The 57,671-nt window shown below is 30.1% G+C and carries 43 protein-coding genes and 11 pseudogenes; 26 read left to right on the forward strand and 28 right to left on the reverse strand.

The annotated features are described in order from the left end of the window. From dnaA to DK405_RS00050, 10 genes and pseudogenes are all read left to right on the forward strand, one after another. Nucleotides 1-1,410 (forward strand): chromosomal replication initiator protein DnaA, encoded by a 1,410-nt coding sequence (gene dnaA, locus DK405_RS00005; protein ID WP_045912167.1) that lies wholly within the window; start codon nucleotides 1-3, stop codon nucleotides 1,408-1,410. 18 nt (nucleotides 1,411-1,428) lie between these two features. Continuing rightward, nucleotides 1,429-2,727 carry a DNA polymerase III subunit beta gene (dnaN, locus tag DK405_RS00010; protein WP_045912168.1) on the forward strand — a complete coding sequence of 433 codons (1,299 nt, stop codon included), beginning with the start codon at nucleotides 1,429-1,431 and terminating at the stop codon, nucleotides 2,725-2,727. Nucleotides 2,728-2,976: 249 nt separating this feature from the next. Further along, nucleotides 2,977-3,657, forward strand: coding sequence for a VirB8 family type IV secretion system protein (locus DK405_RS00015; RefSeq protein WP_045912169.1), 681 nt, complete (start codon nucleotides 2,977-2,979; stop codon nucleotides 3,655-3,657). After that, nucleotides 3,644-4,078 (forward strand): TrbG/VirB9 family P-type conjugative transfer protein, encoded by a 435-nt coding sequence (locus tag DK405_RS00020; protein WP_045912184.1) that lies wholly within the window; start codon nucleotides 3,644-3,646, stop codon nucleotides 4,076-4,078. Before DK405_RS00015 ends, DK405_RS00020 begins: the two co-directional genes overlap by 14 nt. Further along, a complete protein-coding gene (locus DK405_RS00025; protein ID WP_045912170.1) occupies nucleotides 4,078-5,607 on the forward strand; it encodes a TraB/TrbI/VirB10 family type IV secretion system protein in 1,530 nt (509 codons plus the stop codon). Before DK405_RS00020 ends, DK405_RS00025 begins: the two co-directional genes overlap by 1 nt. After that, nucleotides 5,607-6,596 (forward strand): P-type DNA transfer ATPase VirB11, encoded by a 990-nt coding sequence (gene virB11, locus DK405_RS00030; RefSeq protein WP_045912171.1) that lies wholly within the window; start codon nucleotides 5,607-5,609, stop codon nucleotides 6,594-6,596. Before DK405_RS00025 ends, virB11 begins: the two co-directional genes overlap by 1 nt. Further along, a complete protein-coding gene (locus tag DK405_RS00035; protein WP_045912172.1) occupies nucleotides 6,596-8,368 on the forward strand; it encodes a type IV secretory system conjugative DNA transfer family protein in 1,773 nt (590 codons plus the stop codon). The genes virB11 and DK405_RS00035 overlap by 1 nt, the downstream gene beginning before the upstream one ends. Before the next feature lie 147 nt (nucleotides 8,369-8,515). Beyond that, nucleotides 8,516-8,827: pseudogene (locus DK405_RS00040) on the forward strand (transposase); the annotation flags it as partial. Nucleotides 8,828-9,344: 517 nt separating this feature from the next. Next, a complete protein-coding gene (locus DK405_RS00045) occupies nucleotides 9,345-11,144 on the forward strand; it encodes a hypothetical protein (RefSeq protein ID WP_045912174.1) in 1,800 nt (599 codons plus the stop codon). 563 nt (nucleotides 11,145-11,707) lie between these two features. Beyond that, nucleotides 11,708-13,204: a cryptochrome/photolyase family protein gene (locus DK405_RS00050; protein WP_231967900.1), complete on the forward strand. Its 1,497-nt coding sequence runs from the start codon at nucleotides 11,708-11,710 to the stop codon at nucleotides 13,202-13,204. A 20-nt stretch (nucleotides 13,205-13,224) separates the two neighbouring features. Here the strand turns inward: DK405_RS00050 and trxB are convergent, their stop codons facing one another. From trxB to DK405_RS00075, 5 genes are all read right to left on the reverse strand, one after another. Further along, the gene (gene trxB / locus DK405_RS00055) at nucleotides 13,225-14,181 is read right to left on the reverse strand and encodes a thioredoxin-disulfide reductase (RefSeq protein ID WP_410522047.1); all 957 of its coding nucleotides are present in this window, start codon (nucleotides 14,179-14,181) and stop codon (nucleotides 13,225-13,227) included. Between the two features lie 135 nt (nucleotides 14,182-14,316). Continuing rightward, entirely contained in the window at nucleotides 14,317-15,240 is a 924-nt protein-coding gene (locus DK405_RS00060) for an AEC family transporter (RefSeq protein ID WP_012462009.1), read from the reverse strand. A 176-nt stretch (nucleotides 15,241-15,416) separates the two neighbouring features. Beyond that, the gene (gene tolB, locus DK405_RS00065) at nucleotides 15,417-16,778 is read right to left on the reverse strand and encodes a Tol-Pal system beta propeller repeat protein TolB (protein ID WP_045912177.1); all 1,362 of its coding nucleotides are present in this window, start codon (nucleotides 16,776-16,778) and stop codon (nucleotides 15,417-15,419) included. 315 nt (nucleotides 16,779-17,093) lie between these two features. After that, nucleotides 17,094-18,521: a dihydrolipoyl dehydrogenase gene (gene lpdA, locus DK405_RS00070; RefSeq protein ID WP_045912178.1), complete on the reverse strand. Its 1,428-nt coding sequence runs from the start codon at nucleotides 18,519-18,521 to the stop codon at nucleotides 17,094-17,096. Between the two features lie 91 nt (nucleotides 18,522-18,612). Then, nucleotides 18,613-19,416, reverse strand: coding sequence for a methyltransferase domain-containing protein (locus DK405_RS00075; protein WP_045912179.1), 804 nt, complete (start codon nucleotides 19,414-19,416; stop codon nucleotides 18,613-18,615). A gap of 174 nt (nucleotides 19,417-19,590) precedes the next feature. Between DK405_RS00075 and tsa22 the strand changes: the two genes are divergently transcribed. Beyond that, complete coding sequence (gene tsa22, locus DK405_RS00080; RefSeq protein ID WP_045912180.1) at nucleotides 19,591-20,199, forward strand: major outer membrane protein TSA22; 609 nt, start codon at nucleotides 19,591-19,593, stop codon at nucleotides 20,197-20,199. 267 nt (nucleotides 20,200-20,466) lie between these two features. Here tsa22 and DK405_RS15280 read toward each other — a convergent pair whose 3' ends face one another. Continuing rightward, nucleotides 20,467-20,937 (reverse strand): hypothetical protein, encoded by a 471-nt coding sequence (locus DK405_RS15280; protein WP_280638061.1) that lies wholly within the window; start codon nucleotides 20,935-20,937, stop codon nucleotides 20,467-20,469. Nucleotides 20,938-21,015: 78 nt separating this feature from the next. After that, nucleotides 21,016-21,492, reverse strand: a complete 477-nt coding sequence (locus DK405_RS15285) for a MobA/MobL family protein (RefSeq protein ID WP_280638062.1) — start codon at nucleotides 21,490-21,492, stop codon at nucleotides 21,016-21,018. 680 nt (nucleotides 21,493-22,172) lie between these two features. On the opposite strand from DK405_RS15285, the gene DK405_RS00090 reads away from it, so the two are divergent. Next, the gene (locus DK405_RS00090; RefSeq protein ID WP_109510519.1) at nucleotides 22,173-22,823 is read left to right on the forward strand and encodes a reverse transcriptase N-terminal domain-containing protein; all 651 of its coding nucleotides are present in this window, start codon (nucleotides 22,173-22,175) and stop codon (nucleotides 22,821-22,823) included. A 238-nt stretch (nucleotides 22,824-23,061) separates the two neighbouring features. Here DK405_RS00090 and DK405_RS00100 read toward each other — a convergent pair whose 3' ends face one another. Beyond that, complete coding sequence (locus tag DK405_RS00100) at nucleotides 23,062-23,763, reverse strand: sensor histidine kinase (RefSeq protein ID WP_109510520.1); 702 nt, start codon at nucleotides 23,761-23,763, stop codon at nucleotides 23,062-23,064. A 64-nt stretch (nucleotides 23,764-23,827) separates the two neighbouring features. After that, entirely contained in the window at nucleotides 23,828-24,106 is a 279-nt protein-coding gene (locus DK405_RS00105) for a hypothetical protein (RefSeq protein ID WP_045915527.1), read from the reverse strand. 366 nt (nucleotides 24,107-24,472) lie between these two features. On the opposite strand from DK405_RS00105, the pseudogene DK405_RS00110 reads away from it, so the two are divergent. Then, a pseudogene (locus DK405_RS00110) lies at nucleotides 24,473-24,781 on the forward strand (DNA adenine methylase); the annotation flags it as partial. On the opposite strand, the gene DK405_RS12665 reads toward DK405_RS00110, so the two are convergent. Further along, nucleotides 24,774-24,944: a hypothetical protein gene (locus DK405_RS12665; RefSeq protein ID WP_162562989.1), complete on the reverse strand. Its 171-nt coding sequence runs from the start codon at nucleotides 24,942-24,944 to the stop codon at nucleotides 24,774-24,776. The pseudogene DK405_RS00110 and the gene DK405_RS12665 overlap by 8 nt on opposite strands. A gap of 12 nt (nucleotides 24,945-24,956) precedes the next feature. Here DK405_RS12665 and DK405_RS00115 point away from each other — a divergent pair. Next, nucleotides 24,957-25,435, forward strand: a pseudogene (locus DK405_RS00115) (transposase family protein); the annotation flags it as partial. Between the two features lie 84 nt (nucleotides 25,436-25,519). Continuing rightward, nucleotides 25,520-25,651: pseudogene (locus DK405_RS00120) on the forward strand (conjugal transfer protein TraD); the annotation flags it as partial. Between the two features lie 67 nt (nucleotides 25,652-25,718). Here the strand turns inward: DK405_RS00120 and DK405_RS00125 are convergent. From DK405_RS00125 to DK405_RS00135, 3 genes and pseudogenes are all read right to left on the reverse strand, one after another. After that, nucleotides 25,719-26,633: an Rpn family recombination-promoting nuclease/putative transposase gene (locus DK405_RS00125; RefSeq protein WP_064612783.1), complete on the reverse strand. Its 915-nt coding sequence runs from the start codon at nucleotides 26,631-26,633 to the stop codon at nucleotides 25,719-25,721. 121 nt (nucleotides 26,634-26,754) lie between these two features. Further along, a pseudogene (locus tag DK405_RS00130) lies at nucleotides 26,755-27,259 on the reverse strand (HD domain-containing protein). Nucleotides 27,260-27,495: 236 nt separating this feature from the next. Then, a pseudogene (locus DK405_RS00135) lies at nucleotides 27,496-27,822 on the reverse strand (DnaB-like helicase C-terminal domain-containing protein); the annotation flags it as partial. Between the two features lie 355 nt (nucleotides 27,823-28,177). Here DK405_RS00135 and DK405_RS00140 point away from each other — a divergent pair. The 4 genes from DK405_RS00140 to DK405_RS00155 all read left to right on the forward strand — a co-directional run bounded on the left by DK405_RS00140 (nucleotide 28,178) and on the right by DK405_RS00155 (nucleotide 32,616). Next, the gene (locus DK405_RS00140) at nucleotides 28,178-29,749 is read left to right on the forward strand and encodes a DnaA N-terminal domain-containing protein (RefSeq protein ID WP_064612781.1); all 1,572 of its coding nucleotides are present in this window, start codon (nucleotides 28,178-28,180) and stop codon (nucleotides 29,747-29,749) included. 8 nt (nucleotides 29,750-29,757) lie between these two features. Next, nucleotides 29,758-31,194, forward strand: a complete 1,437-nt coding sequence (locus DK405_RS00145; protein ID WP_064612780.1) for a replicative DNA helicase — start codon at nucleotides 29,758-29,760, stop codon at nucleotides 31,192-31,194. Between the two features lie 239 nt (nucleotides 31,195-31,433). After that, the gene (locus tag DK405_RS00150) at nucleotides 31,434-32,063 is read left to right on the forward strand and encodes an ankyrin repeat domain-containing protein (protein WP_109510521.1); all 630 of its coding nucleotides are present in this window, start codon (nucleotides 31,434-31,436) and stop codon (nucleotides 32,061-32,063) included. 46 nt (nucleotides 32,064-32,109) lie between these two features. After that, nucleotides 32,110-32,616: a hypothetical protein gene (locus tag DK405_RS00155; protein ID WP_064613174.1), complete on the forward strand. Its 507-nt coding sequence runs from the start codon at nucleotides 32,110-32,112 to the stop codon at nucleotides 32,614-32,616. 3 nt (nucleotides 32,617-32,619) lie between these two features. Here DK405_RS00155 and DK405_RS00160 read toward each other — a convergent pair. Next, nucleotides 32,620-32,913 (reverse strand): annotated as a pseudogene (locus tag DK405_RS00160) (DNA adenine methylase); the annotation flags it as partial. Nucleotides 32,914-32,942: 29 nt separating this feature from the next. On the opposite strand from DK405_RS00160, the pseudogene DK405_RS00165 reads away from it, so the two are divergent. Continuing rightward, nucleotides 32,943-33,038, forward strand: a pseudogene (locus DK405_RS00165) (IS5/IS1182 family transposase); the annotation flags it as partial. Here DK405_RS00165 and DK405_RS00170 read toward each other — a convergent pair. Beyond that, nucleotides 32,998-33,201 carry a hypothetical protein gene (locus DK405_RS00170; RefSeq protein WP_045914802.1) on the reverse strand — a complete coding sequence of 68 codons (204 nt, stop codon included), beginning with the start codon at nucleotides 33,199-33,201 and terminating at the stop codon, nucleotides 32,998-33,000. The pseudogene DK405_RS00165 and the gene DK405_RS00170 overlap by 41 nt on opposite strands. Before the next feature lie 363 nt (nucleotides 33,202-33,564). Between DK405_RS00170 and DK405_RS00175 the strand changes: the two genes are divergently transcribed. The 3 genes and pseudogenes from DK405_RS00175 (at nucleotide 33,565) to DK405_RS00185 (ending at nucleotide 37,466) form a co-directional block, all read left to right on the forward strand. Continuing rightward, complete coding sequence (locus DK405_RS00175; RefSeq protein WP_064613168.1) at nucleotides 33,565-34,440, forward strand: IS982 family transposase; 876 nt, start codon at nucleotides 33,565-33,567, stop codon at nucleotides 34,438-34,440. Between the two features lie 532 nt (nucleotides 34,441-34,972). Beyond that, nucleotides 34,973-35,764 (forward strand): hypothetical protein, encoded by a 792-nt coding sequence (locus DK405_RS00180; protein ID WP_231967515.1) that lies wholly within the window; start codon nucleotides 34,973-34,975, stop codon nucleotides 35,762-35,764. A gap of 827 nt (nucleotides 35,765-36,591) precedes the next feature. After that, nucleotides 36,592-37,466 (forward strand): annotated as a pseudogene (locus DK405_RS00185) (IS982 family transposase). 14 nt (nucleotides 37,467-37,480) lie between these two features. Here the strand turns inward: DK405_RS00185 and DK405_RS00190 are convergent. The 11 genes from DK405_RS00190 to DK405_RS00240 form a co-directional block, all read right to left on the reverse strand. Next, nucleotides 37,481-39,259: an ABC transporter ATP-binding protein gene (locus DK405_RS00190; RefSeq protein WP_045912727.1), complete on the reverse strand. Its 1,779-nt coding sequence runs from the start codon at nucleotides 39,257-39,259 to the stop codon at nucleotides 37,481-37,483. Nucleotides 39,260-39,308: 49 nt separating this feature from the next. Next, complete coding sequence (pyrH, locus tag DK405_RS00195) at nucleotides 39,309-40,037, reverse strand: UMP kinase (protein WP_231967516.1); 729 nt, start codon at nucleotides 40,035-40,037, stop codon at nucleotides 39,309-39,311. A 252-nt stretch (nucleotides 40,038-40,289) separates the two neighbouring features. Then, the gene (gene mraY, locus DK405_RS00200) at nucleotides 40,290-41,381 is read right to left on the reverse strand and encodes a phospho-N-acetylmuramoyl-pentapeptide-transferase (protein WP_045912729.1); all 1,092 of its coding nucleotides are present in this window, start codon (nucleotides 41,379-41,381) and stop codon (nucleotides 40,290-40,292) included. Next, the gene (locus DK405_RS00205; protein ID WP_045912730.1) at nucleotides 41,371-42,780 is read right to left on the reverse strand and encodes a UDP-N-acetylmuramoyl-tripeptide--D-alanyl-D-alanine ligase; all 1,410 of its coding nucleotides are present in this window, start codon (nucleotides 42,778-42,780) and stop codon (nucleotides 41,371-41,373) included. Before DK405_RS00205 ends, mraY begins: the two co-directional genes overlap by 11 nt. Next, nucleotides 42,777-44,246 (reverse strand): UDP-N-acetylmuramoyl-L-alanyl-D-glutamate--2,6-diaminopimelate ligase, encoded by a 1,470-nt coding sequence (locus DK405_RS00210; protein ID WP_045912731.1) that lies wholly within the window; start codon nucleotides 44,244-44,246, stop codon nucleotides 42,777-42,779. Before DK405_RS00210 ends, DK405_RS00205 begins: the two co-directional genes overlap by 4 nt. Next, the gene (locus DK405_RS00215; protein ID WP_064613166.1) at nucleotides 44,233-45,984 is read right to left on the reverse strand and encodes a peptidoglycan D,D-transpeptidase FtsI family protein; all 1,752 of its coding nucleotides are present in this window, start codon (nucleotides 45,982-45,984) and stop codon (nucleotides 44,233-44,235) included. The genes DK405_RS00210 and DK405_RS00215 overlap by 14 nt, the downstream gene beginning before the upstream one ends. 199 nt (nucleotides 45,985-46,183) lie before the next feature. Next, entirely contained in the window at nucleotides 46,184-46,492 is a 309-nt protein-coding gene (gene ftsL, locus DK405_RS00220) for a cell division protein FtsL (protein WP_052691721.1), read from the reverse strand. Continuing rightward, the gene (rsmH, locus tag DK405_RS00225) at nucleotides 46,485-47,423 is read right to left on the reverse strand and encodes a 16S rRNA (cytosine(1402)-N(4))-methyltransferase RsmH (protein ID WP_080946481.1); all 939 of its coding nucleotides are present in this window, start codon (nucleotides 47,421-47,423) and stop codon (nucleotides 46,485-46,487) included. Before rsmH ends, ftsL begins: the two co-directional genes overlap by 8 nt. Before the next feature lie 68 nt (nucleotides 47,424-47,491). Continuing rightward, nucleotides 47,492-48,625: a molecular chaperone DnaJ gene (gene dnaJ, locus DK405_RS00230; protein ID WP_045912799.1), complete on the reverse strand. Its 1,134-nt coding sequence runs from the start codon at nucleotides 48,623-48,625 to the stop codon at nucleotides 47,492-47,494. Nucleotides 48,626-48,710: 85 nt separating this feature from the next. After that, on the reverse strand, nucleotides 48,711-50,639 hold the full coding sequence (dnaK, locus tag DK405_RS00235; RefSeq protein ID WP_045912800.1) for a molecular chaperone DnaK: 1,929 nt from the start codon (nucleotides 50,637-50,639) through the stop codon (nucleotides 48,711-48,713). Between the two features lie 381 nt (nucleotides 50,640-51,020). Then, nucleotides 51,021-51,308, reverse strand: a complete 288-nt coding sequence (locus DK405_RS00240; protein WP_045912801.1) for a BolA family protein — start codon at nucleotides 51,306-51,308, stop codon at nucleotides 51,021-51,023. Nucleotides 51,309-51,515: 207 nt separating this feature from the next. Between DK405_RS00240 and DK405_RS00245 the strand changes: the two genes are divergently transcribed. Together DK405_RS00245 and DK405_RS13425 are read left to right on the forward strand one after the other, a co-directional pair. Beyond that, a complete protein-coding gene (locus DK405_RS00245) occupies nucleotides 51,516-52,313 on the forward strand; it encodes an enoyl-ACP reductase FabI (protein WP_045912802.1) in 798 nt (265 codons plus the stop codon). Between the two features lie 551 nt (nucleotides 52,314-52,864). Next, nucleotides 52,865-54,481 carry a hypothetical protein gene (locus DK405_RS13425; RefSeq protein ID WP_231967520.1) on the forward strand — a complete coding sequence of 539 codons (1,617 nt, stop codon included), beginning with the start codon at nucleotides 52,865-52,867 and terminating at the stop codon, nucleotides 54,479-54,481. Here the strand turns inward: DK405_RS13425 and DK405_RS00255 are convergent. After that, nucleotides 54,473-54,568, reverse strand: a pseudogene (locus DK405_RS00255) (IS5/IS1182 family transposase); the annotation flags it as partial. The gene DK405_RS13425 and the pseudogene DK405_RS00255 overlap by 9 nt on opposite strands. A gap of 392 nt (nucleotides 54,569-54,960) precedes the next feature. Between DK405_RS00255 and DK405_RS00260 the strand changes: the two are divergent. Continuing rightward, on the forward strand, nucleotides 54,961-55,830 hold the full coding sequence (locus DK405_RS00260) for an ankyrin repeat domain-containing protein (protein WP_045912956.1): 870 nt from the start codon (nucleotides 54,961-54,963) through the stop codon (nucleotides 55,828-55,830). A gap of 271 nt (nucleotides 55,831-56,101) precedes the next feature. Here the strand turns inward: DK405_RS00260 and DK405_RS15965 are convergent. After that, nucleotides 56,102-56,691 (reverse strand): annotated as a pseudogene (locus DK405_RS15965) (AAA family ATPase); the annotation flags it as partial. Nucleotides 56,692-57,671: the final 980 nt, after the last annotated feature.

Here is a 57,671-nt window from a genome sequence, read left to right on the forward strand (position 1 = left end):
ATGAATACACTTCTGCAACAGCAAAATACTACTAAAGATGGGTTATACTTTCATGAGTTATGGAGTAATGTCAAGAGAGATTTAAGGAGTCATTATGGTGAAGCTGTATTTAAAAGTTGGTTTAGTAAAATGAATATGGTTGATTTTACAGATAGTTATATAAAGCTGTCTGCTCCTACTAATTTTACGCGCGATTGGATAAAGGCTAACTATTTTGATTCTATTAGGCAGCTATTAGCATATTATGATAGTTCTATTACAAGAGTTGATATTGTTACTTCTGCTATTGACCATCAAAATTCTGATTTGGCATTTTCTACTCAACAAAATACAGATAATAATAATCAGCAATATAGTACTAAAAGCAGCAATAATGTTATTTTTTCCTCAACGCTAGATCCAAGATTTACTTTTGATAATTTTGTAGTTGGTAGGCCAAATGAGTTAGCATATGCAGCAGCAACTACAGTAGCTGAATCGCCAACTGCTGTTGCAAAATCTAATCCTCTTTTTTTATATGGCGGAGTTGGTCTTGGAAAAACACATCTAATGCATGCAATAGCATGGCATATTCAGAACAGTAGTTCTAAACGTAAAGTAATTTATATGTCAGCTGAAAAATTTATGTATCAGTTTGTTCAATCTTTAAGAAATAAAGATGTTATGTCATTTAAAGAACAATTCAGGTCAGTAGATGTGCTTATGATTGATGATATTCAATTTATTTGTGGTAAAGATAGTACTCAAGAGGAGTTTTTTCACACATTTAACGCACTAATCGATAATAAGCGACAAATGGTGATTTCATGTGATCGATCTCCATCTGACCTGGACAATATTGAAGAAAGAATTAAATCTAGATTAGGATGGGGATTAGTGGCAGACGTCCATAGTACAACTTATGAGCTAAGATTAGGCATACTGCAGTCCAAAGTGGAACAGCTGGCTACAGCAGTTCCGCTAAAAGTATTAGAGTTTTTAGCTGCTAAAATTACTTCAAATGTACGCGAACTAGAAGGAGCTTTAAACAAAGTGATAGCCCATTCCACTCTAGTTGGATATGAAATTACTATTGAAAATACTCAAGAAATTTTAAGAGATTTGCTACGATCTAACCAGAAAACAATTACCATTGATAGCATTCAAAAAAAAGTAGCTGAGCGTTATAATATTAAGATATCTGATATGTCATCTAGTAGAAGATCAAGATCAGTAACTAGGCCACGTCAGCTTGCAATGTATCTTGCAAAACGGCTGACATCTAAGAGTTTAGTAGATATTGGAAAAGCATTTGGCAAAAAAGATCATACCACAGTTATGCATGCTATTAAAACAGTAGAAGATCTAAGTAAACAGGAGCAAGAATTTGAAGATGAAGTACGTCTATTAATGAGAATACTGCAAAATTAATATGAGTAATGAATAATTATGAATACTAAGTATCCAAAGGTTGATCATAATGATCTGGTAATATCTGACTTTAACATCAAGCTTGATACCAAAAATTTTTCCCGTGCTCTCAATTTTTGCATGCCTATACTGGAAAAAAAAAATGTAGATCAAATTTTAAGTAATGTTAAGCTTACTCATATCAATGATACTGTAGAAAAACGTTTGGAAATAAGCGCTACTGATGGAGATATTTTTATTTATCAAAAGCTACCAATTAAAATTAGTAAAAATGATATTAGCATAACTCTTCCATTACAGGCATTAAATGAAATAGTGAAAAAAATTCCACATGATGAATTTACTATCTATTGTAACCAAGATAATAAAATTGTGCAAATTAAAGGAGGTGAATATCTTGAGTTTAATCTAGCAACATTGCCTATCAATCTTTTTCCAGTAATTGAAGAACTTACTGATGCAGATTTTATTATTCACGTCACTGCTATGCAGTTAGCGCAGATGATTGAATATACTAAATTTGCTATATCTACAGAAGAAACACGATATAATCTCAATGGTATTTATCTACATTCAAAAGACTATAAATCATTAATAGCAGTAGCGACTGACGGGCACAGGCTCGCAAGTGCTAAATGCACCATTGATACTTTTAAAACCAATATATCTAGTAGTGATGGCTTTGGTGTTATTTTGCCACGTAAAACTATAACAGAATTATATAAAATTTTTAAAGAACCATCAATAAATCAATATAACGTCATTATAAAAGTAAAAAGTAATAAAATACAATTCGATTGTCAAAATATTACTATTATTTCAAAATTAATAGATGGTAACTTTCCAGAATATGAGCTGTTTATTCCTGCTAATAACACAAAAAAAATAATTCTTAACTCTAATGATCTTTCTGAATCAATTGATAGAGTTTCTACTATCGCAGTTGAAAAATCTAAAATAGTTATTTTAGATTTAGATCATCATGCTATTACAATTAGGGCTCACGGTAATGCTCAATGCAAGGCTAAAGAGTTATTACTTCGACAACAGCAGAATAACAAGAATGATCAACATCAATCTTCTAAACAGGAAGTAGAAAAATATGAATATATAGGCGATGATCAACTTACAATAGCATTTAATGCAAAATACTTGCTTGATGTTTTAAGTGTATGTAATAATATTAAAATTCCTATTGAATTTAAAGACTCTATATCTCCAGCTTTGATTCAATTCGAAGAAAAAAATACTAGTGCAACTTTTATAATAATGCCAGTTAGTGTCCCTACTCAAGAGTTTGTTAGTGCTCCTACTTAAGAGTAAGATATTTATAATATAGTGTTTTTGCTATGCTATATATTTGCGTTGTTTATTTGTTGTTTATTTATGGTTTGTTTTTTAATAATGCTAATATTAGCATTAACTTGTTTTATGATTGCTATTACAATTCTGCTACATTTTTTATAGATAACAATTTATTAGTAATTAAAAAGTAATGTTACACTTAACATAATTATAAAAAAGCTTACTATAAAAATAAATAGTAATATACTTATTAATATTGAAATGTTTTTTTGGAAAAATAAAAAGAAAGTTGAGCAGCAACAGCAAAATAAGCCTGCTGTAAAAAGTTGGTTTAATGATCACTATGAGACTGTGCTAGTACAGCGTAACATTGCTGTATTGTTGTCATTTATATGTATAATATTAATTTTTATAGCAGTAGTTGCTGTGATGAAAATATCTTTAGCAAGAAATTTTGAACCATTTGTAATACAGATTGAAGAAAAAACTGGTGCAACTAGAGTTGTTAATCCAGTTGGAATTGAAGTATTAAATACTGAAAAAGCGTTAGCGCAATATTTTATTAAATTATATATTTCTGCTAGGGAAACATATAATCCAGTAGATTTTGAGATTAAAGCTAGACAAACTATTAAATTATTGTCTAATAACAATGTTTATTGGTCATATTTGAATTTTATTAATCGAAAGGAAAATGATCCAAGGTTAATATATGGGCAACGTGAAACTACAACATTAAAGGTTAGATCATGGTCAGAGTTGCCTGACAGAAGGTTTATTGTTCGAATTGCAATACATGAATCTATAAGCGGAAAGGTATTTAATAAGATTGTTGTAGTACAGTATCAATATGTTCCTATGGAACTTTCTCCTGAAGAATTTGATATTAATCCAGTAGGTTTTCAAATTATAGGATATAGAATAGATGATGATTATAGTTAGAATATTTCTTATTTTTTATTTGTTATTTTCCTCAGTAGTATATAGTAGTTATTTTGAGGAAGAATTTCCTACTACAGCTGATGATAGAATTAAAACTTACATATATAATCCTAGCGATGTTTATCTATTAGTATTGCATGCTGGATTTCAATCAAGTATTGAGTTTGCTAAAAATGAGGAGATTAGAAGTATTTTCTTTGGCGATAATTATGCTTGGGAAGTTACATATCCACTACCAAACAGAATATTTATTAAATCCCTTGAAAAGAATGTGCGAACCAATATGACTATTATCACAAATAAGAGAACATATGAGTTTGATATTGTATCTAAGGAGCTAGAAGTAGGGCGTGAACATGACTTAGTTTATTTAATTAGATTTTATTATCCACAAAAGAAAGCGTGCAATAAAGAAAAGTAATGCAAAATATTAATAACGATTCTAATCAAGATCCACAGGGCCAATATGATCATTCTGAGGATTCTAAAGTAGTTGGACCAGAAGTACATAATGAATTTTCAAAAGTTGCATCTAGTGCTAAAAGGAGTGTTTTATTAACGATAGTAATAGTAGTTATATCCATTGTAATACTATATTTCGTAATCTCTAGTATCTTTATTGACGAAAGTCCTAAAGAGGAAAGTATAGCTGTTCCAGTACCAGTTGATGTTATCAAGCCAAATATTGAATTATCAGGAGATATTGTTATACCAGAATTGCCTACGATACCTACTCTGATAACTCCAGAATTGCCAGAAATAAAAGTACCAAATCAAGCGAAATTAAATGACTTGAATAACGATAACTCTAGTAAAGATGAAGCAGTTCAGTCTAATAAACTGCCAACAGAACCGAAGTTAATTAAGCCACCAGTTTTACCATTAACAGAACAAGGTGAGTATAATAACGCTAAACAAGATGCTAAAATACCTTCATTAGACTTATCTGCTCAAACTAAAGATAGAGCTGCTCGTTTACAGGAAAAAAGAACATCTACTAATATTGTACTAATTAATAAATCTCCTCCTTCTCCAACAAGAGAAGAAATGGAGCAGATAAGAAATTTTACTGATGCAGGAGAACTAAGATATTTATTGGGAAGGGGGACAGTAATTGATGCGGTAATTATAAGTGCAGTAAACTCTGATTTTATTGGAGAGATAGTAGCTATGGTAAGTAAAGATGTTTACTCTCAAGAAGGAAAAACTGTCTTAATTCCAAGAGGCTCAAAAATTTTTGGTTATCCTAGTGTATTAGATAATGCCGCTTATGGCAGAATGATGATTACTTGGTCAGAAGTACAGATTGCAGGTAGTCAATATAAACTAAATTTATCTGCTCCAACTATTGATAGATTAGGCAAAATAGGAGTTACAGGAAAAGTTAATAATAAAAACTTAGCAAGAATTATGCATGCTGTTTTAGTATCAGCTGTTAATATAGGTGCAGCATTTACACTCGATAAAGTAGTAGCGTTACAGCAACAGATGGCTAATACAACTAGTGGCCTCACTGGTACGTTAATTAAAAATGCGATGAATATTAACAATGATTCTGTAAAGAGTGATAGTCAAAAGATAACAGAGATTTGCGGTATGAGTCGTAGTCTTATAACTGATAAATCATCATCTGTATATACTACTATCAATAAAAAATGCATGGAAATTGAGACATCAATAATAGCAAATGTAGACGATAAACAAAAGCTATCATCTTTAATAAACACAATTATTAATATCTCAAATTCTACTGCTGATAATAGCAATAGTAATACTCAAAAAGCAACTGATACTGCTTTAAACGATGTAGTTAATGCAATAAAAAAAATAATTCCAAGTCAAGAATTTAATAGAACTATTACTCTTAATCAAGGACAGAATATTAAAATATATGTTAACAAAGATTATTTGTTTCCAACAAAAGCAGTTAGTGGAGTAAGAGTACTCTGATGAAGAATAATATTGCACTTGAAACCTATTTAACTCCTTTTAAATTAATTTTTGATGAAGCAGGAGTAAATGAGGTGATGATTAACCGCCCTGGTGAGGTTTGGGTTGAAAAAAAGGGAAGCTATCGTCAAGAATTAATGAAAGATCTAGATTTTAGTCATTTAGCTGCTTTAGCTAGGTTAATAGCTCAGTCAACTGAACAAGTTATTTCTGAAGAAAAACCATTACTTTCAGCTACTCTACCTAATGGCTATAGAGTGCAGGTAGTTTTTCCACCAGCTTGCGAAGTTGGATCAATAGGTATAGCTATTAGAAAAGTATCTTCTTTAAATATGACTTTAGAAGATTATAATAAAACAGGAGCATTTGATTACACGGCGATTGATGAAGTAATTGATGAAAATGATAAAATACTTAGTGAATACCTTATTAATAAACAATTCAAAAATTTTTTGCAGCATGCAATAAAGTCCAAAAAAAATATTATTATTAGTGGTGGTACCTCTAGTGGTAAAACAACTTTTACTAATTCAGCTTTATTAGAAGTTCCGCATACAGAAAGACTAATTACTGTTGAAGATGCTAGAGAAATTAGCATACCTAATCATCCAAATCGCTTGCATTTATTAGCTTCAAAAGGAAATCAAGGACGAGCAAAGGTTAATACTCAAGATTTAATTGAAGCTTGTTTAAGGCTAAGGCCTGATAGAATAATAATTGGTGAGTTGCGAGGAGCAGAAGCATTTAGTTTTTTACGTGCTATTAATACAGGGCATCCAGGATCAATATCAACTTTACATGCAGATACTACTGCAATGGCTTTGGAGCAGTTAAAATTAATGGTAATGCAAGCTGGACTAGGAATGCCGCCAGATGAAATCAAAAACTATATTAATGCAGTAATTGATATAGTAGTGCAATTGAAGCGTGGTGATCGTGGAATTAGATATATTTCTGAAATATATTTTAAAAAAATGAGAAAAAAATAATGAATGAGAATGCATTTTTAACTAAGATTAGAAATCTAGTTATAAAGATAATGGTTCATTGTATTGGAGTAATATTAGTAGTTTTCATTATTAAATTTTTTATACTCTTATTTACTATTAAACATCAAAATTTAATAGATGTATTACTAACTTTTAATGTATCCATTGTATATCAATATCTAATCTGGATTATAAATTCTTGGACTTTAATTGATTTTAGTAGTTATGATTACTTAAAACTTAAATTAGTATTTTCCTTTATAGTTCCACCTGTTATAACTATAGTGTTATATATCAAAAATTTCGAGAAAATTAAGAGTTGGCAACCATATAAATTGAAAGAAAAAGTATACGGTGATGCACGTTGGGGAGATCAAGATGATATAAAAAGAGCTGGTCTTAGGTCAAAACATGGTACATTGTTAGGTGTAGATAAGGGAGGATACTATGTTGCAGATGGATTTCAACATGCTTTATTATTTGCTCCTACTGGTTCAGGTAAAGGGGTAGGTTTTGTAATTCCAAATTTATTGTTTTGGGAACATTCAGTAATAGTTCACGATATTAAGCTTGAAAATTATGAATTAACTAGTGGCTGGCGAGCTCAGCAAGGACAAAATGTTTATGTATGGGAGCCAGCTAATCCAGATGGTATTACTCATTGTTATAATCCAATAGATTGGGTTAGTAGTAAACCTGGTCAGATGGTTGATGATGTGCAGAAAATTGCTAACCTAATTATGCCAGAAAAAGACTTTTGGAATAATGAGGCTAGAAGTCTGTTTTTAGGAGTTGTATTATATTTAATTGCTGATAATACAAAAGCTAAAACATTTGGCGAAGTGGTTCGTACTATGCGCAGTAATGATGTAGTATATAATTTAGCGGTAGTATTGGATACTATGGGAGGAGTTATTCATCCAGTTGCTTATATGAATATTGCTGCTTTTCTTCAAAAAGCTGATAAAGAACGCTCTGGAGTAATATCAACTATGAATTCTGGTCTTGAATTATGGGCCAATCCATTGATCGATGCTGCAACTGCTTCATCAGATTTCAATATCTTAGAAATAAAAAGAAAAAAAACAACAATATACGTTGGCTTAACACCTGATAATATCAATAGATTGCAAAAATTAATGCAAGTATTTTATCAACAGTCTACTGAATTTTTAAGCAGAAAAATTCCTGATGTTAAGGAAGAACCTTATGGAGTAATGTTTCTATTGGATGAGTTTCCAACTTTAGGTAAAATGGAACAATTTAAAACTGGAATTGCTTATTTTCGAGGTTATAGAGTAAGGCTATTTTTGATTATTCAAGATACGCAGCAGTTAAAAGGAACATATGAAGAAGCAGGAATGAATTCATTTTTATCTAATTCTACTTATAGAATTACATTTGCTGCTAACAATTATGAGACTGCTAACTTAATATCGCAGTTATGCGGCAATAAAACAGTTAAACAAGCTTCGCATAGTCAACCTCGCTTTTTTGATCTTAATCCAGCTACTAGAACTATGAATATTTCTGAAGTACAAAGAGCATTATTATTACCACAAGAGGTTATTTTATTGCCACGCGATGAGCAAATTATTTTAATTGAATCGTTTCCACCAATACGGTCTAAAAAGGTTAAATATTATGAGGATAAGTTTTTTACTAGTAGATTACTACCCCCTTCATTTGTTCCAACTCAAACACCTTATGTTCCTCCAGATTATAATGCTACAGCTGATGATAGTAATAACGTAGACAATAATCAAAAATAAGTAAAGTAATAAGTTTATCTAAGAACTATTTTATTTACTATAGTCATTTACAATGAGGTTTTGAGCATAGAAAAAATTGCTCATATTTCTATATTAAAGTATGAGTTTATAATACTATACTTAATAACTTGAACATTGACCATTGTAACATTTTCAAAGATGGTGGATATTTTGAGGAAAGCTGATGGTCTTAAGAAATCAAAAAGTTGGCGTAAAAATAAGCTTAATTTGAAAGCTCTAATAGTGGTAGACAAGAAAACGCATCAAGTAATATGTACAGATTTTTCTAACGGTAAAAAACATGACTTTAGATTATTTAAGAAATCCAAAATTCTTATTCATCCTAAGGTTAAAGCGATTACTGATACAGGATATCAAGGTATACAAAAAATTCACAATAATTCTGAATTACCAAAGAAAAAAAGCAAGAAAAATACTTTAACTAAAAATGATAAGAAGTAAAATAATGATATTTAGAAAAAAAATTAGAAAACAGAATCTAAAAGCCATATCCAGATTTATCTGTTAGATAAGCTAGAAAAAAAGCAAGAAAATTCAAAGACACTAATGACGAAAAGAATATATCCAATGGAAGTAAGACGTCAACAATATAGCTAAGCTAATATAAAACAGTTATTTTATATTGAAAAAATGGTTTCAATATAAATCAAAAAGAATCAAATATCACTGTGCTTAGATATGCTATTCAAAAAGTATATAATATAACTGTTTTATACTAGTTTAGATATATTAGAAGAGTATTTACTGCTTTATTCTCCTGATTTAAATCCTATTACACTTGAAATTTTCTTTAAAATATATACTATTAGTTGAATTACTTGAATTGTGTGGTACGATAAGGCGCAAGTTATAATGATAGCTTATTCGAAGGTTTATATATTCTCTTTTTTTCAGTAACCATATTCAGAGAATTTAACTATATACGCAAAGATATATTAATTAATGAGGGCTTTAAATGCTTAAAGACAGAATTACAAAAAGTATATTAGCAACGAAGTTATTTAAAACATTAATAGCTTCTAATCAATCTAAATTTACAGAAGAAGATATTTTATTGTTAAGTAAAAATCTTATAAAAACCTTAAGCGACATTTCTGAAAAAAAAAGTGTAGCAAGTATAGAAGAATACCAAGAATGTCTTTCTGAGTTAGATGATCGAGACTTAAGCAAAGTATTGAAAGTATTACAGGATATTTTTGCAGGGGAGGAGCATAAAGAATTCAGAGAAATTATTGAGTTACCACTTTTAGATAGGCTAACTACACAATTTAAAATAGAACGTATACAAGAATTAAATAATCAACAAGCAAGAAATTTTAATAAAAACTTAAGCAATAACAATATTGAAGAGCTGCTGCGTGATAAAAACATTGCTAAACAAGGGGAATTTTCTCCTAAAGGTCCTAAACGAGCTGGGATTTCTGCAGGATATATTGCTACTGAAAAGTCTAGTGGCAATACTTTTCTTATAAAGCAGTTTTATAAAAGCAATACTAGTGCTAAAAAAAGCTCAACAAGTATTTTATGTTGTATAAAATCACAGACATCAGACCAATATCAAAGTGATATGATAGATGCTATGCAAGAATTACTAGCATCACATATGTATCAATTATTATTATATGATCGAGCTCCTAAAGAAGCGTTAACAATGCCAGATAAATCGAATTCAAATTTTCTTTATATACGATCTAAATTTCTTAAGAATGCAGTAACACTTTCTGAGTTTTCTGGCTTGAAAGGTGTTACTTGTGTTGATCCAAGAGCCAGCTGTCTAAAACAATTAGATGGATTTGAAAAAGTAATTGCTGCTTGCCATATGTTAGGAGATATGGATTATCATGCTGCTAATTTAATGGTACTTGATGGTAAAACTGTAGCTAAAGTAGATCATGGCAGATCACTTATGCAATATCATAAAGATTTTGCAAGTATGGTTAGCACAACATATAAAAGCTTTAAAAGAAAAAGTAAAAAGTATGATTTAGCAATTCAATCTGGTAACTTACGCTTTGATATTGATAAATATAATACTGCACTAAAAAAAATGATAGATCAATTAAATGAAGAGCAGATAGAGACTGTAATAGAGCAAAAAGCTGCTGAGCTAAGAAAGCTAGGATTTAATCCAAATGACTTAATTGTACAAGCGAGCTTTGGAAGTGGTATAGTTAATAGTGCTGTCATAAGTAACTACAAAGATCTTGAGGAATTTTATAAAGAAAATCTGAAAAAAAACCTTCAAAATATGAAAGAAATAGCTAAAGCAACAAATATAGTAGCTAAGTTTAGCAATGTATCTCAAGATTTTAAACAAGGACGATGGTTAAAAGCTTTTGCTACTTCTAAAGCACAAGATCCAGTATTATATGCACATAATACTAATATTGAAATTGATCAAAAAAGTGCCTTAAAATGGGCTATTGATAATAATTATGAGATTAAAGATTATGACAGTCATATATACTGTGATTGGCAACAAGAATGGCTAAAAAGTAATCATGATAAATTGCAAAAAATAAAACAGTGTGTTTTAGAGCAAGAAAAAAAAATAGCTGAATTTAATGCTGCAGATTTTATGATAGAAAGCGAAAATCATCAAAAAAGTTTAAGTAATAAAATTGATTTTTTATCAAGTAGTAAAGAAGTTTTACTAAAGTCTGAAGTAAGTCATAAGTTTGATATTAATCAAAAAAAAGAACCTGCAGTATTTAAGCTCAAACCTAAAACTTCACAAGGAAGGAGCATGGTTTGACTATATAGTCTAACTCATCAAATGTATCAATTTATAGATTATCTTGTTTATTACACTTCATGAAATGTAATAAACAGTTTAATATTTTTTCCTTCTATAAAAATCCCTAGTCCAATATAAGGAGATAGGTTAGAGTATATTTAGAATAGGGATTACAAGAATAGATTAACAGGAATATATGATAGACGTAATAGAAAAAAGAGAACTGTAAAAAAGATATGGAGAGGTGAAGATCTCAAGAAAAAATGAGAACTGAATATGATCCCATAGTAGAGCTTTTCTAGATAATATGTGATTTTTGCAAATATTTTAAAGAATTGATTAAAAATAAAATAACATAAACTATCAAATTATTCGAAACTATTTTCATGTTCTTCTTTCACCTAATTCAGTGAGTTTAACTATATCTATTATGCTAAATTTATATTAAAATAGATTAAATTATATTTGATATATTAAATCTTCATATATTTTGTTACTTACAATGGCTTTGTAAGCAGAGAGGTGGTAATAAGCAATAAGTAGTATAGTAATGCAATAATGCTATATCATTAAAAGGTGATATAGTATGGCTACGTCGTAACTTAAGGCTAGAAGATAATAAGCCTTTTGCAGAAGCATTAAAATCTTCAAAGAAAATCATACCTATTTTTATTTTTGATACTACTATTCTCCAAAATTTTTCTAACCCTTTAGATCGTCGACTATCTTTTTTAGCAAATGCTATTTACAACCTAAATAGCGAGTTACAAGAATTAGAAGGTAATCTGTTGGTATTATATGGTAATTCAGTGGAAATCATTCCTAAGCTTATAGAGAAATTGAATATTCAAACAATTTATGCTGATGAGGAGTATGATCCAGAGAATGTTATCCGTGATCAAAAAATAAGCAATCTTTTAGAGTTTAACGGAAAATCTAAATTGGAACTAGTTTGCGATCATTTATTGCTAAAGCCTGGTTCTATTGTAACACACAAAAAGCAGTATTATATGAGATATAATCCATATAATACTGCTTTTAAACAATATTTAAGGAAGAATTGTTCATGTATAGAAAGATCTAATTATAGATTAGATCATAGATTAGTATCATTGGAGAGCATAGATTTATCTAGTTTAAATTTAAAAATTATTAACCTTAACCATGGTGCAAGTGAAATATTAAATCAAATTGGTTATACTTACCAAAAAGATAACATTTGGCAGCCAATAAAGGCAAAAAATATCTTGAATAATTTTATTCAGAACAACATAACTAGTTATAGAACTAATAATACTAACCAAAACCTTTTATATCTTAACAGCAGTAGTACTATTTCACCTTATTTAAGATTTGGATTAGTCTCAATAAGGGAATGTTTTTCTAAGGCTATAGCAGCTGATAGCAAGGCTTTAATCACAGATGAAGCTATAGGTAAAACTGAGAAAGAAAAAGGCTGGATCGATGGATTAATTCACAGAGAATTCTATGCAAGTCTTCTTTTTAGATTTCCAAATACTGTAAGTGAAGAATTTCAAGACAAATACCGTAATAATATACCTTGGGAGAAGGATTTAGAAATTTATTGTAAATTTACTGAAGGCAAAACTGGTTATCCAATGATAGACGCATCAATTAAGCAATTATTAAGAGATGGTTGGATGCATAATCTTGCACGTACTATTGTTGCAAATTTCTTCACTAAGTATTTACTGCTTGATTGGCGTTTGGGAGAGCATTTTTTTTCACAATATTTAATGGATTATGAACTTGCTTCAAATGTGGGTAGTTGGCAATGGGCTGCATCATGTGGTACCGATATGGAACATTTTGTCCGTATGTTTTGTCCTTTTGCTCAAGGAAGAAAATTTGATCACGAAGCAAAGTATATAAAAAAATACTTACCTAACCTTGAAAATGTTTCTGCTAAGGTTATTCATGACGTGCATTTTTCAAAAAAATATCCTAATTACCTAACTCCAATAATAGATTATCAATTATCAAAAGATAAATCTAGTAACTTTTTTAAACAGATAAAAAAGTTAAAGAACCAGCATCAAACTTTACTTAGCAAGTAAATCACAATTATATAAAGTTATTATTCTATTTTTTTTAGAAAATCTTGAACATCTAAAGCTGCCATACAGCCGCTAGATGCTGCTGTTACTGCTTGTCTATATTTATTATCTTGAACATCACCAGCAGCAAATATTCCTTCTATACTAGTTTGAGTAGAGTTAGGTTTTGTAATAATGTACCCATAAGAATCCATATCAAGTTGATTGGTAAATAGTGACGTATTAGGTGCATGGCCGATAGCTATAAATACCCCATCAACTTCTAAAGTACTAATAGTATTATTCTTAGAGTTTTTAATTCTTACTCCAGTTACAGTTTTAGCACCATTATCATTGCCTAATATTTCTTCAATTGTACTATTCCAAATGATAGTAATTTTGCCTTCTTGTTTTTTCTTAAAAAGTCTTTTTTGTAATATTGCTTCAGCTTTTAGACCTTTTTTTTCATCTCCTCTATATATTAGAGTAACTTGACTAGTAAGATTAGTCAAATGCAATGCTTCTTCAACTGCAGTATTGCCACCTCCTATAACAACCACTCTTTTGTTACGAAAAAAAAAGCCATCACAGGTTGCACAACTAGATACTCCATATCCTCTAAATGTAGTTTCTGATGGTATATTTAGCCATTTTGCTTGAGCACCAGTGCATATCACTACACTGTTAGCATAATATAATGCTTTGTTCCCTGTAGCCTCAAATGGATAAGTTTTAAAGTTAACTGCTTTAATATGATCATCTATAACTTCTACTTCAAATTTTTTAACTTGATTATGCATTTGATCCATTATCCATGGTCCAGAAACAGTATTTGTAAATCCAGGGTAGTTCTCTACCTCAAGAGTTGTCATTAACTGTCCTCCAGGTTGATTGCCATGTAGTAATACTGGATTAGAATGAGATCTAGCTAAATAGAGAGCTGCAGTGCTTCCTGCTACTCCTGAACCCATAATTAAAACATTAACTTTGCGTGAAATTATCATGTTATTAATTCTTTTATCAATTTTATATGTACTATTTTTCTTAGCAAATATTAAAATACCATAAATTTTTATGATATTAAGTCATGCTATTCAAAAAATAAAAAGGAAAAGTTATATGTAAAATTTATATCATAGTTGTAGAGTTAGGGCAATCATTAATGGTATATAAAATAATGCAAAAATACATGACAATAACACTGTTGCTGCTGATCTTTCAGGATGAAATTTGATGATTGATGAAATTACTATAATATTAGCAGCCATTGGAGCTAAAGATAGAAGCTTTAGTGCATTATAGTGTGAAGTAGTGTATATAGCAAATGTAATTTTGTCTAAGATAATGAAGATGTTAATAGCTAAAGGGTAAAAAATAAACTTTGATATAAAAGCTGCTAATGTAAATCTTGAGTCTACTGTAAATTTAACTAAGTTTGATACACTTAACCCTATTATTATCATACCTAATACTGAGTAGACTTTTATCATATCTGCAATAAAGCTATCTAAAAACTTAGGCAAGGTTAAACCAGCTAAACTGAATATACATCCAAGAATAAATGCATTCAGATTTGGAAATTTTAATACTTGAATTATGCTTTCTCGAGTATTTTTTAAGCTTTTTACACAAATATAGAAACCTATTGATGACTCGTAGATGCTTACCCCAATAGTAGCCATCATATATAAACTTAATGTGTATTCATCAAATAGCTTAGCAGCTATTGGCAACATAAAGTAACCAGTGTTTGCTGTTCCTGCAGCCATCGCTAAAATATTCTGAGTAGCATCCTGCCAGTACCTTTTAAAAACTAAGCGTGAGAGATAACATAATGCACTTGCAATAACAAAAGTTACTATAGCAATACTTATCTCATGTAAGTCTAACTTTGTATGTGCTGGTATTGAAAAAAATACAATAGGTGCAATGAAGTAGAATAATAATCCAGCTATGCTATCACGATCTACTTTTGACCATTTGCCAGCTAGAAATCCAATAATTACATTAAGTAGAATAGCAATAATTTTAAAGAATACAAAATTAAAAATAGCCATTTAACTACTAGGTTTAAATTAAGTTCTAAATATATAAAATTTTAGTTTATATATTTAATCATTTACATGGACTATACTGCAATAAAACTAAATAATTATGTGATATCAATCAGTAAAATAATTTACATATACTTGCTTCTATGCACTACTAATTTTAATTTTACAATACAGATATATTACTCATATTCATTTGACCAGTTAGGATCTGAAGCATTTTCAGGGGTTTGAATTTCACGCTCATTGTATCCTGTACAGTCTACAGAATATAATTTTACTTTAGTAGAAGTTGATTTAGTAGCTTTGTAAGCACGTGAAAAAATGATAGTTTTACCATCTGGAGCCCATGATGGTCCTTCTACTAAGTGCTCTGTAGCAATTATTCGTTTATTACTACCATCCGGTTTTATTACCCCGATGCTAAATTCTCCTGCTTCAATTTTAGTAAAGGCTATGTAATTATTTGTTGGTGACCAGGCTGGAGTTGTATATGCTCCAGGTTGAGAAGTTAAGCGTTTGATATTACCACCTTGATCATTCATAATATATATTTGTGTTGATCCACTACGATCTGATACGAAAGCAATTTTACTACCATCAGGAGAATAGCTAGGCGAAGTATTTATTGACTGCCCCTTAGTTAGTTGCTTAACTTTTCTAGTAAGTAAATTAATTTCATATATATGCGTAACATTTTTAGTTGATGAATTAGATACTAGGATTTTATTACCATCAGGAGAAAATCTAGGCGAAAACGTAATACCATTAAAACTAGCTAATATTTTATTGTTTCCAGAATTAAGATCATGTATACGTACTGTTGGTATTTTATTGTGATAAGATACATAAAGTATTTGATTATTATTAGGTGAAAAAACAGGAGTAATAACGTGATTTTTACCATTAGTTATATAGTTATGATTAGCTCCATCTTGATCCATTATAGCTATTCTCCTAATTTTTCTGTTAGAAGAATTGCTTTCAGAGACATATACTATTTTTGTATTAAAATTTCCCTTGCTTCCAGTAACATGTTTATATATTTGATCCGCTATTTTATGAGCTGTACTTCTCCATAGTTGCGAAGGGAATGTGAAAGATTTTCTAGTAATTTCTTTAGCTGAGAAAACATCCCATACAACAAAAGTAACTTTAAAATCTGTAGAATCTATTTTTGTTATTTCTCCATTAATTAGAATATTAGCATTAATTTGACTCCAAGCAGTAAATAATGGTATATGAGCAACGCCTTGTTCAGTTTCTATAAATAAATCACTGGATATAGGAGCAAAAATTTTAGATATATTAAGATCATTACTAATAATCGATACAATATTTTGAGATAAGTCATGCTCTTCATTTGACTTGGCAGCAAAAAAGTTAATTGCTATTGGAATTTGTGTACAGTTACCTTTAGTAATTTTAATTGGAGCTAATGTAGTAGTATTAGCAAAAATAGATAAAGTGTTAAATAAGATAATAATAATTGCTAATATAATTTTTAGGACTTTAGTCATAGAGACGGATAAATTATTGATCATTCTACTATACTAAATTTATACAATTTTACAATAAGCTTAATAATTTAACATAGCCATAATATACTCAAAATTAACCTTGTAAATACAAGACTTTTAGCTTAAGAATACCACGGCATGTTTTTGAGTTATTCAAGAAAAGCTAGTTACTTATCTCTTTTCATGGTATTGAGCTAATGATTATTTGTATACTAGCTTCCTTTTAGGCGCTTGTTATAACTTCACATATTTGCAACATGCAAGGTTTAGTGATATGTACTTTATGGCTTTAACTTCTTAAATCATAACTCTAATTATTTTTAGTATTTTGCAGAAAGTTTAATAATTAATGCTTCTCTTAGCTACTGCTAACGCAGCTTCTTTCAATACTTCGCTAAGAGTAGGATGAGCATGGCAAGTACGAGCTATGTCTTCTGCAGCAGCATGAAATTCCATCGCTACAGCAGCTTCAGCAATTAAAGTACCAGCTTCAGGGCCAATAATATGAACTCCTAATATTAAATCAGTCTTAGCATGAGCTAAAATTTTAACCATTCCAGTAACATCATTATATATAACTTTAGCTCTACTATTAGCTAAAAATGGAAATTTTCCAACAACATATTGAATACCAAGCTCTTTAAGCTGTTCCTCAGTATATCCTACAGATGCAACTTCTGGGAAAGTATAAATAACACTTGGCATAACATTACAATTAACATGCCCAGCCTGGCCAGTCATATTTTCTACTGCTGCTATAGCTTCTTCTTCAGCTTTATGCGCTAACATTGGCCCTTTAATGACATCGCCAATTGCATAAATATTCTTTATATTAGTTGTAAATTTTTCATCTACTTCAATAGTACCGTACTGTTTGTCAAGCTTTATACCAATATTTTCTAAACCTAAATCCCTAAAGTATGGCTTTCTACCGACTGAGATTAATACTACATCAACATTAATCTTTTCTTCTTGCATATTATCACCATTAACTGATTGTAGTATAACATCAACCGTTTGATTTTTCACTGCGGCTGATATAATTTTAGTATTAAATTTAAATTTCATGCCCTGTTTTGATAGTGCTTGTTGTGTTAATTTTCCAAGTTCATTGTCCATTGCTGAAGCTATTCTATCACTACGCTCAACTACCGTTACATCTGCTCCTAGCCTGCGCCATACTGAACCTAGCTCTAAGCCAATATATCCTCCACCAATTACTAACATTTTTTTAGGAACAGATTTAATACTAAGAGCTCCAGTAGAAGAAACTATATATTCTTCATCAATTTCAATACCTGGCAAAGTAGTAATTTCTGATCCGGTTGCAATCAATATATTTTTAGCATGAATATTAGTAATGCTAGTATTAGATCCAGAGCTATTTTGAACTGAAATTTCATGACTGTTAATAATTTTTCCAGTACCAATAAAATGACTAACTTTATTCTTTTTAAACAATCCACTAATGCCATTTCCTAACTCTTGTACTCTTTTGTTTTTACTATTCAACATATTAGCTAGATTTAATTTTGTTGCACCTACATTGATGCCTAAATCATCAAAACCTGCTTTAATATCTTCATATTTTTTAGACGCATGAAGCAGAAATTTAGAAGGAATACATCCTACATTCAAGCAAGTTCCTCCTAAAATATCTCTATTATCAATACATGCAACCTTCATACCTAATTGAGCTCCTCTAATTGCTCCTGTGTATCCTCCTGGTCCTCCGCCAATCACTACTAAATCAAAACTTTCTGGCATTTTTTCCTCTTTTATTTAATAAAAACAAATCAATATCAACAGTACCTTAAATTACTGATAGTAATATAAAAAGTCTAGTATAAATATAACATTAAAAATCCTTAATGCTTAATGATTCGGGATTCTTGAATGCAATAAACGCAATAATATCAAATTTTTCACTAATTGGAGACTGCTCATCCATTAAAAAATGCAATAATTTTTTATGCAGCCCTAACTGACGCTGATGAAATTTTGCTGCTTCGCCCATATTACCTAATTCCTTCATTAAATCTAAACAGCTTTTATACTCCACTTCTATTGTTTCAATATCAACAATTACAGTAAAACCAGCTAACTGAAATAACTTCACTATATCCTCAACTCTTATAAATGGAGAAATATGCGGAGTATGTGGTAGCTGCAAAATAGATTCTGCTTCTATCAACTTTTTTCTTAAAACACTAAGAGTATTTTCACCAAATAAGCATCCAATAAAAGCGCCGTTACCAGTTAAAACTTGTAACACTTGCTTTAAAAATATCGGAAAATCATTTAACCAGTGCATATTTAATAATGATGCAACCAAATCAAAACTCTCATTCAAAAACGGAATATTGGCATCATCAGCAATTACTTTCATTATATCATTATCATGAATTTGGTTTATAAGATTTTCTGCTATCTCTAAAGCGACAATATTACTTTTATTATATAGCTTCTTAAGCTTACTAGTTAAAATTCCATTTCTTGCTCCTAAATCCAAAATATTACTAAATTGTTGATTTATTTGACTAAGTCGACATACTATATCATCTACACAGAAGTTGAGTAAAAAACTGCAGCTATGTATTTCATTAGCAACTTTTATATTACGTTGCATCCTATATGCTTCACGATTAAAAATATAATTCATAGTCTGTTTTAATATTTAGCTAACTAAAGAAATATCCTGCAAGATAATACAGTATGTGTATAATCATGATATATGATAAATGATCAATATAACTGAAATAATATTAGTTATTGATAACTGCATAATATTTAAGTATATTTTTAAGTATTACTAATATTATAAGGAATTATCTTTATGAGTAAAGAAGCAACAGAACTCAAAGAAAGTATGGATCAAGCAATGAAGTCTGCATCGCAAAATTCAAGTATTTCAGCTGAACAAAGATCACAACTTGAAAAAGAAAAAAAGGAACTGCAAGGCCAAATTGGCGATATCACTGGGAAAGATGAACAAACCCAACAAACTACAATGAATAAATTAAAAGAATGGATGTTAAAGATCAAGGATTTTCTTATAAGTGATGATTTTTCAAAGCTAGTAGATAGCGCAGTAAAATTTGTACAAACTGCAGTTAAGGTTTCCACAGAAATGATGCAGGCCTTTACAGGCATGAAAGAGAAAGGAATAATGGGTGTAGCTGCAGGCATACAAACTGTTACTAGTGGATTTCAAAATATAACACAAGGGGTGAGCAATATGATTGAAGCTGGAGAAGCAGCAGTAAAACACTTTTCTTCTCCTAGAGATAAAATAAAAGAAGCTTTAGGAGCAGAAGGATTAGCTAAACTTCAAGCTGCTAGCGCTGGATTACAAAATAATGCTAGTATAGCATCATCTTCAGCTAGTGTATCAACTCCAACAGCAGCGCGCACACAACAGAAAGACAGTTCTATAGCAAGATAAAACAGTATTATAACGCTAGAATAGAATAATTTTAAGCGCGTGTTAGCGAAGAAAGAAAAAAACATAGATATAAGAAAAAATTAAGTTTAAAGTTAAAATAACTTGCAACTCAATTAATCTAGTAGATATGTTTTAATCTTTACGAAGATTAAATAAATTAAGTATAAAGGATACTTTTGCTTACCCCAAGCTATAGTAGAATAATACATATGCCTTAGAGCTTGTTTCTGTTCTTCACTAACATTTGCTAGACCTTCTATATCACTTTTAAGATTGTAAATTAAGATTGTAAATATCGTTGTAATAAACTCGATCATTGATTTTATTAGCTATTCTGATTATTCTCGTCTCCTCATTTCGAACCTTAGTTGTAGTAAAATATTTGCTACTTTCACCATCATCATGATATAATTCTAGTATTCTATTTGAATTAAGCACTTGCTGAACTAACAGTTCCCTTTCTGTTAGGCCTGGTATATCTTGAACAGCTTTTTCAACATCCTGCTTAGTAAAAATAGATTTGTAATGTGTTATAGAATTCGTTATTACATCAGCATCCTTAATAATTTTTAAATTAGCCTCTTTACGTAACTCATTTTCATTTGCTACTTCATTAATTAAACTCCTAATACGCCCAATATGCTCTCCAGGCACTTTGCTTATCTCGTCAACTCTATTTGGTAAGCCTAATTTAGCGAAATATGCATTAATTATTTCTTTTGCTATTTCATGAATCATCTTGGGATCTTTAATAATACGCCACTGACCTTTTACAGTTATAAATTTAGCCTCTAAGTCAACAGCTTTACTACCTAATTATTCACCATTCTCTTTAAATCTTCTTGTAGTAACCAATATATGCGCATGCCAGTTTTCTTCTGTCTGAGACTTATGAATATCTATCTGTACTCCAAGACCATTTTGCACCCATTCCATTGCATCAACTATTTGATGAGTTAGTTCTATTCTATGCTCTAAATTTAGCTCCTTATCATCTGGCAACGCTATTACGATATCCTTCAACAACTGGCTGTCTTTTCTTTTTGCGGTTCGTTCTACCTCATTCATTAATGTTTGAATATTCTTGAATTTTTGATTTACATAATCCGGTATCAGCACTGTATGATATACGTTATCTTTCTTACGAGAGAAGTTATACTTTATACCTGTCTGCTTATTTTTAACAATAGTTCTTGCATTATACGCTGCCTTACGACAACTATCACCTCCTTTACTTCTAGTTAAAAATTCAATCCTTGTAAACTGTATAGCCATCTCAATACCAATTCTCACCTGAGTTTTAAGTTAGCATGGTTTTTTTGATTTTGCTAGCACAAACTTCTTTTTTTTAACATTCAATCGGTTAATGAGTACTCATTTTTTAGCAGTAAACTTTCAAGTTTACGTATTGCGTAGTGCGACATGAGGTCGCTCAAACAGAGACTACAGATGTAGCAAGGTTGCATTTAAACCTTAGTTACCGCTATTGCAGTGCGAGATTGGCAACGGTCTTGTACTAAGCGCGATAGAAAGCCTAACTAAAGTACTAATCTGGATGGGAAATAGGGGTAAGGTAAAGTTAAAATTGGTTAAACGAAAGTGAATCTTCGTATGGAAATATCGTAAATGTGAAAGCAGATACTCAAGATAAAATCTGTTATAGGGATAAAGCTGAAAAGCTTAGCTGTAAGAAGGAATACGCAGCCTTTTTTTTTAAAAATGCCAGCTCCTCGGTATAAAGAAGATAGCCAACTTAACGTATCTCTGATGAGTGAAACATGGTAAGCCTATTATTAGGCAACTGATAGTAGGTAAGAGAGGTCTTAGAAAGCAAATGACACTAAGTCGAAAGACTACAGGAATCAATAACTGAGTGTATAGGCATTTATATGCTAATCAGAAATGATGCTAACTTAAGACTGGTGATTTACCCTAAATAGGTAAACAAGATTATGAATTAATTGGAAAAGTGAATGCAAAACGCAAATGTAACAATTGAGACTAAGGATAATTTCAAGAAAATCTATTGGCATTCAATAGATTGGAAAGAAATTATACAAAAGGTTAATAATCTTCGTAGACGTATTTATAGTGCATTCGCAAATGGTAATACGAAGTTAGTAGGTAACTTACAAAGATTGATGTTAAGATCAAGAGCAAATAGGTTACTTGCTATAAGACGTGTTACTCAAATCAACAAAGGACGAAAAAGTCCCGGAATTGATAAAATAGTTGTTAATACAGATAAAGAAAGGAGTCTGTTGATGGAAAAGTTAGCAGATAACAATCTATCATCTGTAAAACCGATTAAGCGTGTGTACATACCAAAAAGTAATGGCAAATCTAGACCTTTAGGCTTGCCAACTATTTTGGATAGGTGTAGACAGGCTGTTGTAAAATCAGCACTTGAACCATATTTGAAAGCTAAGTTTGAAGGTTGCAGCTATGGCTTTAGACCTGGACGTAGCGTTCACGATGCAATACAGAGAATATCTAGTATTGTTCGTCCTGGCACTACTAGGAATTGGATATTAGATGCTGACATCAAAGGTGCATTTGATAATAGACCTCTTTCGAAACTGGTTAAGGTAGTTCAAAATTATAAATGCCAGAGATCAAATTAAATCTAAGACTGAATCTTTATGAATAATTCTTTGTATTCCCTTACAAGCCTATATATCGCGTTCTTTATTATCTTGTAATCAATTGACTCTCTTTGAATTAGTTTAAATAAACCTATTACACTTAACCTTAGTCTTACAATTTGCTTTGGAATCTTTGAAAAGTCGCCTTTCACTAAATACTGAAGCAACAATTGTATATTTTTTATATATTTGTCGTTTTTCATAGTCGCATCCTAATTTAGGTATATAATTGAATTGGCACTTCAAACGAAGAAGATATGTAGTTACTTCCTTGATCTATTTTGAGATTTCCTTTCATTTGATGTGTAAGCTGTTTTATAAACACCAACCCTTGTCCTAGCTCTTGATGTTTTGTTAAATTCGAATTGCTTAATTCAGAATTCATCTTTTGCAATTTTTCTTTCTGAATGCTAGGGCCTGTGCTTTGTACTAAAAATTGTAATATTTTATCTTTTGAATCTGTTTTTCCATCTTTAGAAGGTAACAAATGAACACAAATATTAATCGTTGTACCTTTAGTACCATATATAATGGCACTTTCAGCTAACTGGCTTAGTACAGCTCTTATTCGTAAACTATCTCCAATAATACTGTCTTTTATATTAGCCTGAAAATTGCTTTTTAGATCTATTCTATCATCTTCAACAATTGCTTTTAGTCTAGCGACAGTATCCTTTACAAACGTTTGTAGGCTAAAATTTTCTAGTTCTACATTCTTTGATTCTATGTTTTTTCTAAATACACAAATTTTATCATTTAGATGATTTATTAGTTCATCAAGTGAGCCTAACGTATCTGTTATTTTTGCTATTGCATCTTGCTTATATCCTACTAGTTCTACTATATTCCGCTTTGTTTTATTGCAGTTATTTACTATATGCCTAATATATTGAATCAAATATATATTGTTATTTTCCATATTATTCTCCTATGGTTAAGTTTATTAACTTTGTTTTTTTAGAAATTTAAAATAGCAAGCTTAGCTAACTGTTAGCTAAGCTGATTGGTATATGACATATGGCTTCCCTTAATGTTGATTTTTTATTTTCTATTATTTCGGACTGAAGTGTTCTAACATCTTCTGACTCACTTTTGAGCTGTTTGAATACATCTATTATATTTAAGTTTAGTGTTTTAATTTGATGTGTAAGTTTTAAAAGCTCTTTATCACCAGCTGCTAGATGTCTTAGTAACAGTTTTGACTGTATATTTTTATTAAATATACTTTTATTTTTCTGTTGACCTTCGTTTCCAAGAGACATAGAATTCCCCTACTGTTTTTATGTAAAAAATGGTTTCTGAAGATTAAAGTAAAAAGTTCAACTCTTTATTCTATTTAATCTTCAGCTTAGTATTATCAAAGTTCTGAAACCTAGATAATATAAGGTATAGAGTAGCATTATATTTTTTACCAGTCTATTAAAATCTTTTAATTTACAGGCTAAATTTTTGCATAATAATCTAATGTTGATGCGAAATTATCACATTCCTTGCTTATGGTTATAATAAATCTTATTCAAAAAGGATGCATAAAGAGCCTTGTAAGCGTTATTATTACTAGCACTACAAGCTGTTTTCTGGTATAATCTCAATAGAGATTCAACTAACATAAATTAATTAAACTTCATGTGTCAGTAGCTGTTGCTAATAAGTCTAAGCCTTTCCTTCATTGGATTGGTAGTAAACGAAGAATTGTTAATAAATTAATAGAACATCTTCCTCAAGGTCCACACTATAATTACTATGAACCATTTCTTGGTGGAGGTGCTTTATTTTTTCAAGTTAGGCATCTTTTTAAACAATGTTTTTTGTCTGACATCAATCTTGATTTAATTACTAGCTATAATGCTGTTAAAAATAATCCTAATGAGGTCAATAGATTACTGAGTTTATATCACAAACATCATTCGAAGGATTATTATTATAAAGTTAAAAACAAATAGGTACATTACGTAACTTAACATTGTCTTTAATTATTGTCCTATTTTCAACTTCAATAAAACCTGCGTCTCTTAATTCTACTAAGCATTGCCTAACTCTTCGTTGACAAACATTCAGCTTATCCTCATAAAGCTGATAACTCTCCTGTAATTCATCCATATCTTTGTTGTAGTAGTCTTGATTGATGCTACTGAGAGTTCTATAGAAAGGCCTAAAAAAAACAAAAATTCTATTATTCATGAAAGAAGAAAAGGCATACACTAAAAACTCAAATAGTGGTATACAAGAAAACGCACCAAGTAATATGTACAGATTTTTCTAACGGTAAAAAACATGACTTTAGATTATTTAAGGAATTCAAAATTCTTATTCATCCTAAAGTTAAAGCGATTACTGATACAGGATATCAAGGTATACAAAAAATTCACAATAATTCTGAATTACCAAAGAAAAAAAGCAAGAAAAATCCTTTAACTAAAAATGATAAAAAGAATAATCGTAGGTTGGCAGGAGAAAGAGTTGTCAATGAAAACGTTATTGGTATGCTAAAACGGTTCAAAATTATTGCTGACAAATATCGAAATAGACGTAAAAGATTCGGCCTTAGATTTAATTTGATCTCTGGCATTTATAATTTTGAACTACCTTAACTAGTTTTGAAAGATATCTATTATCTCTTGCAGACCTTTTTCATTATGCTTTTCATATTTTTCCTTATCCTAATCTGGCGTATTAAGCGCCACATTCGCCTTCATGGATTAAAATGGAATAGCTTTCGTCAAGAATGGTGCGGCCATGTTAAAGATATCGAATCTCTAAAGAATGGCCTTTTAAATGTTCGGTATAGTATAGAACTTGTAGTGTGATATAAAGCATCTAATAGAAGTAGCATACAACACATCAAAAGTAAGATTTTGTGTTGTATATTCATTATTATTTTACACTATTTTTTAAATTTAATACTTCTTGTATTGATAAATCCGTATATTCAGCAATTGTCTCAACTGATAATTCAGATTTCAATAATTTTATTGCCAAATCTTTTTTTGCTTCAGCTTTACCTTTAGCCTCACCGAGCTTTATTCCTTCAGCTTTACCTTCAGCTTTAGCGCGTTCGAGTTTATAATCTTCTACTGCTTTATTATCCCATATACGCTTTAACTCTTGTTCATAGGTTATTAGTTCGTCTTCACTCCAATTAAACTGATCTAATGCCTCATACGCTTTTTTTATTATTAAATCTTTACCTATTATTTTATTATATCCATCTAATGTTGTTTCTTTTGCATGTTTAAAAAAATAGCACCACTTCTCTGTTATATCACTTAACTCTTCCACTCTATCTTTTTTAAATTTTGGTAATTCTATAAAGGTAAATGAAAAGTCCTTTAGATCATGCTCATATGTCTTTTTATCCAATATTACATGCCTTGATATATAGTCTTCTTTATTTGGAAACAATTTATAATCTGCTATTGCTATAAATATAACTTCCTTTAGGTCTGAGTATTTTCCTTCTTTTCCTCTATTTGGTTGCCTGCCATATGCTTTTGCTGCATAATACTGTGCTCTTTTTTCAAATCCTTGTGTAGGATCTACTTGCATTTCTATTATATATTGTGTTCTGTTTTTATCTTTACACAAAACATCTACTATTGATTCTTTTTTGGACGCTATGTCTGCATCTAATATCGTTCCTAAAAACTCTACTTCTATTATTTTTCTATTCCCTTCAAACAACAATATATCGTTCAGAAAATGTATTAGTATGTCCTTGTTTTTTTCTGATCCAAATATCTTTTTAAATGCTACATCATTCTTTGGATCTAGAAATCTTGATAAATGCATATATTTTTCATATTTTCTATTCTTTTTAAATTATACAACAAAATAACTTACATGAACATTCTCTTATTGAATTTTAATTTATGCAATTCACTACATTAACCACCTATTAAACTTTAGTTTATTAGGTAGCATAAAGCTCACAGTATTTATTTAGCTCTATAGCAATTTCTGGTAATTTAAGATATTCAGCAAGAGGTATAAATTCTTGCTGCGTTTCTAGTATGATTTCTTGTCTTTTTTCATAAGGTTTTATTGATACAGTCTGAATATTATGGAATCGGTCAAAAAGCTTAATTAATAATAGTTCTGTTTTATTTCGGTTATATAATGTTTGAATCATTTCTCTAGAACTGATTTTTTTTATTATCCTTAATCCTGGTCTGGTGAGGTCTGAAACCTGTTCTGCAATTTTTTTTCCAAATACCTTAACAATCTTTTCTTTGGTTGGTGTTGTGTCTTCAAGAGTATCATGTAGTATTGCTGTAATAATCGTGTCTGTTTCAAAACTATACTCTACTACCATATAAGCTACTTCTAATGGATGCATATAATAAGGTTCTGGCGTTAAATCTTATGTTGGCTCTGAACAGCTTATTTATTGAGCTTTCTTTATAAAAATCTATCATTTTCTATCTCTAAATGGTTATTAATAAATTATACCATAATTCAAACTTTTTGTATACTCCAATCCCAGATAAAAACTGGAAAAGAAGCAAATTAAATTATAAATTTTTTGAATTCAGTTATCACGATGCCAAAAAAACCAATCTTGAGTTGCATATCTCTGGTGTTAATGAGTAAAATTTTGCTGTAATTTTTTTTTGACCAGCATTTTTTCATCTTATGCATAATCTAGCGTTTATTAACCTTGCTGAGAGTTTTTAACAATATTGCCAAATTTAGAATACCTAATATTATAGTGCAACTTCACTGTACCAACTGGCCCATTACGGTGTTTAGCAATAATTATTTCAGCAGTATTAAAGCATCTATCTTGCTTTTCTTGCCATTCCATGTGTTCTGGAGTACCTAGATCTGGTTCTGATCTAGACAAGTAATATTCGTCCTGATATATGAACATTACAATATCTGAGTCTTGTTCAATTGAGCCTGATTCTCGTAGATCTGAGAGAATAGGCTTTTTATCTGACCTTTGTTCTACAGCTCTAGACAATTGAGATTCAGCAACTTCCATATCACCCTTAAGTTTTATTGAAATTACTTATACTGAACTAATTCAAACGAAAACCCTTGAGCTTCAAAAGCACACTCTAGAATGGGTTTAAAATTTGATTTAATATAGCTATCTGCAAAGCTTGTTAGAGCCTTAATGAATATCTTTTTATTAATAAGATGTGCTATAGGTAAAATTGGTCTTCTAAGGCAGATAGTATAAGTATGAAGATTTATATAGGTTTGGCATAATGATTTTTGTCAACCTTTTGTCAACCTTTTGTCAACCTTTTGCATAAAAATTTGATGGTAATTTGTAAAAAAATTATTTTCTAAAACACCTACTATAGCTGTATTTTTGGAGATGAAAAATGCGACCTGTAGTATTCGATTTTTTAACTAATAGTTGTAATATTATTAAAAAAAATAGTAACAATAATGACACAATATTTTATAACTTTATTGGAAATATCATTCCACCAGAATGGAGAAAGCTAACTGGAGATAATGGAAAAGCATTAAGTAAAACATCTAAACAGCTTTTATCATTCATAGTATTTAGACTACATATCTATTACAACAAAGATATAGATGAATTACAGGAAAGTTATCAGCTTTATGAAGATAAGCTGAATGTTGGTCAAAGAAGAGTTAGGCAATGCTTAGTAGAATTAAGAGATGCAGGTTTTATTGAAATTGAAAATAGGACAATCATTAAAGACAATCTTAAGTTACGTAATGTCCCTTGCATAAAAATTCTGAAAAATTTTCAGCACTATAGCGAAAAAGGAAAAGAAGAAAATATAGCCTTACCAGAAAAAAAATTTCGTCCCAACCTGAAAGAAATTTCAGGTCAACCTGAAACTTTTTTCAGGGACATATATAGATATATAAAAAAATCTAAAATATCTAGATCTACTGAAGGTGAGTTAGTAGAGAATAAAAAAAATGAAAATGAAGAACAAAATTTTCAAAATGTTAATGTTGATGATTTTGAAAATGATATACGAACTTCAACTAAAAATTGTAATCAAGACATTGAATCACTAATAACAAAAATTCTCAAGTCTTCGAATGGTAAAAAAGAATGGTTCAAAAGGTACAGGCTAGAAGAGTTTTACCCACTAACACCAGAAGATGCAGTTGCACTGCAACACAAGTCTGATAGAGGTTTCAACATATACTTTATCAACAAATTGCTATTAAAGCTAGCAGATCAATATTCGAATTATCATTTTGGCTGTAAGGCATCAGTTCTAAACTATATGGCAAAAGCGTTAGCGAATGAATTACGAACTACTGATCAGGCAAATAGTGACAACTGTAGATTTGATAACGTAGAAAAATCTAATAAGGAAAAATATCTTACTCAAATTGAAACAAGCGCAAATCTTAGTAAGGAAAGTCAGTTGAAGCATAAAATTGCTGGTTCTTTTGAAGCAGCTATGGCTTATCAAATTTTGACTTCTTGTAGTTTTGGGCCAGCAGTTCGAACTAGGTTTTTTGTTAAGTTGCTTAAAAATATCACACTAACAGAATGTGATAGATCAAAGATATTACAAGCTGTACAAGATGTATATGGATACGAAATTCAAGAATTACAAGTTAAACCATTTGAGCAACTCAAAACTGTTTCACAGAAACAAATCAATGAAGAAGAGTATCTCTTGAATCTCAGTAAACAATTGGGCTCTAACTCAACTTGGTACAAAGTACGAGAATCTTTGATTAAAAGTTATGGTCAAACTATTGATAAAAAATACTTTAGCGAATTGAACATTATAAATGAAGATAATGTTAGTAAAAAAATATTCATCAAAGCAAAAACAGAATTTGAAAATAGTTACATCAGAGAGAACTATCTGAAAGATCTTGAGTCCTCTTTTAAAGCTCAGGGATTTTCTTTCGAGTTAGTTAAGTTTAGTAATTTTAATAAAATTTAAAGAGTGATATGGAAAAAGATCTTGCAAAGATTGCTCCAAATAATATTCAAGCAGAGCAAATGATACTTGGAGCAATTCTGATTAACAATCGTGCGCTATATAACATTAACGAATTTTTACTGCCAGAACATTTTTATGAACCATTACATGGCAAAATATACAAGTCAATTAATCTCATTATTAGTAAAGGAATTAGCGCTACTGTAATTTCGCTCAAAAATATGCTAGGCAATGAACTCACATTTGATGAAATAGGTGGAGTGGATTATCTAGCTAAACTTACAACTTTAGCATTAAGTATAGTTAATGTTAATGAGTACGGCAAAATAGTATATGACCTTGCGCTGCGGCGTTATTTAATTGAAATTGGAGAAAAAATAGTAACAAATGCATATTCTTCTACTTTAGCAGATTTAGCTATAACTCAGATCGAAACTGCTGAATCTCAATTATATGATCTAGGTGCAAGAGGAACTTTAAGTAAAGGATTTACAAAATTACAAACTTCAATTGAAGAATCATGGACATCAATTTCATCTGCTATTAAAAATAAAAACTCTATTAACGGTATTAGTAGTGGACTACTTGACCTTGATTCAAAGCTTGGAGGATTTAAAAATTCTGACCTAATAATATTAGCTGGCAGACCATCAATGGGTAAAACTGCTTTAGGAGTTAACTTAGCAATAAATGCTTGTAAATATTTTCTTACTAAAAAAAATACTAAAGATAATGTAGTGCCATCAGTTGGATTCTTTTCTTTAGAAATGTCATCTCAGCAAATCTCTACTCGAATTCTTTCTATAGAATCAGAAATTAATAGCTCTGCATTATTTAACGGTAAAATAGATGAACAAGATGTTGATAAGTTGAAGACTGTACAAAATGAAATACAAAAGTGGAATTTTTTTATAGATGATGCTCCAGCAATCTCGATATCTGCAATTAGATCTCGAGCTCGTAGACTTAAACGTACTCATAATTTAGCAATATTATTTATTGATTATTTACAGCTAATAAAAATTGATTCCAGAGGAAGTCAGTATAATCGAGTACAGGAGATTTCTGAAATTACTCAGAGCTTAAAAGCTCTTGCTAAAGAGCTCAATATTTCAATCATTGCGTTATCTCAATTGTCTAGAGCTGTAGAACAAAGGTCAGATAAAAAGCCTATTCTTTCAGATCTAAGAGAATCAGGCTCAATTGAACAGGACGCCGATATTGTAATGCTTATATATCGTGACGAATATTACTTGTCTAGATCAGAACCGAATCCAGGTACTCCAGAATATACAGAATGGGTTACAAAACAAAATAAATGTTATAACACTGCTGAAATAATTGTTGCTAAACACCGTAATGAGCCAGTTGGTACAGTGAAGTTGCACTATAATAGTAGGTATTCTAAATTTGGCAATATTGTTAAAAACTCTCAGCAATGTTAATAAACGCTAGATTATGCATAAGATGAAAAAATGCTGGTCCAAAAAAAAAATTACAGCAAAATTTTACTCATTAACACCAGAGATATGCAACTCAAGATTAGTTTTTTTTGGCATCGTGATAACTGAATTCAAAAAATTTATAATTTAATTTGCTTCTTTTCCAGTTTTTATCTGGGATTGGAGTATACAAAAAGTTTAAATTATGGTATAATTTATTAATAACCATTTAGAGGTGGCCAATGATAGATTTTTATAGTGAGAGCTTAATAAATAAGCTGTTCAGAAGCAAAGTACAGCAGCTTATTAATAAGGATAGTACACTTGTCAATTCAAAATATAAAGACGGTACTACAGCTTTATCTGTTGCTTTGAAATATAAGAATCTACCTATTGCCGAGATTTTACTAAGCAATGGAGCTAACATAAACGCACAAGATAATGATGGGCACACCGCTTTACATCTTGTTGTGGATACAATTCAAGTATATTATGAATTTTTCGAAAAATATCCTACCTATTACAATGATCATATAGCATTACTGCTACAATATAATGCTGATGTAAATATCGAGAATAATCAAGGTAATACACCTTTATCTGATGCTGTTGAATGCAAATGTGTAGAACCTTTAGCAATTATGCTAAAACATAATTCTACTGGTATTAATAAAAAATATGATGAAGGAGAAACGCTACTACATATTGCTGTTCGTAATAAAATCATAGATATTATACAGCTTTTGATTGATTATGGAGCAGATATTGATGCAAAAGATGATAACGGCATGACTACTATAGATTATGCTGCTAAAAGCGGTAATGCAGATATATTCAACTTTCTAACGGAACAATGGGTCCCATGGTATTAGGTTTCAACAGATAGCTAATATGTTAATATTAAAAAGAGAAGTTAATATGAATGTTTTGAAATTACTTTTACAACCGGGTTATGCTGTTATATTAGCATTCGTTGTATTATCTTCACCATCGATATGTACAGCGAATAATAATGTAAACTTCAATGCCTCTAAAGGTGGTATTGATACTTCACAACAATTCTATATAAAATTTTCAACTGGTATTGCTACTAGCTACGATACATTAGAAGCTGGAATTGGTTATAGATTAGATCGGCACAGAATGGATGTAAGATTAGGATTTATGTGTCATCACAACTGTAGAGATAACTTTATTCAAGGAAATTATTATTACAATATAATTGAAGGTAACAAAGCATCAATTTTTGTTACAGGTGGCCTAGTATCAGCTTTCAATAGTGATAGCGGTACTGGTATAGACTTGGGAGTTGGTACAACAATAAATTTATCAAGAGATACATATTTAGACATTGAATGTAGCACAATTGCTAACTATAGACCACTTCCTATTCATATACGTGTTGGATGGCGGGTTCACATTTAATAACTAGCAAGTTTTATAGTTAGTAATGATTAGCTCATTAACAGGATTGCGTTGTTCATTGATTGAGTATACGACTGTAACGGTATTGATATTAAAATCTTTGTATAAGTCTCTAATAAAGGCAGTATTATTATTTGAGATCATAATCTTAACACCTTTATTTGTTAATTCTTGGACAAAATCCCGTAATCTAATTTGATCTTTTTCATCAAATGGAAGTCTAGTGTAGAACCTTTCTCCAGATTTATGATAAGAAGGATCGAAATAAACAAAGTCATTTTGTTGAGGCCCTATAAATAGACCTCTTTCGAAACTGGTTAATGTAGTTCAAAATTATTGCTGATAAATATCGAAATAGACGTAAAAAATTCAGTCTTAGCTTTAATTTGATCTCTGGCATTTATAATTTTGAACTACATTAACCAGTTTCGAAAGATGTCTATTATCATTCACTACATGTGTAGATGGAAAAAATAATATAGCTGCGTTTATATTATTTGCTGTACATATTGATGGTAAAAATAATACAACAGATGCTAGCATAACAGCATAACACGGTTGTAAAAGTGATTTCAAAACATTCATATTAACTTCTCTTTTTTTTAGAATTAACATATTATCTGTCTGTTGAAAACTAATAACTATGGGACAGATTGTTGCGTTAGAAGAGTGAATACATCTAAATATTTTACATAAATCCTCATCTAGATAGTACCTGGTCTAAAGATAGCATTTTTGCTATTTGCAATGTATCTGATTGTTATACATCTAAATAAAGCAGAATAAAACATCACTATGACTTAGACGTTATTTTCGAAAAGTATATAGCATAACTGTTTTAACGCCAGTTTAGGATAAGAGGAAGCAGGGAAGGCATAATACAAAAGGTATACAAAGAGAGAATGTTGAGTTAAAAAGAAAATTTAAATAAAAATAAAATAACCCAACATGAAAAAATGTATTATAACAGTATACTATTTAATAGATAATTTTTGCAAGATATATCAAGACTGGGAAAGAAAGAGATTAATACCAAGTAGTAATCAAAGGAACAGAGATGGAAAGTTGTCCTTAGCTGAGTTATTAACAATAACGATATATTTTTATTTATCTCCATGCAAGGATTTTAAAAATTATTATCTATATTACTTGCGTTATAAGTATAAAGAATACTTTTGTTTACCAAGCTATAGTACGATAATACAACTATTACCTAGAATGTTGCTACCATTAGCCGTATTAATGCATTATCTGAAAGGAGAAGAGACTGGTATATATTACATCGATTCTACAAAGTTAGCAATTTGTCATAACAAACGTATTTCCAGCAATAGAGTTTTTAACAGATTTTCTAAAATTGGTAAGAGTAGCTATGGCTGGTTCTTAGGTTTTAAGCTGCATCTCATAATTAATAATAAAGGTGAAATAATGTCAGTTAAAATTACTAAAGGCAATAAAAGCGATCTATCTGTAGCTTCAGTTATTTCTAAAGGCTTATCTGGTAAATTGTTTGGTGATAAAGCTTACATATCTAAAGAGTTATTTCATCAACTCTTCTCCAATGGTCTACGTTTATTTACTAATCTTCGTAAAGATATGAAAACATATTTATTGGACATAGATGATAAGCTTTTATTAAATAAACGTTCCTTAATTGAGTCTGTCTTTAATGTACTAAAAAAACACATGCATTTAGAGCATACTCGACATCGCTCTCATATTAACTTCTTTGTTCATATAATTGCTTCTCTTGCTAGTTATTCCATCTCCAAACTTAATCCCTATCTTATCTCTTCTTCTTTCTCTTCTAATCCCTTATCCTAAATTAGCGTCTTTATACTGGCTTAGCTATATTAGTTTTGCATAGATACTACAGTGATTAGTTATACTCATTTAACTTGTTGAATTAGAAAATTTGCATAACATTATAAATCTTCAGTTGATAAGTTATTAAATTAAAAGTATAATCTAGTAATGTTATTAGGTATGGCATTGAAAATAAAGATTACATGCGTGGATTTAAAAAAATAGAATAAGAATAGCTATCAAGACTGTTTAGAGTTTGCTGAAAAAGTAGAGAAACTTATAATCCGTCTAGTAATGTGTTTAGCTCAATATAATCCTTTAATAAAGTATTTTGAACAAAGAAAAGAAGCATAAGTATATGTTTATATAATAATAAAAAAGAGCTATAATGCTTATTCTTGTTAGCTTTCGAGCTGTCGCTTGTATCAGTCGTTGTTACTTTGCAATGCTTAATTTTATAAAACTGTTTTGCATCTTTCAATGTGTTTATTGCGTAACATCATTATATTTAGTAAATTCAAAATAGTATGAATAAAATTTAATTATGAAAATGAGAAAATTTTGGCTAGCCATAGCTTTATCATTACCTTGTTCACTTCCAGCTGTTGTTGCTTATGATTTAAGTGATTTAAGAAAACTAGAAGAGTTAGAGCAGCTTAAAAGATTGCAACAGTTACAACAGCTAAAACAGGAAGAAGAGGTATCAAGTTATTATGTTAGATTATATGGAGGACGATCTTCCTGTGTGCAAGAAGAATTAGATTTTTCAGGACCAGTTGATGCTTCAGATCGCCGTATGCTTGCTGAGGTAAGTAATTTTGCTAATCAATATGCTAATAGTCCTATCTTTGGGCTATCTTTAGGTATGTATTGTACTAGATCGCTTATGCTAGAACTATCTTGTAGTTACACGGAAAATATGATATTTGGATGTGATATGGACATTAGTACAACTAGAGGCTTGATAAAAGTAAAAAATGTTCCACTAGGAGCATTTGTAAAAGCAATTGCTGACTTAACAGAAACTTCTATTCCTAGTGTTTCAGCTGAATGTAAGTTATATTATGATATATGTAGTGGAAGTTTTGGATCACTTTTTGTTGCTGGAGGTATATGTATTCAATCTATCTTTGGAGACACTACAATAATCAACAATAAAGCTATTTTGCCTGGTAGTACACTAGGAGTAGGTGCTGCTATTAATATAACTAAAAATACAAGCTTGACTATGGAAATTAATGGTACATACTTAAGTTCATCTCATTTGTTCCGTAATGAAGATGTTAAGATAGAGGGTTTGTATGGCTATAATGTATTACTAGGTGTCAAGCATAACCTTTAGATACTAAACCACATTTCATTGCTAATTATCATGGTTGTTGTATAGATTATAGATATTTTGTTATTACATAGTTAATGGTATGCGTTAAGCATTTAAAATAAGCCAAAATTATAACACAAGTACATAGTGCTAAAGTTGTAAAAGTAGCAAAATTCTACCTTTACAACTGCTTTTGCAAGAAAATCATGAGAAGTAATTGCAGCTAAAAAAATTGCACAAATTAGATCAGCAAAATATCATATTTTTATCTTTTATATGAGTTATTAATGTTTATTTTTATTAAATAAAATCTTCTATATCAATGTAATGCTCTAGAACCAGTAGTCCTCTTTTTTGCATATTTCTTGATCTTGCTATTTTTTCTTTAGAGTATCATCTTATTGTATAGCTTAAATTTTGCAAAGATTAGATTTACTAATGGTGCTGTTTGCGCTTCTCTATTCTTAGTTTCTGGTATATACTATATTCCTTCTCTCAATCTTATATTTTCCCAACACATTGCTAATACAGTATTTCTATGAGCCGCAGTATATAAACTTATATAAAAAAAATATTTTATGTGTGGATTCTTTTATCTACTTCTAATGCTGCTAAGAATTGCGGCATTTGTTCTAGAGTTATATATCTTCTCTTGTTTGGAGTTTATGACTTTTTATTCCATTAGCTGAATTTTTTTCTATTAATTCTAACTCTACTGCCTTGTTCAGTATTGCATTTATTACGCCAGATTAGGATAAGTGGAAATATGAAATGTAGAGAATAAAAGGTATACAAAGAGAGAATGTTGAGTTATAAAAAAAAATTAAATAAACAAGAAATAACCTAACATGAAAAAATGTATTATAACAGTATACTATTTAATAGACAATTTTTGCAAGATATATCAAGGGTGGGAGAGAAAGAGATTAATACCAAGTAGTAATCAAAGGAACAGAGATGGAAAGTTGTTCTTAGCTGAGTTATTAACAATAGCGATATATTTTTATTTATCTCCATGCAAGGATTGTAAGAATTATTATCTATATTACTTGAGTTATAAGTATAAAGGATACTTTTGCTTACCAAGCTATAGTAGAATAATACAACTGTGGCCTAGAATATTGCTACATTAGCTGTATTAATGCATCATTTGAAAGAAGAATAAACTGGTATATATTACATCGATTCTATCAAGTTAGCAATTTGTCATAACAAACGCATTTCCAGCAATAGAGTTTTTAACAGATTTTCTAAAATTAGTAAGAGTAGTTATGGCTGGTTCTTAGGTTTTAAGCTACATCTCGTAATTAATAATAAAGGTGAATTAATGTCAGTTAAAATTACTAAAGGCAATAAAAGCGATCTATCTGTAGCTTCAGTTATTTCTAAAGGCTTATCTGGTAAATTGTTTGGTGATAAAGCTTACATATCTAAAGAGTTATTTCATCAACTGCTAACTAATGGTCTACCTTTATTTACTAATCTTCGTAAAGATATGAAAACATATTTATTGGACATACAAGATAATCGGTTATTAAATAAACGTTCTTTAATTGAATCTGTCTTTAATGTACTAAAAAAACATATCCATTTAGACCATACTAGACACCCTTCTCCTCTTAATTTCTTTGTTCATATAATTGCTTCTCTTGCTAGTTATTCTATCTCTAAACTTAATCCCCATCTTATCTCTTCTTCTTCTCCATTAAACTTGGTTATATAGAAATAAATTAAAATTTACTTCGGATTATCTGGAATAATCCCTTTTATCTGTGAGTTCCACAGCTCAGTGTAAACTTTGCCAGTTTTTAAAAGAGTATCATGGGTGCCAGTTTCAACAATTTTTCCTTTATCAAAAACGATAATTTGATCCATGTCAAGAATAGTCGACAATCTGTGAGCAATTATTAATACAGTTTTATCAGTCATCAGGTAATCTAATGATTTTTTGATTAATGCTTCAGTTATGCTATCCAACGCACTTGTTGCTTCATCTAATATTAATATAGGAGAGTTTTTTAAAATTGCTCTAGCAATAACTATTCTTTGACGTTGTCCTACTGACAAATTTTTTCCTCTTTCTCCGCAAAAACTATCATAACCATTCGGTAGTGAGATAATAATATCATGAATATTTGCTTTTTTAGCTGCCATAATAATTTCTTCCTCTGTACAGTTAAAATTGCCATACCTTATATTATCCTTTATTGTTCTGTCAAAAAGTAATGGTTCTTGAGGAATTACAGTTATGTTACTGCGTAATGAACTTTGAGTTACTTGTTTGATGTTTTGATTATCAATTAAGATTTGACCATGTTCAATATCATATAACCTATTAAGTAAATTTACAAAAGTAGTTTTACCTGAGCCTGAGAACCCTACTAATCCTACTCTTTGTTTACCAAGAATCGTAACAGATTCGCTATTAAATATATTATCATTGTTTTTATAATTAAAAGTTACATTTTTAAACTCAATGCATCCATTAGTTACTTTTAAATCTTGGGCATTATTAGCATCTTGTACTAAGTATGGTTGTATTAACGATGTACACTGATTAAAGTTACCTACTTCTTCATAGAAATCAGACATTTCAAATATTAAATCCCATATTTCATTTACAGTTTCCATAGTTAAGCCTATAACTAGAACAAAATCTCCAATAGTTATAGATTGATTAATTTTTAAATAGACTGATACACATATAATACAAAAATACATAATACTACAGGATAGCCCTAAAATATAGTTCAGCTTTAACATAAGCCATCGCATATTTTGTTCACTAGTGGTAATATCTCCAATATATGAATGCAGATATTTTCTCTCAAAGTGATGTGATAAAAACATTTTTATTGAAGAAACATTAGTGATAGCATCAACAATTTTGCCAACTACAGTTGCTTTGCATTTAGTAAATATTCTAGCATAATTACTTACATACTTAGAAAAATAGATGCCTATACTACAGAAAAGTGTCAACCAAACAAAAAATGTAATAAAAAATAGAAAATGAATGCTGTATAAGATCGCTAATGCACTGATAGCAATTATTAATTTTCTGAGTATTTTTTCAGTAAATATAGCAAAAACTTCTTCTAATGATCTAGCAGCTTCAGTGATATGGTATCCAATGTTACCAGTAACATTTTCTTCAAAGAATTTATGACTATGGTGCTGAACATGATTATATAGTTCATCTATTACTGTTCCTTTGAGGATAGGTATAAATTTTAAATAAATATAGTTGTAAATGCAATATAGCAGGTTAATTAATTCACGATGCAAGATATATAATAGAACCCAAAAAGCCAAAATTTGCAACACAGATGCTGTTGGACTATTATCTATGTTGACATAATCAATTATTTTTTTTTGCAGCAATTTGTCTACTGCTACTGAGCTTCCCATTATTATAGATAAAATAATTAATGACCATGCTTTACCAGTATGATATTTAAAAAAATGCGCAAGTAACTTAAATAAGGTATTTGGCATACTTGACTGATGATTCATGTTATTGATACATTATTTTCAGCTATAATTTTTCTCAATTGGACCATTGTTATTCATTTGAAAATTGCATTTTTGTATTTGAAGAAATATAAGTACCAATATTTTTACCTAAACATATATCCTTTGCTGCTAGCTTTTGATCAAAGTTAAAAATATGAATTGGTAAATTATGCTGCTTTGCTAATAACACAGCTGAATGATCCATAATATTTAGTTGATTAATTAAAAAGTCGTTATATGCTAAAGTGCAATATTGTCTTGCATTATTATCCTCTTTAGGATTGGAATCAAAAACTCCATTTACTCCATGTTTTGCAACAAGCATGGCATCACATCTTAACTCTAATGCTCGTTGTGCAGCAGTATAGTCAGTTGTAATAAATGGTTGTCCTATGCCAGCAGCTAAAATGATTAAATATCCTTTGTCTAGGTGACTTAAGGCTCTAGATCTAATAAATGGTTCAGCAACTGCTTCGATTTTGATTGCGCTCATAACCCTAACTTTATAATTAGATTCTTTTTCTAATGCTGCTTTTAGCATCAAAGCATTTATAATAGTGCCAAGCATTCCAACGTTATCAGCTTCAGCACGTTCTATCTTCCAATACTCTGCACTATTTCCTCTAAAAATATTTCCACCTCCAGTTACAAGAGCAACCTCTATTCCCATATTTTTGATAGCTAATATTTCTTGAGCTATGTATTTCAGCTTTTTAATATCAAAATTATCAGTATTGCTATCTCCTTTTAATGCTGCTCCGCTAAGCTTAATAAGCAATCTATTATACCTTAAGTTGTTCATAGTTACATTCTCATAGATTATAACTCTATTTATTTTTTTGAGAAATTCATTCAATACATACTAAATATGAAATTTAAGCTTTTATCAAGAGTTTAGCTATTTATATATCATAATTAAATATGCTTTAGATATAAAATACTGGCTTTTTGATTGTTTAAACTATATAGCAATATGTTATTTTCACAATCATAATTTTGCTTGAGTTGCTTCTAAATACTGTAGAAAGTGCTATAATATTAAACTAGACAGGCCAATCAGCGAAAAAATTATTGATAAAAGCCAAAAGCTACTTACTATCTTAGATTCGCTCCACCCTATTTGTTCAAAATGATGATGTATAGGCGCCATTTTAAAAATGCGTTTTCCTCCCAAATATCTAATAGAATATATTTGAATTATAGCTGATAACGCTTCTATTACAAATAAGCCTCCAATGATACCTAGCCTGATTTCATTTTTACTAATTACACTGATTATACCAATAGCACCGCCAAGTGATAAACTACCAACATCTCCCATGAATATTTTAGCTGGCTGAATATTATACCATAAAAACCCTAAGCTTGCTCCAATTATAGCAGAACATAATACTGTTAGCTCTGAAGCTTGTTGGACATGCAAAATTTGCAAGTGATTAATATTGATATATTGCGCGTTGTCAGCTAAGTAACACATCAGTCCTAGACAGAAAGATACTATAATAATTGGCACAGTAACCAATCCATCTAGTCCATCAGTTAAGTTTACTGCATTCGATGATCCAATAATTATAAACAAAGCAAATGGAATATAAAATATAGACAAATCAATAGTTAATTTCTTAAAAAATGGAATTATTAAATGATTTGCTATTTCCGAATTTAGATTATAGTTAACAATCATACAACAAATTATACTTACCATAATTTGGCCAATCAATTTGCAAGTAGCATTAATACCTTTTGTATTTTTCTTTGTTACTTTCTGATAATCATCAATTAATCCTAAAATTGCTAAACTAAGCATTACAAATATGGTTGTTAGTACATAAATATTTTTGTAATCAGCAAGCATTAAGGTTGATATTATTATTGAGAATATAATTGCAATTCCTCCCATTGTCGGCGTACCAGCTTTAGCTATATGACTTTTATTCCCAAGGTTTCTAATAGGCTGCGCTAAATTTTTCCAATACTTAAAATATTTAATTAGAATAGGAATTAGAGAAAATGATATACTAAAGCTTAGTAATATAGCTATTCCACTTCTTACTATAACATTATAAAAAATATTGAAAATATAACAGCTATTTATATGCGATACGAGTAAATTATATAGCATCTTTTAACATTCCAGATTCAAGTAAATTTTCGACGACCTGCCAAAGCCTCATGCGGTTTGATCCTTTAATTAAAACATAATCTTTATCGTGTAGTAATGGTAACAACTGATCAACAGTTAACTCATTAATATTATTATAATGACTAAGCTTAAGTTCAGCTGGTAATAGTTCATATACATTTTTCATCAAAGAGCCAATAGAAATAACATGAATATTGTACTTTTTAATGTAAGTAACAAGATTTAAATGATGTCCTTTAGTATTATTGCCTAACTCTAGCATATCGCCTAAAATAGCTACTTTTCTTTTAGCCTTAATTTGGCCTAATAGATCTAAAGCATTTTTCATTGATGCTGGATTTGCATTGTAACAATCATCTATTATGAACGAAGAGTTTGAATGAAAATTTAATAAATAAATCTTACCTCTGCCTTCATAGTTTCTAAGTGTATTAATTACTTCTGTTACCTTATTTAGATCTATTTTGCAAATATTACTTACTAACATTACTGCAGCAATGTTAAATGCTTGACCATAGCCTAGAATTTGAGTATAAAATTGCAAATCATAGCCATTACAATTAATATTTATTACTGATTTTTGGTTATCAGCATCATAATAACAGTTTAAAATCCTACTATTAGACAATTGATGTGTTCCAAAGGTAAACACATTATTAATACCAAGTTCATTAATGTATTCTAGCTGTTTAGTGTAAAACATGCTGTCAAAATTAATAACTGCTATACCTTTGTCAACTAATCCATTAAAAATTTCACATTTAGCCTCTGTTAAATGTTCCAGCGAATTAAAAAATTCGGTATGAGCTGAATTAATATTAGTAAGTACAGCAATATTTAATGGTAAAATTTTAACTAATTTTTGAAGTCCGCCAGGACTACTAGTTGATAATTCAAAAATAGCATATTCAGTATTAATTGGCACTGAGGCAAGATTTAGTAGCATACCAAGTAAATTGTTGAAATTTTTGCGACTTGCAAAAGTTTTATAATGTGTACTAAAAACTTTGAACATTATTTCTTTTGTAGATGTCTTGCCAACGCTGCCTGTAATACCAATAAATGTAGTATTTTTTAACTGCTGACGTCGATAATTTGCTAGCTGTGATAACGCGCTCATTGTATTGTTGACTAATATGATTTTATCATTTGTATTGTTATCAATTAACTTGCTTACTATTACTGCATCAGCGCCACGAGCTAAAGCGTCATTAACAAATTGGTGTCCATCACCTCCATTTTCAGACTGCAGTGCAATAAATAAATCACCTGGCTGTATATCTTTAGAATTAAACTGGACAATACCATTAACATTAACATTTACTGGCACTCCTAGTGCTGCTGTTAAATCTGCAGCTGACCATATATTGCATTTCATTGGTTACTCATCTTGTTTAATTGTTTTAGATGAAGTTTTACTTGTTCCATGTCGTTATAATTAATTATACGACCTTTTAATACTTGCCGAGTTTCATGCCCTTTACCTGCTATAAGTAGTATATCATTGTCAACCATTATACTGATAGCATATTTTATCGCTTCTCCTCGATTAGGAATTTCAATTGCTGATGGAGCTACTTGCAAAATTTCTTTTCTAATCGCAGCTGGATCTTCATTTCCTGAATCTTGGTCAGTTACTATTACTAAGTCAGATAATTTGCTTGCTACTATTCCCATTTGCACTCTCCTAGCTATCGCATCTCTATTTTCACTGCCACCAAATATAGTTATTAATCTTCCTTTATTATTTAATGTTCTTAGCTCGGTTAGCATTGTTGCTAATGCATTAGGAGTAAGAGCATAATCAACAAAGGCATAACAATTGCCAAATTGAATTTTCTCCATTCTGCCTTTAATTGGCTTTAAATTAGATAGTAATGGTATTAATTTTACTGAATCAAATCCAACATTAACAGCTAATAACAATGCTATTAGTATGTTAGTGATGTGAACTCTACCTATTACTGGAACTTCAAATTTATAATCGCTATTCTTATACCTAAAATGTACTTTTTGACCATTTAATGAACTTTGAACATCGATAATTTGAATATCACCTTGTTGTTCTACACTTAATAACTTGAGACCAAATTCATCAGTGATTTTAGATTGAATAATTGATAACTCATTAATGTTATTGTTGACTATTGCAATGCCATTACTAACTATATTTTCTTTAAAAAGCTTTAACTTAGCATCAAGATATTTATTCATAGTTTTATGATAATCTAAATGATCGCGGCTAAAACTAGTAAATGCTGCTGCTTGAAACTTAATGTCCATTAGGCGATCTTGATCAAGGCCATGGCTAGAAGCTTCTAATGCTACAAAATTAATTCCATTAGTAGCAAGTTGATGTAGAACATACCGTGTTTGAATATAGCTCATAGTAGTAGCGCATTCAGGTTTTGTCTTATTCTGATTTAATAGCTTATTTAAATGATTATTTGTAGTTATAACTCCTAATGTGCCGATACTAGCAGCTTGCTCACCAGCTAACATACATAGTTGTTGAAAATAATTAACCACTGAAGTTTTACCATCAGTACCAGTTACAGCGACTAAATATTTAGGAAATTTAGGATATAAGTAATTAACTACATCCTTCATAACTAATATAATATTTTTTACTACTATAACATTACTATATGATGTTATAGGTTCTTGATCAGTAATAATTAGACTGGCTCCATTTGCTAAAGCAATATCGATAAAATCGTTTCCATGACGAGATATACCTGGTAATGCAAAAAATATTTGATTAGGTTTAGCTGATTGAGCTGTTATAGCGATGTTTCTTATATTTAGCTTTTTAATAATCTCAATGATATTATTTGATTCCATGCTGAGAGTTGTTATTGTTTTTAAGATTCTGAACACTAGTCATTTCTGTATGATATGGTTGTATACCATATAGCGTACCTATTTTAGAAATAATTTTAGCTGCAGCTGAAGTAATGCCATGTTCAGCCGCATTAGTCAATTCATAAGTTGAATTATTGCTTTTAGGCTCATCAAGCATTAAATATATAATAAATTTAGGTGCTATCGATGGATAAATACCAATAAAAGATGACCTTATACTATTTTTATCATATTTTCTATCTTTAATTTTTTTTGCTGTACCAACCTTTCCGCCAACAAGATATCCAACTACATCACTGTTTTTACTAGTACCATGTTTAACTGCTAAACGCAATAAACTATTAAGTTCTTTTGATGTTTTACTACTAAATATTTTTTGGGCTATAAGATTATCATTAGGCGTTCTTTTAATTAGAGTAATAGGATACAAATTTCCTCCATTAACAATAGGAATCATTGCCTGAACAAAATGTAATGGACTAATAGATATACCATAACCATAAGATATTGTTGCTGTTGTAATATTATTCCAGGATGTATTAGCATGATACAATGAATTTGCTTTTTCTGGTAGTTCTATTTTTAATGTCTTGTCTAGAGCTAGCAATTTGAAATATTTCTTTAAGTTAAATTGTCCAATATCTAATCCAATTTGGACAATACCAATGTTAGAAGAATACATAAAAATTTCCGGAACAGTATAATATCCTACAAAATTTTTATAATCTTTGATTCTAAAATTATCAATTTTAAAATCTGTAAGGTCATAAGTATTGTTTAGAGTTATAGTTTGAGTATCTAAACCGATAGCAATAGTTAAAGCATGCATAACAGAACCAAGTTCATAAACTCCTAGACTTGCTTTATTAAATAATTGTCTTTCAACTGCTTTAGCTGGGTAATGAGGATCAAAGTCTGGTTTGCTAACTAGAGCTAATATTTCACCATTATTTGGATCAGCTATTATTCCTACTCCGCCTATAGCATTAAAATCTTTAATTGTCTTATCTAGTTCTTTGCTTACTATGTCTTGTATTCTAATGTCAATGCTTAGCACTAAAGGTTTATTTAACTCTTCTTCTTTTAATTGAGAATCATTATTAGATAGATAGTTATGATAATAGTTCTCTATTCCTGCTAAACCACGCATATCGGTACTAACATAACCTAGTACATGAGATAACAGATTTCCATATGTATAAACTCTTTTGTAATCTTCTTCAAAATCTAAGCCAGGAATTCCTAAATCATACACTTGTTTATGTTGAGTAGGAGTAAGATGACGTTTTACTACAACAAAATTTTTATTATTTTTTAGAGTATTTAAAAGCTTATCTCCATTAATATCAGTAAAAACATATTGCAATTGTTTTACTAATCCTTCAGGAGAACTAATTTTTTTTGTACGGGCTATAATTGAAGGAGCAAATAGGTTTACTGCTAATATATTATTGTTTCTATCAACAATTTCTTTTCTATGCTTAAAATGCATGTTTCTGCTACAGTGTGAATATTGAGAATTGTAAGTAGAAAGCTTGATAATTCTAAAAGCAACAACTAGAAAAGCAACTAAAAAGCTTAATATTACAAATAATATTCTAATTCTTAACGTTAAATTAGGCTGATTAGAAAAGAATAAATAATTAATATTAAAACTAGCTGTCCTGAGTAATTCAACAAGCGGTTTAAAGATGCTATTAAATAATGCTTTTAACATTTCTAGTTAGTAGTTTATAGCTTGATTTGCTAATGATGCAACATTCTGTGAGGCATAGTAAATAGCTAATATATTTTTCTTTCAAATTTTTAAACTATTACATATTCTTTTCAGATATTGTAACTACCTTAATTATTTATATTTAAACAAATAATTGATGCGTTTTAAAACAATTCTCTTAAAGGTAGTAACAATCTCGTTAACTGTCTTTATTAATAGCCTCTTCAGTTGATAGTAGATCATCTATCATTTGAGATGTATGAATATTACGAAGATGTAGATGATTAGCAGATAGTTTTCTTAACCTATCTGGAGCAGTTAAATGAGATAATTCAGCTTTAATAATATTAATATTGTTAACTTCTTCTCTAATCTGTTTATCGATTTGAGTTAATTGATAATTTAAATTATTTACATCATTCTTTATTGCAAATAGGTAATAACCAACAATAAATATCATTATAACAATGGCACAATTTATAATATTCAACATAATTTTACTATTCATTAATTTTTAATGCGGCTCTTAATCTTGCAGATCTAGATCTTGGATTATTGATAATCTCTGTTTTAGTTGGTACTGCTATTTTCTTAGTTAATAAATGTAATACTCCATTTTGTAAAGGTGATTGCTTATTAGTACTATATTTTGATTGAGCAACTTTCTTTACTGCATTTTGATGCATAAACTTTTTTACAATAGCATCTTCTAATGCATGAAAACTAACTACAATAAGTCTGCCGTTAACAGCTAATAATTCTAAACTTTGATTAAGGAAGTTTTGTATAGCAGATAATTCATCATTGATAAAAATTCTAATAGCCTGAAAAGTTTTTGTAGCTGAATCAATTTTATTCTTTTTATAATAATTGTTATATCCAACAGCTTCTCTAATTATATTGGCTAATTGCAGAGTAGTTGTAATTGGTTTTTTTTCTCTGGCAAGCACAATATGCTTAGCAATTTTATTAGCTTTATTTTCTTCACCAAACTTGTAAATAATATCAGCTAATTGATGTTCAGAGGCTTCATTAACAAATTCTGAAGCCTTGTACCCTTTTTGACTCATTCTCATATCAAGCTCAGCATCATAACGAAATGAAAAACCTCGATTAGCTTCATCTAGTTGCATTGACGAAACCCCTAAATCCATTACTATACCGTTTAGTTTAGCTAATTTAGGTAAATACTTATTAGCTTCAACAAAATTTTCATTAAAAAAAGTAAATCTATTTGGGTATTGTTGATAAAATTGACTAGCAATGCTTATTACAGCTGGATCTCTGTCAAAAGCAATAACTTTACAATTACAATTTGACAAAATTAGCTTGCTATATCCACCAGCACCAAATGTACAATCTAGATATGTTTCATTGTCTACTGGAGCTAAGTAACTTAGCATTTCTGTAGCCAGCACTGGAGTATGAATGTTATTCAATCCAACTGTTTCCTTACAATACTTATTTTAAACTATTAGTAAATACTGAAATAGTATATAATTTACTCTTATTCACTACCACTAGTCCAAAAATTTCTTACTTTACTTAAGAACCCTTCTTCTGATGCTTCATTAAGCTCTTTATCTAATTTAATCATTAGTTCTCTTTGAGATTTAGTTAAACTTTTTGGTACCTTGATATTAACGTGAACAATCATATTTCCACAGCGATCAGAATGCAAAATTTGCATTCCTTTACCACTAAGTTTTAATTTATGATTATTTTGAGTACCAGCTGGTATCTTAAGTTTTAATTTGCTTCCTGTTATATCTGTAACCTCTACTTCGCCACCTAATGCAGCTGTAGTGCAATTAATATCAAGCTGGCAATGTAGATCATTACCGTCAACAGAAAAAGTATTATGAGGAATAAGTGTTATGCAAACATACAAATCACCAGTTTTACCTCCTCTACTTCCAGCTTCCCCTTCACCAGTAAGTTTAATTCTACTACCTTCTTTTACTCCTGCAGGTATCTTAACTTCAAGATTTCTTGTATTAATATATCTGCCTTCACCATAACATTTTGTACAAGGGTTTTTAATGACGTGCCCAGCTCCACGACAGGTTTGACAAGTGTTTTCAAAAAAAAAGAAACCTTGTTGAGATCTAGTTACTCCACTTCCTCGACATGTAGGACAACTTGATGTGCTATTGTTATCTAAACTACCTTTTCCAGTACAAGCTTCACATGTCAGCGCTGTTTTAAAACTTATAATTTTAGTAACTCCATAAAATGCTTCTTCTAAAGTTAAAGAAATATCATATTTTAAATTAGCTCCAGCTTTTTTAGAAAAAGCAGTTTTTGATGAACGTCTTGCCCCCATGAAATCACCAAAAATATTTTCAAAAATATCATTTGGATCAATTCCTCCAGTAAATCCATGATGCTGCTGGTAATTTCCACCACCACTGTTTTTAAATGCTTGGTGACCTAATTGATCATATGTACTTCTTTTTTTCTCATCTTTTAGTGTATCATATGCTTCATTAATATTCTTAATCTTTTGTTCAGCATTTTTGTCCCCAGGATTATGATCAGGATGATACTTGAGAACCAGCTTACGATAAGCCCTTTTTATCTCCTCCTGAGAAGCAGTTCTAGACACTCCTAGAACTTGATAATAATCTAATTCAGACATATAACATTTCTATATTGATGATACTTTATAATATATAAACAATTTACTAATACTATAATAGTATTAGTAAATCTAGAGTAATTTATTACTTTTTATCAATATCTTCATATTCAGCTTCTACAACCTTATCATCTTTGTTGCTGCTATTATCAGCTGAGCTTCCATGTGTATTGTTGTTGCCTGTTGCAGCTTGTTCAGCTTGTTGCTTATATATTATTTCTCCAATCTTCATGCTAGCAGTAGTTAGTGCTTCAGTTTTAGATTTTATCTCATCTAAATTGTCAGCTTTAATAGCTTGCTGCAGTTCATTCATAATTGTAGTAATATTATTTCTATCACTTTCAGGAAGTTTGTCGCCATACTCTTTAAGACCTTTTTCAGTTGTGTAAATTATGCTCTCAGCTTTGTTTTTTAGCTCGATAGCTTCTTGACGTTTGCGATCTTCGCTTGCATATTTTTCAGCTTCTTGAACCATTTTTTCTATATCATCCTTACTTAGTCCACCAGATGCCTGAATTGTTACTTTTTGCTCTTTATTTGTTGCTAAATCTTTAGCTGAAACATTCACAATTCCATTAGCATCGATATCAAATGTTACTTCTATCTTAGGTTCTCCACGTCTAGCTGGAGGAATGCCTTCAAAATTAAATTGTCCTAGTAATTTGTTATCAGCTGCCATAGCTCTTTCACCTTGAAATACTCTTACTGTTACAGCTGATTGATTATCCTCGGCTGTCGAAAAAATTTGGCTTTTCTTGGTTGGAATAGTAGTATTACGATCAATTAATTTAGTAAATACTCCACCCAAAGTTTCAATTCCTAAAGATAGTGGTGTAACATCCAGTAATAATATATCTTTAACATCGCCTTGTAATACTCCTGCTTGTATTGCAGCTCCAAGCGCTACTACTTCATCAGGGTTTACTCCTTTGTGAGGCTCACGACCAAAAAATTCTTTTACTGTTTCAATTACTTTTGGCATTCTAGTCATACCACCAACTAATATTACTTCATGAATATCTGAAGCTTTTAAATTAGCATCTTCTAAAGCTTTACGGCATGGCTCGATAGTTTTAGTTATCAAATCTCCTACTAATGATTCTAGCTTAGCTCTAGTTAGCTTAACATTAAGATGCTTTGGGCCGCTTGCATCTGCAGTAATATAAGGCAGATTTACCTCCACTTGCTGAGTAGATGATAATTCTTTTTTAACTTTTTCTGCTTCATCCTTTAATCTTTGTAAAGCAAACGGATCATTCTTTAGATTAATGCCATTGCTTTTTTTAAATTCATCTACGAGGTAATTTAGTAATCGCATATCAAAATCTTCACCACCAAGAAATGTATCACCATTAGTGGCTTTTACTTCAACTACTCCATCTTCTAAGTTTAACACTGAAACATCAAAAGTTCCACCTCCTAGATCATATACTACAACATTTTTACTGCCACCAGCTTTATCAAATCCATAAGCTAGTGCAGCAGCTGTTGGTTCATTAACTATTCTTAGTACTTCTAATCCTGCAATTTGTCCAGCATCCTTAGTTGCCTGGCGCTGAGCATCATTAAAGTAAGCTGGTACAGTAATGACTGCTTTATTTACAGGCTTGCCTAGATAACGCTCTGCTGCAGCTTTCATTTTTTGTAGAATATGGGCTCCAATTTGGCTAGGAGAATATTTGTTGCCATTAGCTTCAACCCAAGCATCACCATTATTTGCTCTAACAATATTGTACGGTACTAATTCTTGATCTTTTTTTACTGTTGGATCATCAAAAGTACGCCCAATTAATCTTTTAGTAGCAAAGAAAGTATTTTTAGGATTAGGTATAGCTTGCCTTTTTGCACTATCACCTACTAAAACTTCTCCATTTGCGGTAAATGCGACTATAGATGGTGTAACTCTAACTCCCTCTGCATTTTCTATTACTTTTGGTTTTTTTCCTTCCATAATTGACACACAGGAATTGGTTGTTCCTAAGTCAATTCCTATAGCTACTTCTTTTACTGACATTTTTAATTAACTCCTATGATTAATTTAATAGTTATTCAAGTTATTCACACTTTCAATTAACTCTTGAGAAGAGTTATACACATTAAATGTTTTAAATTTTGTTATAGCACTAGAATTATTCTTAAAGGCTATACTTAACATTTAATAAGAGTATAAGAGAAACTTATTTCTCTTTAGAAATATGCTTTACACACATAAATTATTGTTTATAAACCTATTACATATTATGATATAATATGGCTCAGTTAATTTTACAAGGTATGAAAACCCAAAATTTATTAAATTTTTATCTTTATAAAGTTTAATTATATGAATTTCATGCTTTTTTGTAGTATAGTCTAAAATTCTGCTATTGATATATTCTAATATCTGTAATCTATCTCAACTTTCTGATTCAATAGTATATTCTGACGGTGTAAGGGCTTGTATTGATACAGCATGCAATCCATTTTGAAATTCTGTTTTCAGTAATGAATTAATTAATCTATGCCTTGTTACCTTAGTCATACCATTAAATTTGTTTGATATGATAAGTATATGTATATGTGAAACTTGCTTAGGCCCTAAATATTCAATATGACCTTTATGTAGCGGACTAACATCATTAATTTTCATTACTTCAGGACTAATAACAGATAATTTATCCTGTATTTCTTGTATAGAAGTCATTACTATATATGCTTATTATTTAAATAATATTAAGATTATTGCAAAAATATTCATCTTAACTAGAATTATTTATACTTAAAATTGTTCTTTAAAGACTTAATTACTTGACTTTAAATCCTATGTTTACTACCATTGAGATAGAATTAAAATGATAAAATACTGGAATTATCATTTAACATCAAGCAAATCTTAATTAGAATATGACAAATGCCAGGTAATAATATACAAAAAAATTTAGCCTTACTAACTGGCAAAAAGGGCGTTATACTTGGTGTAGCTAATTCAATGTCAATTGCTTGGAAAATTGCTGAACTATGCCATACTAATGGGGCTGAAATTGCTATAACATATCAAGATGATAAATTAAAAACACGTATAGAGCCATTAGTTGAAGCAACAAAATGTAGTATGTTTCAGTGCAATGTCAAAAAAACAGCGTCTATTGACGAATTATTTGATAATCTAGCAAATAATTGTGGTAAATTAGATTTTTTAGTACACTCCATCGCTTATACAGATAAGGAAGCACTTAAAGGACAATACATAAATACTTCTCAAGAGAACTTTCTTAATACGCTTGATATTTCGTGTTATTCTTTTACTTATTTAAGTAAAAAAGCAGCAAAGCTAATGAAGAATGGTGGAGACATACTGACTTTAACTTACTATGGCGCTCAAAAGGTTATACCTTCATATAATGTTATGGGAGTTGCTAAAGCTGCATTAGAAGCTAGTGTAAGATATATAGCAGCTGATTTAGGGCCACAAAATATCAGAGTAAATGCAATTTCATCTGGACCAATTAGAACTTTATCAGCAAGAGCAATTAGCAATTTTAGTTTAATGCTTAATATGCATCAGTCTTCTGCGCCACTAAAGCGAAATACTACTCAAAATGATGTTGCTAATGCCGCATTATATTTGCTAAGCGATCTAAGTAATGGTATTACTGGGCAAATACACTATGTTGATTGTGGTTATAGTATTATGGGAATAGATAAGTAACTAGCTTTCATGATAACTCAAGATAGCAGCTGTTCTTAGGCTAAACAGGCTACATTTACAATGTATTATAATTAGTGTACTATTTAATAGATAATTTTTTGCATTATATAGCTTAATTTGTGAATGAAGTTAGAGATTATAAAATGAAAGAGACAGCATCAAAAAAGTCGTTAAATAAGTAAGATACTATTATCCAATATTACTGTTTGTCGAGTGTCAAATCTTTAATTAATATAGCTTGTATATAAACCTCAAAAATACTTTTATTACAATTGTCATCAAATAAAAAAGTAGCAATAACTTTACCATTATAAAAGCTAGCTATCATAGTTACTCTTCATGTATGCGTGATAAGTTTTTTAACATTAACACTGCCTATAAGCAAAATTGGTCTTCTAAGGCAGATAATATCAGTATGAAGATTTATATATGTTTGGCATAATAATTTTTTTCTACCTATTTTCTACCTTTTGCATAAAAATTTGACTGTAATTTTGTAAAAAAATTATTTTCTAAAACACCTACTATAGCTGTATTTTTGGAGATGAAAAATGCGACCTGTAGTATTCGATATTTTAACCAATGGTTGTAATTTTGTTAAAAATAATAGTAACAATAATGACACAATATTTTATAACTTTATTGGAAATATCATTCCACCAGAATGGAGAAAGCTAACTGGAGATAATGGAAAAGCATTAAGTAAAACATCTAAACAGCTTTTATCCTTTATAGTATATAGACTATATATCTATTACAACAAAGATATAGATGAATTACAGGAAAGTTATCAGCTTTATGAAGATAAGCTGAATGTTGGTCAAAGAAGAGTTAGGCAATGCTTGGTTGAATTAAGAAATGCAGGTTTTATTAAAGTTGAAAATAGAACAATAATTAAAGGCAATCTCAAGTTACGTAATGTTCTTTGTGTAAAACTTCTAAAAAATTTTCAGCGTTTCACTGAAAAAGAAAAAAAAGAAGAAAAAATTGTCCTTCTGCAACAAAAAAATTTTCACATCAATTTGCAAGAATTTGCAGGTGAACCTGCAAAAAATTGCAGCTACATATATAGATATAATAATAATAAAAAAAATAATAATAGATCTAGATCTACTGAAGATAAGTTAATAGAGAATGATCAAAATAAAAATGAAGATCAACAGCAAAATTTGAAGTTTAAATATACGGAATCTGATGATTTTATAGAAATTGAGTTAGTAGGAAATGAAAAAGAAAATCAACAGCAACAACAGAATTTGAATTCCTATGAGCTTAGTGATTTTAGCAATAAAAAGCTATCAAACAAGGATTATGAGCAAAATAGTGAGTTAGTAACTCCAGTTATTACTAAGGATTTAGAGGTTGAAAAGAATAAATGCTGTCCCAAAAGAAAAAGACTAGCAGATTATTATCCACTAACACCAGAAGATGCAATTATACTACAACGTATGTCTAGTAGAAGCTTCAACATATACTTCATAAATCAATTACTGTTGAAGTTATCAAATAAATATCCAAACCGTCATTTTGTAAATAAGATAGCAGTGCTAAACTATATGGCAAAAGCCTTAGCAAATGAATTACTAACTACTGATCAGGCTAATAGTGGAAATTTTTTTAATGATGTAGGAAGATTTAAAGAACAGTATCTAGCAAACATTGAATCTGGTACAGATCGTAGTATGAAGGCTCAGTTGAAGCGTAAAATAGCTGGAGTCTTTGAAGCAGATATGGCTTATCAAATTTTAACATCTTGTGATTTTGGTGCAGCTGTTAAAAACAAATATTACATCAGGTTGCTTAAGAATATTACACTATCAGATCATATTAAATTCAAGATACTACAGGAGGTACGAGCTGTCCATGGCAACGATATTGAGCAGTTACAAGTTATACCATTTGATGAATCAAAACAAGTTACCAATAGCACAACGGAGTATCAAAAAACAACAGTTTTACAGCAACAAATAAGTGATGAAGATTACCTTTCAGAACTTAGTAAAGAGCTAGGTTCTAACTCTATATTGTTCAAAGTACGAAAATACATACTTCAACATTATGAATATGAGCAAGTTATTGATAAAATATGGTTTAGTAAATTAGAAGTTGTAAATGAAGATAATGTTAATAAAAAGATATTAGACCTCTTTCGAAACTGGTTAAAGTAGTTCAAAATTATAAATGCAAGAGATCAAATTAAATCTAAGACCTAATCTTTTACGTCTATTTCGATATTTGTCAGCAATAATTTCGAACTACCTTAAGTTTCGAAAGAGGTCTATTCATTAAGGCTCTAACAAGCTTTGCAGATAGCTATATCACATCAAATTTTAATACCCATTCTAGAGCGTGCTTTTGAAGCTCATGGGTTTTCTGTATGAATTAGTTCAGTTTGTAGCAAGTTAGGTTAATGATTAATAGTTGTAAAATACAAACTTCTACACAAAATAATTATTGCGCTTTATTTAGTTTTTTGTTATATTGCTGCAAGCATATGGTAATTTTTTAACAAATTGCAAAGGTTTTAAAAGGGAAAATTTATGCATAATTTTTAATTGATTTATATGTTATTGCTAAGTAAAGTTATGCAAGATTTTATAAAATTTTTGCTTGCTAATTAAGTATAAAGTTAATTTAGAGCAAAACAATGCCTAAATCTGAGCGCAGATTACATAATGATATTAAAAATGCTATTAAAGGTAAAGGTATAGATAAAATACAGTATCTGATTAATAAAGATAGTGCTATTGTCAATGCCAAAGATAAATATGGCTGCTATCCTTTACATGTTGCTGCTAAATACGGCAAGGAGGATATTGCTAATTATTTATTGGATAATGGCGCTGAAATTGATGCAAAAGATAGTAAGGGTCAAACTGCTTTACATTATGCTATTAAGCATTTTAGGATTGATGCTGCAAAATTTTTGATATTACATAAAGCTGATATCAATGCGAAAGATTATGACGGTTATACTCCATTACACATTGTTCAGAGTGATTGGTTTATCTGCCAAGATGCTATACATTTTCTGCTTGATAGTGGTGCTAATATCAACGAAAAAGATACACAAGGTAACACTATTTTATATCATGCTATTAAAAATTACAACTTTGAGAATGTATATCACTATCACATAGCATCAGAAAAAGAGTATAAGTTGTCCTATCAATCTTATATAGCAGATCTACTTGAACGTAATGCGGATGTCAATGATGAAAATAATGCAGGTGAGACTCCTTTACGTTTAGCTGTAAATAAAAACTATGCAGAAATTGTAGAAATTATGCTTAAACACTGTTCTATGATAAAAGATGATCAAAATATGCCTCCTATTGATTCTACTAAAAGCAGAAATTTGATGACAGAATATCATGATGCTAATACCAGCTATGCTGAAGACTGTGCTCTCATAGAAAAAGATAAAGTTGTTGATGATTATTCAACAATAGAATCCAGTTTATCTGGAAGAGCTCAGAGTAATATAAAAAGCGACGGTGGTTGCAATATTATTTAGCTAGAGTTTAAAAACGTCAGTTTAGGATAAGAGAAAGTATGAAAGTGATAATACAAAAGGTCTACAAGAGATATTATGTAATATCTTGAAACGCCAGTTTAGGATAAGGAAAAGTCTGAAAGCTATAATACAACAGGCCTACAAGAGATAATGGACAATTATGATTATGTGAGATATTAAATATAGTTTTAATTAATACCCATTTATTTATTGCTCACATATCTGCAAACATAATTTTAGAATAAGAAACAGTAGGAAAAAATAATATATATTACGTACTTGTAATTACCAATTTTTCATGTAGCTTAAATTTGCTTAGACTCCAGTTGTATATTAACTTACTCATTGAGTCCTGCCACGTATTATCAAACCTAACGCAGTTATTTTGCCTCAGTAAGGTTATACCGCTTAAAATATTACTCTCAGCAAACTCCATTGCTGCTTTTCTGCTCCAGTTTTTACTTTGTCTTCGAATATTTACTAAAACATGTGAACCAAAAATATTACTCAGCATCTCAAACATTCCACCTCTTTCTATTGAAGCTAGCTGTTTTTCATCTCCAGCAAGTATCAGTTGACAATTATTGTTTCTAACTACTCTAAACAGCTCTGCATAAGCTTTAGTACCTACCATTCCAGCTTCATCTACTACTATTAAGCTGTCTTGCATAAAAATTTTTTTTTTCGATTATATAAAAATCCTTTTACTGTATAGACCTCTGTATAACCTTTGCTCCTCAGCTCTGATACTGCCTTATGAGTAGGAGCAAGACCAATAACTTTTTGTCCACGATTTGTTGCGAGCTTATGCGCTTTTATTAAAACATAAGATTTTCCTGTACCAGATCTTCCTCTTAAGACTCTAACTCCACTAGTGCTAAGCAAAATATGCCTTAGAGCTTGTTTCTGTTCTTCACTAACATTTGCTAGACCTTCGATATCACTTTTAAGATTGTAAATATCGTTGTAATAAACCTGATTATTGATTTTATTAGCTATTCTGATTATTCTCGTCTCCTCATTTCGAACCTCAATTGTCGTAAAATATTTGCTACTTTCACCATCATCATGATATAATTCTAGTATTCTATTTGAACTAAGCACTTTCTGAACTAACTGCTCTCTTGCTATTAGATCTGGTATATCTTTTACTGCTTTTTCAACATCCTGCTTAGTAAAGAAGTTATACCTTATTTTTGTCTGCTCATTTTTAACAATAGTTCTTGCATTATACGCTGCCTTACGACAACTATCACCTCCTTCACTTCTACGTAAAAATTCAATCCTTGCAAACTGTATCGCCATCTCAATACCAATTCTCACCTGAGTTTTAAGTTAGCATGGTTTTTTTGATTTTGCTAGCACAAACTTCTTTTTTTTTAACATTCAATCGGTTAATGAGTACTCATTTTTTAGCAGTAAACTTTCAAGTTTACGTATTGCGTAGTGCGACATGAGGTCGCTCAAACAGAGACTACAGATGTAGCAAGGTTGCATTTAAACCTTAGTTACCGCTATTGCAGTGCGAGATTGGCAACGGTCTTGTACTAAGCGCGATAGAAAGCCTAACTAAAGTACTAATCTGGATGGGAAATAGGGGTAAGGTAAAGTTAAAATTGGTTAAACGAAAGTGAATCTTCGTATGGAAATATCGTAAATGTGAAAGCAGATACTCAAGATAAAATCTGTTATAGGGATAAAGCTGAAAAGCTTAGCTGTAAGAAGGAATACGCAGCCTTTTTTTTTAAAAATGCCAGCTCCTCGGTATAAAGAAGATAGCCAACTTAACGTATCTCTGATGAGTGAAACATGGTAAGCCTATTATTAGGCAACTGATAGTA

It is taken from the genome of Orientia tsutsugamushi (assembly GCF_900327275.1).
In the GTDB taxonomy this organism is placed as follows: domain Bacteria; phylum Pseudomonadota; class Alphaproteobacteria; order Rickettsiales; family Rickettsiaceae; genus Orientia; species Orientia tsutsugamushi.

What these genes read in the sequence shown, in the direction of transcription:
- DK405_RS00090 (WP_109510519.1), top strand. Translation starts at nt 22,173, where the DNA reads ATGCAAAACGCAAATGTAACAATTGAGACTAAGGATAATTTCAAGAAA.
- lpdA (WP_045912178.1), bottom strand. Translation starts at nt 18,521, where the DNA reads ATGCCAGAAAGTTTTGATTTAGTAGTGATTGGCGGAGGACCAGGAGGA.
- DK405_RS00155 (WP_064613174.1), top strand. Translation starts at nt 32,110, where the DNA reads ATGAATGTTTTGAAATTACTTTTACAACCGGGTTATGCTGTTATATTA.
- DK405_RS00190 (WP_045912727.1), bottom strand. Translation starts at nt 39,259, where the DNA reads ATGAATCATCAGTCAAGTATGCCAAATACCTTATTTAAGTTACTTGCG.
- DK405_RS00245 (WP_045912802.1), top strand. Translation starts at nt 51,516, where the DNA reads ATGCCAGGTAATAATATACAAAAAAATTTAGCCTTACTAACTGGCAAA.
- DK405_RS00025 (WP_045912170.1), top strand. Translation starts at nt 4,078, where the DNA reads ATGCAAAATATTAATAACGATTCTAATCAAGATCCACAGGGCCAATAT.
- dnaN (WP_045912168.1), top strand. Translation starts at nt 1,429, where the DNA reads ATGAATACTAAGTATCCAAAGGTTGATCATAATGATCTGGTAATATCT.
- DK405_RS00170 (WP_045914802.1), bottom strand. Translation starts at nt 33,201, where the DNA reads ATGAATGTTTTGAAATCACTTTTACAACCGTGTTATGCTGTTATGCTA.
- DK405_RS00260 (WP_045912956.1), top strand. Translation starts at nt 54,961, where the DNA reads ATGCCTAAATCTGAGCGCAGATTACATAATGATATTAAAAATGCTATT.
- DK405_RS00035 (WP_045912172.1), top strand. Translation starts at nt 6,596, where the DNA reads ATGAATGAGAATGCATTTTTAACTAAGATTAGAAATCTAGTTATAAAG.
- mraY (WP_045912729.1), bottom strand. Translation starts at nt 41,381, where the DNA reads ATGCTATATAATTTACTCGTATCGCATATAAATAGCTGTTATATTTTC.
- DK405_RS00205 (WP_045912730.1), bottom strand. Translation starts at nt 42,780, where the DNA reads ATGAAATGCAATATATGGTCAGCTGCAGATTTAACAGCAGCACTAGGA.
- DK405_RS00140 (WP_064612781.1), top strand. Translation starts at nt 28,178, where the DNA reads ATGCGACCTGTAGTATTCGATTTTTTAACTAATAGTTGTAATATTATT.
- DK405_RS00015 (WP_045912169.1), top strand. Translation starts at nt 2,977, where the DNA reads ATGTTTTTTTGGAAAAATAAAAAGAAAGTTGAGCAGCAACAGCAAAAT.
- DK405_RS00150 (WP_109510521.1), top strand. Translation starts at nt 31,434, where the DNA reads ATGATAGATTTTTATAGTGAGAGCTTAATAAATAAGCTGTTCAGAAGC.
- tolB (WP_045912177.1), bottom strand. Translation starts at nt 16,778, where the DNA reads ATGATCAATAATTTATCCGTCTCTATGACTAAAGTCCTAAAAATTATA.
- DK405_RS00020 (WP_045912184.1), top strand. Translation starts at nt 3,644, where the DNA reads ATGATTATAGTTAGAATATTTCTTATTTTTTATTTGTTATTTTCCTCA.
- DK405_RS00105 (WP_045915527.1), bottom strand. Translation starts at nt 24,106, where the DNA reads ATGTCTCTTGGAAACGAAGGTCAACAGAAAAATAAAAGTATATTTAAT.
- DK405_RS00240 (WP_045912801.1), bottom strand. Translation starts at nt 51,308, where the DNA reads ATGACTTCTATACAAGAAATACAGGATAAATTATCTGTTATTAGTCCT.
- ftsL (WP_052691721.1), bottom strand. Translation starts at nt 46,492, where the DNA reads ATGAATAGTAAAATTATGTTGAATATTATAAATTGTGCCATTGTTATA.
- DK405_RS00180 (WP_231967515.1), top strand. Translation starts at nt 34,973, where the DNA reads ATGAGAAAATTTTGGCTAGCCATAGCTTTATCATTACCTTGTTCACTT.
- DK405_RS00060 (WP_012462009.1), bottom strand. Translation starts at nt 15,240, where the DNA reads ATGGCTATTTTTAATTTTGTATTCTTTAAAATTATTGCTATTCTACTT.
- tsa22 (WP_045912180.1), top strand. Translation starts at nt 19,591, where the DNA reads ATGAGTAAAGAAGCAACAGAACTCAAAGAAAGTATGGATCAAGCAATG.
- DK405_RS00145 (WP_064612780.1), top strand. Translation starts at nt 29,758, where the DNA reads ATGGAAAAAGATCTTGCAAAGATTGCTCCAAATAATATTCAAGCAGAG.
- DK405_RS00075 (WP_045912179.1), bottom strand. Translation starts at nt 19,416, where the DNA reads ATGAATTATATTTTTAATCGTGAAGCATATAGGATGCAACGTAATATA.
- DK405_RS00045 (WP_045912174.1), top strand. Translation starts at nt 9,345, where the DNA reads ATGCTTAAAGACAGAATTACAAAAAGTATATTAGCAACGAAGTTATTT.
- DK405_RS00175 (WP_064613168.1), top strand. Translation starts at nt 33,565, where the DNA reads ATGAAAAAATGTATTATAACAGTATACTATTTAATAGATAATTTTTGC.
- DK405_RS00100 (WP_109510520.1), bottom strand. Translation starts at nt 23,763, where the DNA reads ATGGAAAATAACAATATATATTTGATTCAATATATTAGGCATATAGTA.
- DK405_RS15280 (WP_280638061.1), bottom strand. Translation starts at nt 20,937, where the DNA reads ATGATTCATGAAATAGCAAAAGAAATAATTAATGCATATTTCGCTAAA.
- DK405_RS12665 (WP_162562989.1), bottom strand. Translation starts at nt 24,944, where the DNA reads ATGGATGAATTACAGGAGAGTTATCAGCTTTATGAGGATAAGCTGAAT.
- dnaA (WP_045912167.1), top strand. Translation starts at nt 1, where the DNA reads ATGAATACACTTCTGCAACAGCAAAATACTACTAAAGATGGGTTATAC.
- DK405_RS00210 (WP_045912731.1), bottom strand. Translation starts at nt 44,246, where the DNA reads ATGGAATCAAATAATATCATTGAGATTATTAAAAAGCTAAATATAAGA.
- dnaK (WP_045912800.1), bottom strand. Translation starts at nt 50,639, where the DNA reads ATGTCAGTAAAAGAAGTAGCTATAGGAATTGACTTAGGAACAACCAAT.
- DK405_RS13425 (WP_231967520.1), top strand. Translation starts at nt 52,865, where the DNA reads ATGCGACCTGTAGTATTCGATATTTTAACCAATGGTTGTAATTTTGTT.
- DK405_RS00125 (WP_064612783.1), bottom strand. Translation starts at nt 26,633, where the DNA reads ATGCATTTATCAAGATTTCTAGATCCAAAGAATGATGTAGCATTTAAA.
- DK405_RS00215 (WP_064613166.1), bottom strand. Translation starts at nt 45,984, where the DNA reads ATGTTAAAAGCATTATTTAATAGCATCTTTAAACCGCTTGTTGAATTA.
- dnaJ (WP_045912799.1), bottom strand. Translation starts at nt 48,625, where the DNA reads ATGTCTGAATTAGATTATTATCAAGTTCTAGGAGTGTCTAGAACTGCT.
- virB11 (WP_045912171.1), top strand. Translation starts at nt 5,607, where the DNA reads ATGAAGAATAATATTGCACTTGAAACCTATTTAACTCCTTTTAAATTA.